Source organism: Collinsella sp. LCP19S3_F2, assembly GCF_052121015.1.
Classification (GTDB): domain Bacteria; phylum Actinomycetota; class Coriobacteriia; order Coriobacteriales; family Coriobacteriaceae; genus Collinsella.
In genome coordinates this window covers 1-46595 of record NZ_JBQKFA010000011.1, presented here as the reverse complement: position 1 = coordinate 46595, position 46595 = coordinate 1, and the positions used below count along the sequence as shown (strand labels likewise).

The window sequence follows — 46595 nt, the reverse complement described above, 5'->3', positions numbered from 1 at the left end:
AGCGGACAACGGGGCATCCGCGTATCCGCTTCGCGGATCCGCACCGGCTTCGGCCGCCTGCCGGCGACCTCGCCAGCTCGCTACAAACGCTCCGCGTTTGCTTAACGCTCGCTCCCTCTCGGGTTCGAGCCTCTGCAATGGGTACGAAAAAGCCCGGCTACCGTGGTAGTCGGGCTGTTGTGCTTGGAGCGGACAACGGGGCTCGAACCCGCGACCCCAACCTTGGCAAGGTTGTGCTCTACCAACTGAGCCATGTCCGCATATGTAAAACAAAACGGGCGCCGGAGCGCCCGGATGTTGCCTGGAGGCGAAGCCCGGATTCGAACCGGGGGTAAAGGCTTTGCAGGCCTCTGCCTTACCACTTGGCCACTTCGCCGAAAAAGGACCGTTAAGAACGGTCCGGAAATGCAATGGAGCGGACAACGGGGCTCGAACCCGCGACCCCAACCTTGGCAAGGTTGTGCTCTACCAACTGAGCCATGTCCGCTTGCGGGTTATTAATTTACGCGAGTTATCCAAAAGACGCAAGTACTTTTTTCAAAAAAGTTGCCCAAAGCAAGTTCACGCAGGAAAATCATGTCAACCCAAGGCGCTAAGCGCACGATTCCAATGCCGAGCTAAACAGCTTCACCATCCGAACGCGTGTGCCGGCACCATCCGTGCGACGGGCAACCTCCACATTATCGACGAGCATGCGCATAAGCTTGATACCGCGTCCGCGTTCCTCGGATGCCATCGGTTCGCTCGCCCCATCGATAGAATAGCCAGCGCCTCGATCAAGCACCTCAAGCACAACACGGTCCCCATAGGCCTGAATCGTCAGGATGCAGCCAACACCGCCCGCATGGTCATATGCATTACCCAATGCCTCCCCCAACGCTAATGCGACGTCATAGCGCTCATCACGCCTCAGGGGAAGTGATTCGAGAAGCTCGGCCACACGGTGCCGATAATACGGGAGATTCTCGATGCCTCGCTGCACCTTGACGCTCTTGCTCCATCGCGGCAACTCCCCCACCGGAATGGCGGGAATCGACTCCCGCACCGGACCCGCAACATGAAGGATGTCGACAAGTCGGGCAATCTCCAAAAAGCGAACGACCTCATCGGAGGCGTTAACAAGCGAAAGCAGCCCTTCTCGTCTCATAAGCTCTCTGGCACGCGTAAGCAAAAACGCCAAACCCGTCGAGTCGATAAAGCCTACGGTCTGGCAATTGATGACAACACGGCGCACGCCCCGGTCGATTAAATTATCCAACCGTCGGCGCAGCTCGGGCACCGAGGCGATATCGATATCGCCCGGTGGCGTCAAAACCGCTATGTCATTCCACTCATTCATGCGACCATGGTTCCCCAAAAGAGCTCGCTCGATGCACACTTTTCTGCAACCGTTAGGATTCTGTATGCCCAACGTCGCGACCTACGATCGACCCCGTAAAAACTCAAGGGACACCAATGCAATGTCATCGTCCAGCGCCGAGTCGGTAAAGCGGTCAAGCTCGCCCAAGACCTTACCGCAGATGCCCGATACGCCCTCACCCGAAACAGAGAGTAGAAGGTCGCGCAGGCGTTGCTCGCCAAAGAAAGCACCCGAGCGGTCGCGTGCTTCGATCGTTCCGTCGGTATACATAAACAGCATGTCACCAGGATCGAACGTAAACACGCCCGTCTCGTACACCATGCTCTCAAAGGCACCTATCACGCCCGATTGGCACCCAAGGAGCTCCACTTCTCCCCCGCAGGTCTCTCCTCCGCCATGCGGCGTCGACGACGGCCTAATGACCATAGTGGGAGGATGCCCCGCAGAGCAATAGGTAGCGCGGCCCGCTTTAAGATCAATCTTGGCGATAAACGCCGTCACAAACGTCTCGACCCTCGAAAAGCCCATGAGCATGCTATTGAGCGAGCGGGCCATGCGAGCGGGTCCCGCACCCTCCCAGGCATAAGCCGTCAACGCCGTCTTGACGAGCGCCGACATCGACGCCGCCTCAATTCCTTTGCCGGAGACATCGCCCAATATCATAACGGCGCAATCGTCGGGAAGACGGACTAGCGTATAGAAGTCGCCACCGACCAACGCCGAATTCGTTGCCGACAGGTATACCGAATCGGTTGCGATGCCCGGAACGTCGCCTAGCGAATTTCTCATGCCAATCTGAAGCGTCTGAGCGATATGACGCTCTTCACGCTTTTGAGACTCGCCCTCATAGATCAGCTCAAAGTCGTGTGCCAAATGCACCATGTAGTCGTATTCAAGGTCGTCGATTGGCTCCTGGCTGCCATCACGGAGCAGCAAAACGCGCCTCGTCGGTCCCTTGGCGATATCAGCGGGCACGATTGCATCGTTGCTTCGCGTACCATCCGCCTCCGAGCGGCAGCGCCCCGCCTCGATACCGGAATCGATATAAAGTCCCTGACACGGCAGGCCGTGGGCTCTCAACCATGCGCCCATAGTCGTGGATTCGTCCACGCGTGTAAGGCGCACGTGCTTGAGGTCGTCGGCGCTCGTCCCGCCCAGCACCGATGTCTCAAATCCATCGGAAATTGTCCCCAAGCGCGCCGCCGGCGTCGTGACAGAAAAGAAGAGTGACTCCGGATCGCCCGGCAATGCCACACGACTGCCGCCTTCAAAATCGATGACATAGGTTTCGAGGCCCGCATCATACTCCACGGGGCAGAAATGACAACTGAGCACAGCGCAGATTTCGGTCGATACCGCACGCGAGGCGGCAATAGGATCATCGAGATAGGCAAACAACTCATCGCGCAGCACGTTGAGAGAACGGCCAAGCTCTGCCGTGCGACGTGAACGCAGACTCGATGCCATGCCGACTAGTTGGATGGAGAGATAATCGCAAATGACCTCGAGCACGTTGACATCATAGGCAAGCGGCGCCTGCGGACGTTTCCAACCGACCTCCAACACACCGAGCACCTGAGTGCCATAAAACACGGGAAGACATATCTCGCTGCGGTATGGAGGCATATCTTGCACGCGTAGCAGGTGCTTAGAACGATTGTCCAGGTCCATGAACATACCCGAGGCAACCCTATCGCCCTCAAGGTCCTGCTGAATCGACAGGCGGCAGGCACGAGACTCACGGAGCACATACGTCGGGATACCCGCACCATACGGCATAAACTCGGGCAGGTAGCTGTCATACAGCTCCTTGGAAACACCGCGAAGCTTAAAACCGCCGCTCTCAGAAAAATAGATGGCAGCACCCGAGGCATCGAGGGTTCCTACAAGCTGGTTCAAAACGGTATCCAACAAACTAGGCAGCTCATCGGAGCCCACCGTGCTCATAATGACCGACAACGTGCCCGAGAGGCGCTTATTCGCCACTCTGAGCTCCGAAAGCGCACGCTTGAGCTGACGGTCATGCGAATACTGCTCTTCGATACTATGGAGCGCCACGAGAACACGCGGCGCACGGCGGCCAAAGATACGAGGCGGCGTAACCGAGCCGGCACAAACTAGGACGGGAATAAAGGAGCCGTCACTTAGCTTAAGCATCAACTCGCTCTCGGTACCATTGGTCTCAAAAGGAAGACGATGTTCTGTCGCGCGTTCAAATGCTGACGAGTACAAGAAATCTTTAACGTCCCCGTTGATCACATCGGAACGTTCCTCGCAGATCAAGTCGAGCAAGCGATTGTTTACATGCAAAATGGTTCCGTCGAGCTCGCAGATAATGACAGCATCGCTCGTAATATCGACCAATTGGGCAACGTCAACCCACTCATTGCGCTCAAGCGTTTCCATCGTGAACCTCACCGTCTATCGGTAACAAAAAAGCCTCCGAAGAGGCTTCTCAAATGCGATGGTGTCGGAGGCGGGACTTGAACCCGCATGACCAAAAAGCGGTCACTAGCACCTCAAGCTAGCGCGTCTGCCAATTCCGCCACTCCGACATGCTATATTGTTGATTCGCAGTTCGTTTTGTTGGACCCGCGCTTTCAACGAGGAAGATAATAACCTATGATTCGAGAACTGTGCAAGCACTTTTTTCAAAAAAGTTTACGAATTTGAAAATGCGCAGGTAGATCTATATGTCCGGGCCGGAATGGGGGCAACTTCCCAACGCGTCCTCGGGCATGCGGTACATTTTGATTCGCGCTTCGCGCTACAAAATGTACCGCCCCCTGCGAAATGCGTTGGGAAGTTGCCCCCATTCCGGCCCTACAGCCACATACTCCAAGTACGATTCTCAAACATATACTGGGGCTGATGCAAATTTGGTGGCTCGGCTTTGCCGAGCCCTTATATAAGGAGGCCGGAGCTAAAGCTCCGGCCTCGCTATCTTTCCCATTAGATTAAGTGAGCGATCAGGGAACCGCATTCCACCTGCCGAGTTGCCGCAGGGCCTGCCCTGGTGTTGCTTTTCAGAACATTCCGCAGGACGGAGGAAGCCCCGCAGCGCGCAGCGCGCAGCGGGGCTTCCGACATGTCCGAGGACGTTCTGAAAAGCAACACCAGGGCAGGCCCGGACGAAAACAACCGACTACAGGTCGATGTGAGATTCCTTGATCGGGAACGGCTCGGCGAAGTGGCAGGCGCAGCAGTGGCCCGGTGCGACTTCCCTAAACTCGGGAAGCTTCTCGGAGCAGATGCCCTGCGCGATCGGGCAGCGCGTGTGGAAACGGCAGCCAGTCGGCGGATCCAGCGGTGACGGCGGATCGCCGGCGAGGATGATGCGCTTACGGGACTTTTGGATATCCGGATCGGGAACCGGCACGGCAGACAGCAGCGACTGCGTATACGGGTGGTGAGGCTCGCTATAGAGCGTCTTCCAGTCAGAAACCTCGACCACCTTACCCAGATACATAACGGCAACGCGATCGGAGATGTGCTGAACGACGGACAGGTCGTGGGCGATAAACAGATACGCCGTACCAAACTTGTCCTGCAGCTCCTTAAGCAGGTTCAGAACCTGGGCCTGAATGGACACATCCAGAGCGGATACCGGCTCGTCACAGATAATCAGCTTGGGCTTCAGCGCAAAAGCGCGGGCAATGCCGACACGCTGACGCTGGCCACCCGAGAACTCATGAGGATAGCGGTTGATGTGCTCGGGGTTCAGTCCGACAACGTCGAGAAGCTCGCGGACGCGCTCAATGCGCTCCTCCTTGGTTCCCACGCCGTGAATGGTCATGGGTTCGGAGACGATCTCGCCGATGGTCATGCGAGGATTCAGCGAGGCATAAGGATCCTGGAAGATAAACTGCATCTCGCGACGCATATCCTTGATCTCATGCTTGCTCATTTCGGCAACATCTTTACCCTGGAAGAACACCTTACCGGCGGTCGGCTTGGTCAGGCGCATGATGGTGCGACCCGTAGTGGACTTACCGCAACCAGACTCACCAACCAGACCAAAGGTCTCACCAGGATAAATCTCAAAAGAGATGTCGTTTACAGCAGAGACGACGCGCTTGGAAAAACGCTTGGCGAACATGCCGGACTCTGCGGAGAACTCCTTAGAGAGGTGCTCGACCTTCAGTAGCGGAGTGCGCTCGTTATTGTCTGCCATTTACGCCTCGCCTCCCTTCTTGGAATCCTTACGTGTGCGGGACGTCTCAGGGGCGTTCTTGAGGAACTCGGGGTCACCGGAATAATGACACGCAGAATAGTGGCCGGACTCGGTGACAAAACGCTCGGGGCGCTGCTTGCGGCACTTATCGGTCGCATAGGGGCAACGAGGCGAGAACACACAACCCTCGGGCAGGTTCATGAGCGAAGGCGGGTTGCCGTGAATCGGCGTAAGCGGCTTCTTCTCATCGATGGCCTGCTCCGGGATGGAGCGAATCAGGCCCCAGGTATAAGGGTGACGGCTCTCGTAGAAGATTTCCTCAGCAGTACCGAACTCGACGGGACGGCCGGCGTACATAACCATGATCTTGTCGGCCATATCGGCGACAACACCCAGGTCATGGGTAATCATGATGATGGCGTTGCCGTTCTTCTCCTGCATTTCCTGCATAAGCTCAATAATCTGAGCCTGAATGGTAACGTCCAGGGCAGTCGTGGGCTCGTCGGCAATCAGAATATCGGGATCGCAGGCAAGGGCCATGGCAATCATGACGCGCTGACGCATACCACCAGAAAACTGGTGTGGATACTCATTGACGCGTTTCTCGGGCTCGGGAATGCCAACGAGGTCCAAAAGCTCGGTGGCGCGCTTGAGCGCCTCCTGCTTGGAGTAGCCACGGTGCAGACGAAGGCCCTCACCCACCTGCTTGCCGATCTTATAGACCGGGTTCAAGGAGGTCATAGGATCCTGGAAGATCATCGCGATATCGTTGCCACGAATGTGCTGCATCTCTTCCTCGGTCATCTCGAGGATAGAACGACCGCGATAGCGAACGTCACCGCCTTCAATCTTTCCCGGAGGCATCGAGATAAGACCCATGATGGTCATGGCGGTCACGGACTTACCGGAGCCGGACTCACCGACGACACCCAGGGTCTCGCCACGATCGAGCGTGTAGGACACACCATCGACAGCACGAACGACGCCATCCTCGGTGTGGAAATACATCTTAAGGTCATCAACCTCGAGCAGATGCTGGCCCTCGGGAACCGGCTGGTCCTTCAGGTCCACATAGTTCTTGTTCTTCTTCATCCTTATGCGTCCTTCATCTTGACGTCGAGGGCGTCGCGCAGACCGTCACCCAGCAGGGTGAAGGCGAGCACCGTCGAGAGAATTGCCAGACCGGGCATGATCATCATCCAGGGAGCAGTCAGAAGATACTGCTGGCCGTCCTGAATCATGGAGCCCCACGAAGGCGTAGGCGGAATAACGCCCATGCCGAGGAAGGACAGAGCGGACTCGGTCAGAATGGCGCCACCAATGTTCATAGTCGCGTAGACCACGATGGAGGCAACGGAGTTCGGGAAGATGTGACGCACGACGATACGAGCATCAGATGCACCCATCGCGCGCGCAGCGTCAACATAGTCGTTTTCCTTGACCGTCAAGATCGCGGATCGGAAGACGCGCGCAATCGAAGGCCAGCCAAGAATACCGATGGCGATAAAGACGTTCTGAAGACCACGGCCGATAACGGCGATCATGGCGACAACGAACAGCACGTACGGGAACGCAAGGAAGATGTCCGCACAGCGCATGATGATCGTATCCCAGATGCCGCCGTAGAAACCGGCCAGAGCGCCCATGACCAGACCAATCACCGTGGAGATCGCAGTGGCCATAATGCCGACGGACAGCGAAACGCGTGCACCGTAGATAACGCGGACGAGAATGTCACGGCCAAGGGAGTCGGTGCCAAACGGGTGCTCTGCACACGGAGCCAGCAGCGACGTCTCGGCCATGGTGGTCGAATCGGAAGCCGTCGGCGAACCGAGCCAGGGCTTAGCCCACAGATCTGCGGTCAAGGCAACCAAAACGACGATAATGATCCAGCAGACACCGATAACGGCGAGCTTGTTCTTACGAAGACGCTTAAAAGCGTCGCCCCACAGCGTGCGAGACTTGGCGGGAGCAGATGCGGCCATGGTGGCGGTAGCCTGCTCCTGAGACTGAGAATCAGTTTCCTGCATGAGACGTACCTCCCTTAGGCCTTATCCGACGGACCGCCAAGGCGGATGCGCGGGTCGAGGAATGCATAGCTAATGTCGACGAGCAGGTTGATCACCATGACGACGACGACGATGAGCGTAACGCCGCCCATAACGATGGGCCAGTCACGCATGCTAATGGCGCGATAGACCTCATAGCCGATACCGGGCCAGTTAAAAACCGTCTCGGTCAGGATGGCGCCCGAAAGCATGGCACCGAAGTCGACACCAATATAGGTAACGACGGGGATGAGTGCATTCTTAAGCGCATGCTTGATGATGATCGCGCGATTGGAGAGACCCTTGGCCTTTGCCGTACGGATGTAATCCTGGCTCATGACGTCAAGCAGCTGCGAGCGCATAATGCGGGCGGAATAAGCGGTCGAAACCGAAGCCAGCGTAATGGTCGGAAGCACATAGTGCATCCAATCCTGATACTGAGAACTGGAACCACCGGCACCCGAGATCGGCATGGAGAATGCACCGCCCGTGGCGTCCTTGAGAATGACGCCAAAGAACAGCTGCAGCAACATACCGAGCCAGAAGGCCGGGACGGCAACGAGGATCGACGTGGTGAGCGTTACCAAAATATCCCAGAAGGAATAACGCTTTACCGCCGAAATGATACCCGCACCGATACCCATGATTGCCTCGAGTACGATGGCGCATGCGGCAAGTTTGACCGTATACGGATACTTCTGGGCAAAGATTTCCGTAACCGGCAGCTTGCGCTGATATGAATTACCCAGATCGCCATGAAGCAGGCCGTTCATGTAATACAAGTAACGGTCCACGAGCGACGTTTGAACGGGGTCGCCGTTCTCGTCAAGGATCGCGTTGCCGTCCTCGTCCGATTGGACCAGGTGATAGCGGACGCGAAGCTGAAGCTCCACCTCGGGGGACAGAGCCTTGTCTCCACCGATCAGCTTGATCGGATCTCCCGGCACGATATTCTGGAGGGCGAACAGAATCAGCGTAACGCCCAAAAATACCGGGATGAACTGAAGCACACGTTTAACGATGTACTTACCCATACCACTCCCCTATCTAGGGATTAACTTAAATGGGATGCCGATCGCCAGACCGGCATCCCAAAATTACCATCAGCCAGTTTACCCCAGGTTAGGGAGAACTGTATGTTTCCCATGAGGTCTACGTAAATACTTGACCCTCACGGAAGTTGCAAAACTCTTAGGCGAGCTCAGCGGTACCCAGATCGGCGTGCTTCTGCGGATCGACATAGAGGTACTTGATGCGATCGGAGCCGGCGATGGTGTGCGTGTAGAACATCAGCGGGATGACCGGGCAGTCAGCAGCGACCATTGCGTCGGCCTCCTGCATCTTAGCGACGCGCTCTTCGTCGTCAATCGTGGTACGGGCCTCGTCGACCTTGGCGTCGAACTCGGGGTTGTTGTAACCAGAACGGTTGTCGCCACCGAGGGAGTCGGAGTGGAACAGCGGATACAGGAAGTTGTCCATGATCGGATAGTCGGCAATCCAGCCCAGACGACCGAACTGATAGTTGAGGTTCTGGTACTGCTCGAGCAGGGCAGACCACTCGGGGGTATCGGAGACGGCGGTAATGCCAACCTTGGCAAGGTCACCGATGATGGACTCCATGATCTCCTTGTGGCCACCGTCCTGGTTGTAGGACAGAGTCACGTTAATGCCACGATCGCCGTTGGCGTCAGCGGGAGCAACCTTGTCGAGGTACTCGTTAGCCTTGTCGACGTCGTAGGCGCAGAACTCCCATGCGCCCTCCTTGTAGCCATCGATGCCCGGAGGAACAATGCCGTCAGCGGGGGTGCGGGTACCCTTGAAGATGGTCTTGCAGATGGCCTCACGGTTGATGGCCAGGGAGATGCCCCTGCGCAGATCGGCGTTGTTGAACGGCTCGGCCGTGGTGTTGCAGGTCAGGTAGTAGGTGGAAGGCTCGGCGCCGAGCAGCATGCGCTCGCCGTCGCCCATGGTGTAGCCGTCCTTGGACTCGCCGCGATCCTTCTTGGCGGCGTCGATCTGAGCAACGGGAACGTCGCAGATGTCAAGGTTACCGGCCTGGAACTCCTTGTAAGCGGTCTCCACGTCCTTGATGACCTGGAAGTGGATGCTATCGATCTTGGCCTTGTCGCCATAGTAATCGTCGAACTTCTTGAGGTTGATCTCCTGACCATCCTCCCACTTGCCGTCCATCATGAACGGGCCGTTACCGATCGGGGCAAGGTAGAAGCTCTTGACATCGGACTCGGCGCACTCGGGAACCGGGGACAGAGCCGGATGAGAGGCGACGAAGGGGAAGTCGGCGTAAGCGGAAGTCAGCTTGACGACGAGGGTCTCATCGTCAGGGCAGGTAACACCGCTGAGCTCAGTAGTGTTACCGGCAAGCAGATCGTCATAGCCCTCGACCATGGAAAGGTGATAGGAGACCTCGGAAGGACCATACTCTTTAGCGACAGCGGACTTGGTGCTGACCAGACGCTCCCAACCGAGCTTGAAGGACTTGGAGGTAACGTCATCACCGTTGTGGAACTTGGCCTTCTTGATCTTGAAGGTAAACTCGGTGGCGTCGTCGTTGGCCTCGAAGGACTCGCAAGCCAGCGGAACGATCTCGCCCTTCTCGGCGTCATAAGAGGTCAGAGCGTCAAAGAGCTGGTACTCGACCTGAGTGCCCTGGTCCTCCTGGACATTGTAGGGGTCGATGCAGACCGGGTTATTGATGTAGAAGTTCAGCGTCGAACCGGACTCAGAACCGGAAGCGTCTCCGCCCTTCTTGCCGCATGCGGCAAGAAAAGCCATGGAGCTCGCAGCAAGGGTACCGCCGACAAAGGCGCGACGACCCATAACGGGCTGGTGGAACATAGAATCAGCCATGCCATCCTCCTTATGAGATAGGACAAAGAAATGTTCAGTCGGACATATGTCGAGACAATCCGATCCGAACTATCGAAACGCCGCCCGTTGCTATGGCTGGTTATGCACAACAGGCCAACGTTTTCAATACAGTAGCGCATTTTATGCACGATTTGGGGCTAATTCCGGTTAACGGTCGAGAATTTCTTTAGTTGGGCGCAGTATGTGGTGATATTCTGACTCTGTTACAAATATGTAAACAAAAAGGGTCCCGCACTTGCGGAACCCTTTTCAATTATTTTATGCGGCTCGTGCTTAGTAGCCCACGATGCCCTGCGGGAAGAAGAACATGCACAGCACGACGCACACGGCAAACACGACAGCCATGATGACGGTCAGGCGGTCAAGGTTCTGCTCCATAACGCCCGTGGCAGAGCTGGAGTTATACAGCGAGCTGGCAATCATATCCGAAACGCCGGTGCCCTTACCGGAATGCATCAGGACGAGAATCGTCAGCGCCACGGCAGAGACAGCCCAAACTACAAACAGCAGAATCTGAAACGGACCCATAGAGAAGCTCCTTAATAGAACAATTCAAACTCCAGTACTGTACCACAACCCCCGACACTCCCCACTTGCCATTTGGGGACGAGGTAGAAATGGCAAAAATACCAAAAAGGGGGTTGCCCGAATATGGTCAACCCCCTTGCAAAGAAACGCTTGGCGTTTTCTCTTAGGCCTCGGTCGCGAGCACGCGGCCCGTCATCTCGGCGGAAGGCTCCAGACCAGCCATGGTGAGCATAGTCGGGGCGATATCGGAAAGTCGACCGTCCTCGATACCGGCGAGCTGTGCCTTCTCATCAACGATGATGAACGGCACGCGGTTGGTGGTGTGAGCCGTAAACGGATGCTTGGAACCGTCGGAAGCAACGTCAAACATGTGATCGGCGTTGCCGTGGTCGGCGGTAATCAGCGCAAAGCCGCCCTTAGCGAGAATCGCCGGGACAACCTTGGACAGGGCATCGTCAACAGCCTCGACGGCCTTAACGGCCGCGTCGAAGACACCGGTGTGACCAACCATGTCGCAGTTCGCGAAGTTCACGATGTAGAAATCAGCGCGGTCCTCGTTGATGGCAGCGACGAGCTTCTCGGTAACCTCGGGAGCGCTCATCTCGGGCTGCAAATCGTAGGTAGCAACCTTGGGGGAAGCGACGAGCACGCGCTCCTCGCCCTCCTTGGGCTCCTCGATGCCGCCGTTAAGGAAGAACGTCACGTGGGCGTACTTCTCGGTCTCGGCGGTGTGCAGCTGCTTCAGGCCATTGGCTGCGATTACGTCGGCCAGAACGTTCTCGGGGAACGTCTTGGGGAAGGCGACCTCGACGTCAAACGTCGGATCGTATTCGGTCATCGTCACAAAGTGCGAGAGCTTGATCTGCTCGCGCTCAAAGCCGTCGAACTCCTTGTCCGTGAACACGCGGGTCATCTGACGAGCGCGGTCGGGACGGAAGTTGAAGAAGATGGCCGCGTCGCCCTCGTGGATGCCCTCGTTGTGGGCAGCGAACGGCTCAACGAACTCATCGCCGCGCGGATCCTTCTCGTAGTAGGCCTTGATACCGGCAACGGGGTCGGTATCGGCATCGGACGCATTGACCATGACGTCGTAGGCGCGCTCGATGCGCTCCCAACGGTTGTCGCGGTCCATGGCCCAATAACGGCCCGAGACGGTAGCAACGCGAGCGTCGCAACCAGTCTCCTCGGAGATCTTGGCCAGGAAGGCGCAGAACTCGCTCATGTAGCCGGCACCGGACTGCGGATCGACGTCGCGGCCATCCATAAAGGCGTGAACGCGAACGGTCTTAATGCCATACTGGGCAGCCATCTTGACCAGGGCCTCGACATGGTTCATGTGAGAATGAACACCGCCGGGGCTCATAAGGCCCATGAGGTGCAGGGTCTTGCCCTCGGCCTTGACGTCATCCATAGCCTTGACGAAAACCTCGTTCTTGGCGATGGAGCCGTCCTTGATGGCGTTGTTGATGCGCGAAAGCTCCTGAAACACGATGCGGCCGGCACCGATGTTGAGGTGACCCACCTCGGAGTTGCCCATCTGGCCGTCGGGAAGGCCCACGTCCTCGCCCGAAGCACCGAGCGTGGTGTGAGGATACTTCTCGTACAGGCTATCGAGGAAGGGCGTCTTGGCGGCAGCGACGGCGTTCTCGCCGTCGGCCGGAGCCAAGCCGCAGCCATCCATGATGATTAGGAGTGCAGGAAGATGACGCTGTGCCATATGCCCTACTCGCCTGCCTTGACGACCATAGAGGCGAAGTCGGCAGCCTTGAGCGAAGCGCCGCCCACGAGGGCGCCGTCAACGTCGGGCTTGGCAACAAGCTCAGCGATGTTGGCGGGCTTGGCGGAGCCACCATAAAGAACGCGGATGCCGTTGGCGAGCTCCTCGCCGAACATCTCCTTGAGGGTCTCACGGATAGCGCCGCAGACCTCCTGAGCGTCCTCGGCGGTAGCGGTCTTGCCGGTGCCGATGGCCCAGATGGGCTCGTAGGCGACGACGACCTGCTTGGGGCAGGTGATCTCAAGACCCTCGAGACCAGCCTTGACCTGGTTCACGACATGCTCGACATAGGTGCCGGCCTCGCGAACCTCAAGGGACTCACCGCAGCAGAAGACGGGAACAAGACCGGCGGCAACGAGAGCCTTAGCCTTCTTGTTCTGGTCCTCATCGGTCTCGTGGAAGTAGTCACGACGCTCGGAGTGGCCGATGATGCAGTAGGTGCAGCCAGCGGACTTGAGCATGTCGCAAGAGGACTCACCGGTGAAGGCACCCTTGGCCTCCCAGTACACGTTCTGTGCACCGAGGGCGATGGGGGCAGCCTGAATGCGGTCATGAACCGTAGTAATGTCGATGGTCGGAGGGCAGACGAGCACCTCGACGCCAGCCGGAACCTCGGGCAGAGCCTGGGCCAGCTCGTCGGCGAGCTTGGCAGCCTCGGCGACGTCGTTGTTCATCTTCCAGTTACCAGCGATAAGAAGGGTGCGATTAGGCATCGAGAAGCGCCTCCACTCCGGGCAGGGCCTTACCCTCGACGAGCTCCATGGAAGCGCCACCGCCGGTGGAGATCCAGCTCATCTTGTCGGCCAGGTTAAACTTGTTGACGGCTGCGACGGAATCGCCACCACCGATGATCGAGGTGCAATCAGCCTCGGCGACAGCCTCGGCGATAGCCTGGGTGCCGTGAGCGAAGTTGTCGAACTCAAAGACGCCCATGGGGCCATTCCAGAATACGGTCTTGGCGCCCTTGACGGCCTCGGCGTAGAGCTCCTCGGTCTTGGGGCCGATGTCCATGCCCTCACGGTCGTCGGGGATAGCGTCGGAAGCGACAACCTCGGGGACAGCGTCCTCGCCAAAGTGGTCGGCAACACGGTTGTCGATGGGGAGCAGGATCTTGACGCCCTTCTCCTCGGCCTTCTTGAGCATCTCGCCAGCGCGCTCGACCCAGTCCTCTTCCTTGAGGGACTGACCGACGGTCATGCCCTGAGCCAGGAAGAAGGTATAGGCCATGCCGCCACCGATAATCAGGGTGTCGGCGGAGTCGATAAGGTGATCGAGAACGCCGATCTTGGAGGAAACCTTGGAACCGCCGACGATGGCGACGAAGGGACGCTCGGGCTCGGCGAAGATACCGGTCAGCGTGTCGACCTCCTTCTCCAGAAGGAAGCCAGCGACTGCGGGCAGGTAAGCGGCGGGACCCACGACGGAACCCTGGGCGCGGTGAGCGGTACCGAAGGCGTCGAGGACGAAGACGTCGCCATAGGAAGCGAGGGTCTTGGCGATCTCGGGATCGTTCTTCTTCTCACGCTTGTCAAAACGGACGTTCTCGAGAACGAGGACCTTGCCCGGCTCGACGGCGGCGACGGCCTCGGCGGCCTTCTCGCCATAAGTGTCGGCGACAAAAGCAACATCGAGACCAGAGAGCTCGGCGAGCTTCTTGGCGACGGGCTCGAGGGAAAGCTCGGGCTGGAAGCCGGTGCCCTCGGGACGGCCGAGGTGGCTCATGAGGATAACGCGAGCATTGTGCTCAACGAGATAGTTGATGGTGGGCAGGGCAGCCTTGATACGGGTGGTGTCGCCAACGACGCCATCCTTGATAGGCACGTTGAAGTCAACGCGGACGAGAACGCGCTTGCCGTCGACATCGATGTCGCGGACGGTCTTCTTGGTAAAGGCCATGTTTGCTTCTACCTTTCGTACGTGTCTGCCTCCCATTACGGCAGACGATTTCTTATAAAAAGGGCGCGACCTTAGGGTGTAAGCCCTATAAGGCCGCGCCCTTTTTTAGACGCTCAACGAGCTATTCGCTAAAAGCCAAATTAAGCAACGAACTTCTCGAAGTACTTGATGGTGCGGACCATCTGAGAGGTGTAGGAGTTCTCGTTGTCGTACCAAGAGGTAACCTGAACGAGGGTCTGGCCGTTGCCGAGGTCAGAGCACATGGTCTGAGTGGCGTCGAAGATGGAGCCATGGGTCTCGCCGATGATATCGGTGGAGACGATGTCGTCCTCGTTGTAAGCGAAGGTCTCGGAGATGGTGGCAGCGTAGGCCTTCATAGCGGCGTTGACCTCGTCGGCGGTAACCTTCTTGTCAACGACAGCGTAGAGGTTGGTGAGGGAGCCGGTCGGCGTCGGGACGCGCTGGGCGGCACCGATGAGCTTACCGTTGAGCTCGGGGAGAACCAGGCCGATAGCCTTGGCAGCACCGGTGGTGTTGGGGACGATGTTGACGGCGCAGGCGCGGCTACGACGCTTGTTGCCCTTGCGCTGCGGGCCGTCGAGCGGCATCTGGTCGCCAGTCCAGGCGTGAATGGTGGTCATGATGCCGGACACGATGGGAGCGAAGTCGTTCAGACCCTTGGCCATCGGGGCGAGGCAGTTGGTGGTGCAGGAAGCAGCGGAGATGATGTTGTCCTCAGCGGTCAGCGTCTCATGGTTGACGTTGTACACGATGGTGGGCAGATCGCTGCCGGCCGGAGCGGAGATGACGACCTTCTTGGCACCAGCGTTGATGTGGGCCTGAGCCTTAGCCTTGCTGGTGTAGAAGCCAGTACACTCGAGAACGACGTCGACGTCGAGGTCGCCCCAAGGCAGGTTGTTGGCGTCGGCCTCCTTGTAGATCTTGATCTCCTTGCCGTCAACGGTGATGGAATCCTCGCCAGCGACGACCTCGTGATCGCGAGCATAGTTGCCCTGCGTGGAGTCGTACTTCAGCAGGTAAGCGAGCATATCGGGAGAGGTGAGGTCGTTGATAGCGACGATCTCGGAGCCCTCATGACCGAACATCTGACGGAAGGCCAGACGACCGATGCGACCGAAGCCGTTAATAGCAACCTTTACTGCCATTGTGTCTCCTTTCGTAAGGCCCCCGCAAGCTACAGCGCCCGCCGTTGAGGCCCACAAACTAACCACTCGCCTAATATACCTTTTTTTTGACTTGAATTTCACGAGAATGCTCGAAATTGAAAATCAAATTTGCTTTAAAACGTTTTAAAGCATAAAACAGCAGTTCAAGTACTATATAAACTGCCGCTTTAAACTACTTGTTCGCTTCAATGAGCTTTTCAAGACGCAAAACACGGTGATATAGGGCCGACTTTGACAAAGGAGGGTCGGCCATCTCCCCCAAATCTCGCAGTGAGAGATCGGGATAGCGCTCACGTAAGTCACAAAAGGCCGCCAAGGCATCCGGGAGCACATCGCGCATGCCGCGTCGCTCAAGCTCCTCGATAAGCGCGAGCTGATGTTGGGCAGCGCCGGCGCTTCTCGTCTGGTTGGCCAGCTCAGCATTCACGCGACGATTTACGTCGTTTTTCACCAACTTGACCGCACGGGCTTCCTCGATTTCGGCAACGCTGCGCTTGGCACCAATCAATTTGAGCAAATGCTCAATCTCCTCGGCGCTCTTGATGTACACGGCATATGATCCTCGCCGGGCGTTGACACGCGCATGAACCCCGACCTGCTCCAACAGGTCGCAAAGCCCCTTGGCGTATTGTTCGCCCTGCACCGCAATCTCCAGGTGAAAATCGCCACGCGGGTCTGCCACAAAGCCGCCGGCAATCAAAGCGCCGCGAATGTAGGCGAGCCTGCAGCAGGGCCGGGCGACGATATGGCGCGGCACACCGGCGACGAGCCCTCCCCTGCGGTCGAGAATGCCCAGCAGAACCAAAGCCTTATCGAGGTCGGGCTGGTCGGGCAAGGTGATGAGATAGTTTCGCACCTTATGCAAGACCGACTTGCGGACGGTAAACTCCGTTTTGAGCTTGAGGATGCGGTGCGTCAGCGTAATCATCGTGCGTGCAACGGCACCCGTCTCGGTCGCAACCGTCAAACGGTACCGACCAGAGCCCGCCAGCGAAAGCGTGCCACTCACACGTGTAAGAGCGGCAAGTGTCGACAGATCGCAATATTCACATTCGGGTTCGCAGCGCGCAAGCTCGTCACGCACCTCGGCGGTAAACGACATTCAAACCTATGCTTTCGTGTTGGCACGCGACAAGTCGCGGTGAGAAATGCTCACGTGATACTGAGCACCTTCCAGGTATCGGGCCGTAGCCTCTGCAATGGCAACGCTGCGGTGCTGGCCGCCCGTACAGCCGATGGCAATGGAAAGCTGCGGCTTGCCCTCCGCGATATAACCCGGCATGACCGTATCGAGCAACTGCGTCCAAACCTTCCAGAACTCCTGCGTCTTGGGATGGTCCAGGACAAAGTCGGAGACCTTCTTATCGAGGCCGGTCAACGTGCGCATCTCGGGGTCGTAGAATGGATTAGGCAGGAAGCGAACATCGATCATGATGTCTGCCTCGACGGGCATACCATGCTTAAAGCCAAATGAGAAGACGTGGACGTCCATGAGCTGCTGGTCGGACAGCTCTGAAAAAGCCGCACGCAGCTTATTGCGTAAAGCAGAGGTACGAAGGCGGCTCGTATCGATGATCATATCGGCTCGGTCGCGCACGCCCTGGAGTTGTAAACGCTCGCGCTGGATGGCGTCGGCCGTGGTCTCCCCCGGCTTCGCAATGGGATGGCGGCGGCGGTTTTCGCTGTAGCGGCGAATCAGCACCTCATCAGATGCATCGAGAAACACAATGTCACAGCTCATCTCGCGCTCTTCCAAGGCGGCAACGGCGTCAAGCAGCTCATCAAACAGGCCTTGGCTGCGAAGGTCACAGGTAACAGCAAGATGTCTACCCACACCCGTATTGATGCCAACAAGCTCTGCGAGCTGCGCAATCAGGCGCGGAGGCAGGTTGTCGATACAAAAATAGCCCATGTCCTCAAACACATGCATGGCTTGCGTTCGGCCCGATCCGGACATTCCGGTGATGATGACGATATCGGGAATGCGCTCCGTGCGCTCCGCCGCATCCATGGCATCTCCCTTTTGCATGTGCTGCCTCCTAAAATAAGCGCAGGACCCGGCCAGCGGATCCCGCGCGATCAATTGCCTTAGTTGAGTATACCGCCCCAAGCGGATACGAGGCCCGTCTTACGCCTCAAGCGCAGCCTTGAACCAACTCGTAATACTTGTGGGGTGCGTAATGGCAGTGCCAACGACAACGGCCCAGGCGCCGGCGTCAATCGCGGCGCGAGCCTCCTCGGGCGTATGCACACGGCCCTCGCAAATAATGGGAAGACCGGGGAACTCCTCGGTTGCCTGGCGCAAAAGCGGCAGGTCGGGGCCGTCTGCCATGGTGCAATCGATGGCGGCGACGCCATGCGAAAGCGTAGTGGAAACCAAATCGAAGCCCATGTCGACCGCGCGGCGGATATCCTCGATCGTGGCGCAGTCCGCCATCAGAAGCACGCCCTCCTCGTGCAGCGGACGAAAAGTGTCCTCGAGCGACTTGCCATCGGGGCGCGGACGATCGGTGGCGTCAATCGCCACGATGTCAGCACCGGCAGCAACGCAGGCGCGGGCGTGACGCAGCGTCGGCGTGATGTAAACGCCCTCGTGTCCATCCTTCCACAGGCCGATAACAGGAACCTCACAACGACCCTTAATGGCAGCAATGTCGGCAAGGCCCTGGCAACGAATGGCGGCGGCGCCACCGAGTTCGCAAGCGCGAGACATTTGAGCCATGGTCTCGGGCGTACGAAGCGGCTCGCCCATATACGCCTGAACGCTCACGATGAGCTTACCCTTCAGGGATTGAATTAAAGGATCGACGGTCATAAGGCTATAACCTTTCTCAGAACAGCCTCCCGAGGCGTGTCGTCTCGGGAGGCTCCTACAGCAGATACGTTTACTTTAACGAGGCAAGAAGATGCTCGGCGGCACCGATAAGCGGTGCGTCGCCCTCCAGAGAACCGATGAGGATCGGCGTGTCCTGAAGCGGATCGAGCGCTTGGCTGGCATAGCCCTCGTGTACCGAATCCTTCCACGTCTGCGAACGCCAATCGGGTCCCTGGTGAATTACGCCACCCGAAAGCACGATGACCTCTGGATCCAGAATGTTGGCGAGCGAGCCCAAGCTAGCGCCCAATGCAAAGCCGGCATCGTGGATGACCTCGGTCGCCTTTGCGTCACCCGCGCGGCACAGGTCGTTCACGTCGCGGCCAACCGAGGGACGGCTGGGGTCAACACGACCGAAGCGCTCGTCGTACATGCGCCCAATCGACGTACCCGAAGCCACCGACTCCAGATGGCCGGAACGCCCGCAGGCGCAGGGAATGCCGGCGGCAGCCGAGCACTCGATGTGGCCCATATGGCCGGCAGCGCCATGGAAGCCCTGCATCACGCGGCCGTTCTCGACATATGCGCCTCCGATACCCGTACCGATGCCCAGACACAAGACGGAGAACTTGCCCTTGCCGACGCCCCAATGGGCCTCACCCAGAGCATGAGCCTGCACGTCGCCTACAACGGCAACGGGAAGACCGAGGTCCTCGCGCAGACGCGGCCCCAACTGAACGCCGGACCAGCCGGGCATGATCTCGTTGGCATACGCGATGGCGCCCGTCTTGGGATCGACGACGCCAGCGGCACCGATACCGACGCCAAGGACCTCGACATCGGGATTCGCCTCGAGAGCGGCCTTGATGGACGCCTCGATACGCTGGAAGACGGCCTCACCGCCCTCTTGGGCCTCGGTGGGAACCTCAGCCTCAAATACGGGATGGGGCACGCCGCCATCAGCCGGATATTCCATAATGGCGGTCGCAATCTTGGTGCCACCGATATCAACGGAGCAGATGTACTTGTTCTCCATGTCGCTCTCCTTAGGAGATAAAAACAACTACAGGAAATAAAGGCGGTGTTATCGCCGCAGCTTGCTAAAGGCTTCCCGAGTGCCCGGGGTTGGGGTGAAAGCGGTCGGGCATTGACCTAATGGGTCACGCTCGATCGCTTGAGCCCCAAGATCGGGTGCCCGGGAAAGCTTTACAGGAGACCGTTGTCCTGGAGGACCTTCCTAATCGCCTCGACGTTCTCGCCGGTCATGGCCTTCACCGGGCGCGGCATGGTCGGGCTGTCGAAAATGCCCATGAGGTTCATAGCGGTCTTGAAGGCGCCAACGCCACCGGCATAGCCCTGGACGCCCGAGGTGACGTCCCAGATGTGCGAAATCTCATTGAGGCGATCCTGCTCGGCTTTGACGGTAGCCCAGTCACCAGCCTGAGCGGCCTTCCACTGACGCACGTAGCCCTCGGGCTCAACGTTGGCGAGACCCGGGACAGAGCCGTCGGCGCCACCAAGGTAGGCACCGTCGACGACGACCTCATGGCCGGTGAGGATGCTCATCGGATGGCCGTTCTTCTCGTTCTCCTGAACGAGGTAGCGGAACGAGACGTCGTCACCCGAGGAATCCTTGACGCCAGCAAGGACGCCCTCGGCGCCGAGCTTTGCAAGGAGCTTCCAGGGGAGCTTGGTGTGAACGCACACGGGAATGTCATAGGCAAAGATGGGCAGGTCGAGCTCCTCGTGCAGGATGCGGAAATGCTCCTCGACCTCGGTCATGCCCTGCAGGGCATAGAACGGGCAGGTGGCAACGAGCGCATCGGCGCCCAGCTCCTGAGCAACCTTACCGTGCTCAATCATGCGCTCGGTCTCGGTATCGATGATGCCGACCAGAACAGGAACGCGGTGGTCGACGATTCGAACGGCCTCGGCGATGATCTGTCGACGACGCTCGTCGGTGGAGAAAACGACCTCACCCGAAGAGCCCAGGAAGAACAGGCCATCGACGCCGGCGTCGATCATGCGGTTGATGCTGCGCTCAAAGGAGGCAACGTCGAGCTGGTGATCTTCGGTATCGGGAACAACGACGGGAGGAATAACACCGGTGAATTTCTGAGTTGCCACAAGAATCTCCTTAGTTGTCTGGCGGGTGGCCCTATGCCGCCCACTCTTGTTGGCAGTGTCCAGGCCGTCTAGGCCAAAGAACACAGGTAGAACGCTTGGTTAAAGAAGTCGACGACTTCGTTTTCGAACGCATTGATGCGTTCGTGAGCATATTTGGCATAGATAATATGCCTCCGGTCACACTCAAGACCGTTGAATACGGCAAACTGGCTCTTGGGATCGCTCACGGCATCCATGAGCGATGTACCCATGAGTACCGATCCGCGCACCCGAGACGACAGCGCTTCGAGGCCGCCGGGAAGCGGATTGGCAACCGCCGTGCAGGCAAGGCCCCGCTCGTCCAGAGCAGAAACCGCCAGCGCGACTCCACCGCCAAGGCCCTCGCCCCATGCAAAGATGCGGTCGGGGTCCATGCCGTCAAGATTGCGCGCGACCTTTGCCATTGCACAGCCCCAGCGGACGCGTTCAACAAAAACGGGCGAGGTAACCCCCTGCTTCAGCTCGCTGAGCCCAATCACATCGTCGTCCAGCGCAAGCACGGCATATCCCATGGCGGCAAACCTCGTCATGTGATGCCATCCACGTACGGGTCGGTCGATGTCATGAAACATCAGGCATAGCGGCACAAGCTCGGATGCCCGGGCACAACCTGAGGGCTCAATCAAACGGCCGTGTACGACTTCCCCGGCAAGTTCAAAGGAAACCTCGGAGTAGCGCGCGCACGGATTGGCGAAATCAATCGCCGTGACAGTCAGTCCGCAAACCTCAAGGTCCGAAGCGGCTGCCTCCAACTCGGAAACATCCGCCAAGGCATCGCCGCGCCAATCACGGAAATCGGAGAGCCTTGACGAAACCGTCCCAGAGATCCCCGCAAGCTCGGGGTCAATCAGCTCATTGACATTGCTCTCGCACTTAGACATGAGCCTCCCCTTCCTTGCAGAAAAACGGAATGATCAGATCGTCAAAATCCTGAATCTCCTCGTGGCCAAAGCCCTCAAAGAACTCATGGCGCTTCTCACAGGTCAGGTTATTGTAGACCGCAAACTGCGTCGCCGGTGGACAGACGATATCAGCCGTTCCCGTGCCAAACAGCACGGGGCATTTGACCATGGGGGCAAAGTTCTTGGAATCGAAATACGCCAGCTTGGCATAGGCCTCGTCAATACGAGTCGAGTCCTCGTCAAACCAGCGAGACCAATAGCGCAGGCCCTCGTAGGCAATGTCGTCGGCATCCAAATCCCAGACCAGGCGGAAATCCGACAGGAAAGGATAGAGGATGGCGGCACGATTGATAAGCTCGCTGTTAAGCGCGCAGGTCGCAATGCCCAAGCCACCGCCCTGCGACGCACCGTTCACAAAAACACGGGCAAGATCGATGCCCTCGAGCTCGCGAACAATGCGGCACAGAATGCGGATATCCTGATGCAAGCGTACGTAGTAGAGATTGGCCGGGTCGCCGTCGATACCGGCAACGATATGCCCGGCAACCGTTGTGCCTTCAAATCCACCAATATCCTCGGAGGGGCCACCCTGACCGGGGCAGTCGAGGGCGACAAGTGCCATGCCCATACCCGCAAACGACGCCTGCTCGAACCAGCTGCGGCTTGCGCCCGGATAGCCGTGGAACTGTAGCACCAGCGGCACGGACTCGTCCGAAACCGGCTTGAGATACTTGGCATGCAGGCGGGCGCCACACATGCCGGTATACCAGAGGTCAAAAAACTGGCAGGTCGCAGCATCGGCAATCGATGCCTCCTCGACCGAATAGTCGATCTCGACGGCGTCAGCCTCGGCCATGCGGTCGTTCCAAAAGAGATCGAAATCTGATGGACGAGGCATGGCGCCCCGATAACCACCAAATTGCTGTTGTAGCTCCTGAGCGCTTGGCATGGCTCGTGAACCCAACCTTTCGAAATCGCAACGAGGGTGCGCCCGGCAAGGGAGCCGGGCGCACAGGAGGGAAAGCGAACCTACTCGCCAAGCTTGGGGTGCAGCAGCGACGGCGCAGCACCGAGCAGCATCTTGGTGTAGGGGTCCTGCGGGTTCTGGAAGACCTGCTTGGCCTCGCCCTGCTCGACGATCTTGCCGCCGTTCATGACGATGATGTCGTCAGAGATGTAGCGGACCGTCTGGATGTCATGGCTAATGAACACCATAGCCAGGCCGAGCTCCTTCTTAAGATCGGTCAACAGGTTGAGGATCTGCGCGCGGACCGAAACGTCCAGAGCCGAGGTGGGCTCGTCGGCGATGATGGCGTCAGGGTTCAACGACAGGGCACGGGCAATTGCCACGCGCTGGCGCTGACCGCCCGAAAGCTGGCCGGGAAGAACCTCGGCGGCAGAGCTGGGCAGACCGGTGAGCTCCAGGAGTTCCTTGACGCGCTTCTCCTGCTCGGCCTCGGTACCCAGGTTGTGGACGCGCATGGGGTCGAGCAGCTGCTCGCGAACGACCATGCGAGGGTTGAGTGCCGTCGCGGGGTTCTGGAACACGACCGAGATGACGCGGCCCATGTGACGACGATCCTCGGCAGTACGCTTGGTGACGTCCTTGCCCTTAAAGTAGACCTTGCCACTCGTGGGGGCCTGCAGGCCGCACATGACATTAGCAGTGGTGGACTTGCCGCAACCGGACTCGCCGACGATGCCGATCGTCTGACCGGGCATGAGCTTAATGGTCACGCCTTGGACGGCATGAACCAGATTGGGGTGCAGGATCGAACCGGTACGGGTCCTAAAGGTGACGTGGACATCGTCAAGGAAGATAATCGGCTCGACGCCGTTGACCGCAGTCTCGCTCATCTACATCACCTCCGCATGAGGGGTCAAACCATTTGCCTTGAGCACCTCATCGGGGAGCTCGGAATAGAAGTGCTCGGTGCCGGGCACGCGCTTGAAGACCGGACGGGTGTCCAGGCCGATGTGCGGATGGCTTGAGCGGGGCGCGAAGCGATCGCCCTTGGGGAAATCGCGCGGGCTGGGGACGGCGCCGGGCACCTGGTGCAGGCGGCCCGAACCGCTCTCGATGGACAGAACGGAACCCAGAAGACCGCGGGTGTACTCGTGAATCGGGTTGGTGAGCAGCTCCTTGGTGGGCGCCTGCTCGATAACCTGACCGGCGTACATAACCGTGATGTTATGGGCGACCTCGGCGACCAACGCCAGGTCATGCGAGACGAAGATCATGGCAAAGCCGAGCTTGGCCTGAAGATCGTTGAGCAGCTTAATGACCTGCTTTTGGACGGTAACGTCCAGAGCGGTCGTGGGCTCGTCGCAGATGACCAGCTTGGGGTCGCGGGTAAGGGCCATAGCGATCAGAACGCGCTGACGCTGTCCACCGGAAAGCTCGTGCGGATAGCTCTCGAGCGTGCGCTTGGGATCGAGGCCGACGAGCTCCAGGAGCTCCTCGGCGCTGCGGGTGCCGCCGCGCTTGGTGAGCTGCTTCATCTGGGCGGAGATGAGCATAGAGGGGTTGAGCGAGGACAGGGCGTCCTGATAGACCATGGCGATATCGGTACCGCGCAGGCCGAACCACTCCTTCTTGCTCATCTTGAGCAGGTCACGACCCTCCCAGAGGACCTCGCCGGAAAGATGCTCGTCCTCATCGGTCAGGCCCATGATGGCCAGCGTGGTGATGGACTTACCGCAGCCGGACTCGCCTACCAGGCCCATGGTCTGGCCGGGACGGACGTCAAAGTTGACATGGTCGACGACGTTGATATCGCCGTGGTGCTCAAACTGGATGCAGAAATCGCGGACCGAAAGAATCGGCTCAACGGACTCATCGGGCACATGGCGGTCGTTACGCTTGAGCTCGACATCGCGCAGGGCGCCAAGACGGGCGGACAGGGACTGGGCCTGCTCCTTGTAGGCGCGAACGGGGTCGGAGACCAGCAGGTCGGCCTCGCGGCGCTTGGAGGAATCGGTCGGATCCAGGGCGGCGGAAGGAGCAGCGGCCATAGCGTCGGTAATGCCCTCGGAGAGGATGTTGAGCGCCAGGCAGGTGATCATGATGGCCAGACCCGGGAACAGCGCCTGCCACCAACGACCGGCGAGCACGCCACCGCGGGCGTCGGCGAGGATGTTGCCCCACGTAGCAGTGGGCTCCTGGATGCCAGCGCCGATAAAGGTCAGCGAAGCCTCGAAGATGATGGCATCGGCGACCAGGGTAACGGTGAAGACCATGATCGGGGCAATGCAGTTACGAAGAACGTGCTTGATCAGAATCCACGGAGCCTTGGCGCCGGAGACGATGACCGCGCGGACATAGTCCTCACCGTACTCGGATACGATGTTGGCACGCACGATACGGGCGATCTGCGGGGTGTACATAAAGCCGATCGCAAAGATAATCGACGGCACGGAGTTGCCCAGGATGGAAACGAAGACGGCTGCGAGGGCGATACCCGGGACAGACATGATGATGTCCAGGATGCGCATAATCGTCTCGGAGACGGCCTTGCGCGAAACCGCAGCAAGAGCACCGACAACGGAGCCACAGACCAGAGCCATAGCGGTAGCACCAAAGCCGATGATCAGCGAGTAACGACCACCGTAGAGCATACGCGAAAGGATGTCACGGCCCTTGTCGTCGGTTCCGAAGATAAACCCGTTGCCGGGAGCCTGGCGAGCCGTAAAGATCTCGACCGGGCTATAGGGGGCAAGAACGGGGGCAAGAATCGCAGTCAGGGCGACCAGCACCAGCACGATGGCGGCAATCTTAGAAGACAGCGTCATCTTCTTCCAGCCACCGAGCTTGAGCCCCTTGGAGGCAGCCTTCTCGAGCTGCTCGGTTTGCTTCTCTCGAATCTTTACCATAATCTACACCGTCCTGATGCGCGGGTTGATGAGCAGGTAGAGCATGTCAACCACGATGTTGATGATGATGAAGGCAAGAGCAACGACGATGACGACGCCCTGAACCAGGTTCGCCTCGTTGCCCTGAACGCCCTGCAGGATCGCAGTACCCATGCCGGGGAGGTTGAAGATGACCTCGATGACGACGGCGCCGCCCATGAGATAGCCAATCTTAAGACCGAGGGTGGTGACCGGGGTGATCAGCGCGTTGCGGAGAACGTTGATGCCGACGACGACCTTCTCGGGAACGCCGGCGCCGCGAGCCATACGGACATAGTCCTTGTCGAGCTCCTCGACCATGGCGGTACGCACGATACGAGTCATCTGACCCGTCAGCGGAAATGCCAAGGCGATGGCGGGCATGATCATGCGTCCCAGATAGCCAGCCGGATTCGTGGTGAAGTGCGGCAGGGCACCCGATGCCGGGAGTACCTTAAGGTAGGAAGAGAACAGCAGGATCAACAGAACGGCAAGCCAGAACGACGGGGTTGCCAAGCCGGCGATGGAAAAGACGCGGATCACTTGGTCCGGCCATTTATCGCGATACAGTGCCGCGATGACGCCGAGCAAAAACGATACGACCGCACCGATGGCAAGACCGATGAAGGTCAGCTGCATCGTGACGGGTAGGGCCGTGGAGATGCGCTTGGCAACGGAGTTGCGAGCAGCACCATAGGTGCCCATGTCGCCATGGATCAAATTGCCCATATAGCGCACGTAGCGCACGGGCCAGGGGTCGTCCAGACCATACTTCTCATGGTACTCGGCAACCGCCTCGGGCGAGGCACCGTCACCCAACGCCGTGTAGGCGGGGTCGGTCTTGGAGAACGACATAAGGAAGAACACCAGGACGGTGACGCCCAATGCCATGATCGGCAGCGCCACGAGACGCCTTCCAATCAAACGTAGAAAGTTGTTCACGTTCTCTCCCCTTTCTTTTGTCGGTAGGACCAACTGGTATATGAGTACGGACACTCATTACAAGACCCGAGCGACATCGTTGCCGCCCGGGTCTTTGTTTCAACTATGAGGATACGGTCCCAACGGCCGACATCCTGCATATAGACTCAAGCGAGTCTTACGCCTTGACGGTCGCGACACCCTTAAAGGACATGCTCGTCGTGCCGATGCCCTTGAAGCCATCGAGGGCCTCGCCGTTGGGCGCAGTGGACGGGTCGTTCCAGGAAGCGGAGACGGTCTTAACGTGGACAACGGGGTACAGAACGGCGTTGTCGGCGATGATGTCGAAGCACTCGTTCCACTTCTTCTGCTGCTCGTCGCCCTCGGCGGCAAGAGCCTCGTCCATAAGGCCGTGGAGCTTCTGCCACTCAGCGGACTCCTTCCACGGGCAACGGGTCTGCATCCAGACGTTGTCGCCGTACCACCAGTTGAGCAGCAGGTCGGGGTCTGCGCCGAAGCAGGAAGGATCGCCAGGGGCAAGGAGGATATCGTAGGCCTCGCCGCCGTCGATGGCAGCATAGGTGGCCGGCGAGGTATCGGTCTGGATGGTCACATCGAAGCCGAGAGCGTCGAGGTCGTTCTTGACCTGGGCAGCCATGCCCTTGATCTGCTCGTTATCAGTGGTGCGCAGGGTAATGGCGCCCGGGGTGATACCGGACTCCTCGATAAGCTTCTTGGCCTTCTTGGCGTCGGTCTTGTACACCGTGGAGGCCTCATGATAGTTGGTGAAGCTCTTGGGGAGGTAGCAGCTGGCAGCGGTAGCAAGGCCGGCGAAGGTGTTGCTGATCATCTTCTCGGTGTCGAGCGCATACATGACAGCCTGACGGACCTTGACGTCGTTCCAAGGCTCCTTGGCGACGTTGAACATGATGAAGCGGGTGCCGAAGCCCTGGACGTTGTCAATCTTGCAGCCAGCGCCCTCGAGCTGGTCGACGGCGTCAGCGGTAACGAGCTCCATGACGAGCGTGGAGCCTTCCTGCTGAGCGGTGACGCGAGCGGTGGGGTCGGTCAGGATGCTGTACTGGATCTTCTTATCCTCGGCAGCATACTCACCGTTGTACTCGGGGTTGGGAACCAGGGTGATCTCGGTATCGGAGATAGAATCGTACATCCAGGGGCCGGAGCCGATCGGCTGCTTGGCGCGATCCTCCTCGCTCTGGGCGGCAGGAGTAACGCGAATGATGGCCAGACGATCCTTGAGCAGGGAGAAGTTGGGGACCTTGGTCTTGACCGTCACGGTGCTGGCGTCCTTGGCCTCGATGGACTCGAAAGGCTGGAAGAACGGAGCGTAGGTGGCAGAAGCGGCGCAAGCGGTGTAGGAGGCGACGACGTCGTCAGCGGTAACCTCGGTGCCATCGGAGAATTTGGCGCCCTTGCGGATGGTGACCTCGAAGGTGGTGTCGTCCACGGACTTGGGATCATCGGTGGCGAGCTCGTTGAAAGTGCTGTAGTCGTGGTAATCGATGCCGTAGAGGCCCTCGACGACGTGCCAGTTAGCGCCCAGGCCCACGGCGGAGCCGGTGCTGGCGGGGTCGAAGCTGGACGGAGCGTAAGCGGAACCGGCGGTGATCACGCCACCGCCACGGTTGGCGGAATCGGCGGGAGCGGAACCCTCGTCGCTAGAGCTGCCACCGCAGCCAGTGAGACCAAAGCCGGCGACAGCAGCGACGCTGCCGGTGAGGCCAAGGAACGAACGCCTGGACATACCCTTATTGATGATGGCCATGTCTTCTCCTATCAATAGAGAATCTTACCCGGGAGCACCTAAACTTGCCCCCGCGCAACTTGCGGACGATATATACCTTACCTACCGACAAACCCAACTGAGGTGCCGCGCTCGGCGACCGATACATACATACGCTTGAACGGTATTTACTACCGTTCACCGAATTCGTTGACAAACGATACAGCAGACAGTATGTATCGGCGAGGTGAGATATCAGTCTTCGTCAACCCGCAGGATAGCAGGGTTTTCGCTTGGGTTAGTCAAACGTTTTAGCGTTAATAAAACCCGAAACCAGCAGGCAATCATGGCGAAATAAATGGTTGAAAATCACGCAATCATGTATATCAGTTGTTTAGGCTCGTGTTTAGCTATCGGAATGGCCAGCCGCTGCCTCGGCGCGCTCGGCATTCCATGCAACGAGCGCCTCGTGGACCGCCTTGGCAACATCGGCAGGTATGCCGCGAACTTCCGCGATCTCTTGTTCACTCGCCGCGCGCAACCGCTTCATCGAGCCAAAATGGCGCATAATTGCACGTTTTCTAGTGGGTCCCACGCCTGGAACGTCATCGAGTACCGAAACCGTCATGGCTTTATCGCGCAACTCACGATGGAACGTGATGGCAAAACGGTGCGATTCGTCGCGCACCTGCTTGATGAGATAGAGCGACGCAGACCCGGTCGGAAGTACGACAGGAGTCTCGTCCCAAGGCACGAAAACCTCCTCATCGGCCTTTGCCAAACCACAAACTGGTATATCGAGCCCAAGGGCCTCAAGTTGCTTAATTGCAGCCGTCAATTGCGGCTTGCCGCCGTCGACAACGAGCAAATCGGGGCGCGAGCCAAAACGTTCGTCGCCCATCCGCTCGGGAGCATAGCGACGCCCCAAAACCTCGGACATCGAAACGAAGTCGTTCGCCTCGTCCAATTCGGCCTGGATTTTAAAGCGGCGGTACTGGCTCTTGTCGGCATGGCCGTTGGTAAACACCACCATCGAGGCGACCGTAAAGGTGCCATGAAGCGTAGAGATATCGAAGCACTCGATTCGCATTGGCGGCGCAGGTAGCGCCAAGGCGCTCTCAAGCTCCAGGAGCGCTCGATTGGTGCGATCGTCGGCGTATCCCGTGCGCATCATATAACGCATGAGGGCATGACGCGCATTTTTAGATGCCATATCGAGCAACCGGTGTTTTTCGCCGCGCTGAGGCCTATGGAGATGACAGGAACGCTCGCGCTTGTCCGAAAGCCATTCCCCTAGCGCCTCCGCATCCTCAAGCTCGACGGAAAGGTTCACCTCGGCTGGAATATCAGCCGTCTCGTCGTAATAGCGCTTGAGAAAGCCCGACTGAAGCTCCTCTTCATCGACATCCAGGCCCTTATCGAGAATGAACTCACAGGTTCGAACCGTTCGCCCCTCGCGCACAACAAACACGCAGGCGGCCGAAATGGTCTCTTCTCGATAGAAACCAATCACATCGAGATCGACACTCGACGGAAAAACGACCTGCTGTCGGTCGTCCAGGCCCCTAATAACTTCCAAGCGACGCTTGACGCGCGCCGCCCGCTCAAAATCGAGCGCTCCGGCGGCGTCCGTCATCTCGGATGTAAGCTCATCAACGACATCTTTACGATGGCCCGACAAAAATCGCTCGACGCGTTTAACGTTTTTAGCATAGTCGGCTGGAGAGATCGCACCGACGCATGCCCCCGGGCCGCGACCAACATGGAAGTCAAAGCAGGGACGCCCGTTTTGAGCGCAAATCATATTGACGATATCTTCTTCGCCCTTGTGGGACTCGACGATACGGCGGCATCGACGCCATTCCGCACAAGAAGCCGAGCAGATCGGGATTACCTTGCGCAGCGTATCAATGGTCTCGCGCGCCGCGCGGCTGTCGGTATAGGGACCAAAATAACGCGTTCCCGGCTTATGACGCTCACGAGTATATTTAATAGCTGGGAACAGATCGCTCTTGGTGATAGCGATAAAGGGATAGCTCTTATCGTCCTTAAGGTCGACATTAAAGTACGGATGATATTGACCGATCAGGTTGCGCTCGAGCACCAGCGCCTCGTGCTCGTTCTCGACAACGATATAGTCAAAGCTCGCAACCAGCTGCATCATCAGTGGAATCTTTTGGCGCTCGTCCTGCAGCGTCACATATTGACGCATGCGCGAGCGCAGATTTTTAGCCTTGCCAACGTAAATGACATCGCCCTTGGCATCTTTCCAAAGGTAGCAGCCAGGCTGCATGGGCACACGCGAAACCTGTTCGGCAAGCGTTGGAATGTTGTCATGACCTGCCACGACTGCCTACCTGCGGCGAAGAAGCGCGGAGACCTCAGGCATCTTTAGAAGGACGGCAAGGCCAAAAGTCACGGCAAGTGAAACCATGCCCGCGATGCAAACATAGCCCAAGGTAATAAGAATCGATCCGCTAAGCGCTCCGACAAAACTCTCGAGCGCCCACAAAACGCCGGCACCCGCTGCGGCACCCAGGCCGCCGAGCAAAAGGCCATAGAAGCAGCCGTGCAGAATAGATTTGACCTGAAGACCCTGCAGACGACGACGCAGCCACCACAGCGAACAGCCGACCAGAATCACATAGTCGACAACATACGAAATCGCAATCGCAGGCATGCCATAGCCCATCACCACACCAAACAGCAGAACCGAACCAGCCTGACCGATGGCAGAGTATAGGCAATAGCGGCTATAGGGCTTCATGTCGAGCAACGCCGAGAAGCTCTTCTGCATCAACACGACCACGCCGTAGAGCGGCAGGGAGAGCGCCAGATAAACCAGAAACTCGGACACAAGCGCCACACCCGACTCGTCAAACTTGCCGGCGCAATAAATCATGTTGAGCGGACGGGCAAACACAATGAGATATAGCGCGAAAGGAATCAGGAAGAAGAGCATCTGGGCCACGCCGCGCGAGATACCAGCGCGCACGCTGTCATAATCCTTTTCCTGGGCATCGTGCGAAAGCTCGGTATAAAGCGCCGTCGAGAGCGAGGCGGCTATCAAGGCATAAGGCAGTGTGTACCAAAGGCGCGCATAGGCAATTACAGAAGGACCGGTCTCGGGCTGCACCACCAGCGCGGCTGCGTTGGTAATGGAAGTCGACACGAACATGCATACCGTAGCGAGCAACGTCGGGACGCCGAGCGCGAGCGTCTGTCGCAGTGCAGGATCCTTGAAGTCGATATGAATATGAGGCCGGACACCATGCTTACCGAGTGCGGGAATCTGGCACGCCATCTGGACAAAAACGCCAAGCGTCGTGCCGAGCGAAATCAAAACGACGCCCGCTTGCTCACCAAAGCAGGCAGATACGGGAGCGAAGCCCATAAAACTCGCAATGACAATCACATTGTTGAGTACCGGGGCGAACGTCGACCAAAAGTAGTCACGATGCGCGTTAAGAACGCCCGAGAACACCGAGCCCAGGCCGTAGAACAAAATCTGAATGGCAAAGAAACGGAACATGAATGCAGCGGTATCCATGCTTCCGCCATCGCCCGAAAGGAACGACTGCGTCCAGATAAAGCCCGGAGCAAACACGGTGCCCAACACCGAAATGCCGCCCAGCAGCAAAAGCAGGATGCCGAGCAGATTACCTACGTATTCGTTTGAGGCGTCGCGACCCTGCTCACGACGCACGCCCATGTACACCGGCAAAAAGGCGGTAACCAACATACCGCCCATCACGAGCTCATAGAGCATATTGGGCAGGTTGTTGGCGACCTGATAGGAAGACGAGAGCAGCGACATGCCGATGGCGGCAGCCATAGCCCAAGTACGGATAAACCCGGTGACGCGCGACACGATGGTCAGTGCAGTCATGAGGCCGGCAGAACGGCCAACCGTAGAGTAGTCCGACGAGCCCATATCATCTACGTCGTCCTGTGATTGGGGGCTGACTTCAGTGTGTTGTCGAGAATCAACCTCGATATCAGGCTCATCGATTATCGCGAAGGGGTCGTCGACCAAAACGGCATCATCGGCAGAAAAAGCTCCGTCAATAGGCGTGACATCGTTGTCAAACGAAGCGTCATCGTTAGCTACGGCATTATTACCAAACACCGTGTCAACTTCCCTGGCGGCAGCGGTTCGACCAGAAAACGACAATAGATCCCAATCATCGTCCTCAACAGCAACGCCCTCGACCGGATCGGTCGAGCCGAGCGGTGACCACTCGTCATCCAAAAGCAACTGCTCGCCATCACCGTCGGTTGCAGGCCTCGCGGGACGATCGGCTGGGACACCCTGCAGTGCGCCCTTTCCCTGAGCCGCCATCAAAAACACCGCCGTCTCATCGGGACGCGGCGCACGAGACGCCCCGGCGTCAGGCATCCGTCCGGCACGGGATTGAGCCGCGGCCAAAAACACCGCCGTCTCATCGGGACGAGCCGAAGAGAGAATCGTACGGGGAGGCACCGTACCGGCACCGGCGGCACGCAAATACACAGCCGTCTCACCTTGATCTGCAGCAACGGACCAAGCGTTTCGAATCTGGTCATCGACCGAAGAAGCCTCAGGCGCGGGCGTCTGAGAAGCCGAACCCTTTGCAAAGTGAGCTCCGCGCTTCGATTCTTCCTGCGGCATCGCTCAGTCCTCTCTCGTGATCGGGGCAACCATCGCCCCGCAAAATGCAACTAAGTCGTCGGGGGCAAGCTCAAGTTGATAGCCACGCTTACCGCCTGAGATAAAAATGGTATCCCAAAGGACGCATGTCTCATCGATCAGCGTCCGAAAGCGTTTTTTCATGCCGACCGGACTGCAGCCGCCCCGGACATACCCCGTCGCGGCAAGCAAGTCCTTGACATGCATCATGGTCAGCGACTTTTCACCAGCGGCGCGCGCGGCGGCCTTTAGGTCAAGCTCGTCGGCAACGGGAAGACAGCACACAACGTGTTCGTTGGACGGCGTCACGCAAACCAAGGTCTTAAACCCCTGGCCAGGCTCCTCGCCAAGTTGTTCCAAAATTGCAACGCCTAAACCCACCGACTCATCGCCATCGTCTTCATACGTATGGAGAATATAGGAGATGCCGGCGTTTTCCAGCTCGCGCATCGCATTGGTTTTCGGCGTCTTTGCAGCCTTTGCCATGGCATGTCCCTTCCCTCGCATTCGAACGTAACGCCTAAGTATATGTCCAATTTAGCCGCATACGTCATCTCGACACACAGAAGCGCCACCGAATCGAAAGGAATCGGTGGCGCTTCTCGTACGACGGCGTCTCTTTACTGGGCGTCGAGTTGTGCCTGACGCTCGCGGTCGCGCTTGAGCAGCGGTGCCAAGAACTTGCCCGTGTAACTCTGCGAACATGCCGCGACCTGCTCCGGCGTACCCGAGACCACGACGGTTCCGCCGCCATTGCCGCCCTCGGGACCCATATCGATCAGGCGGTCGGCAACCTTGATGACATCAAGGTTGTGTTCAATCACCAGCACCGTGTTGCCCGCATCGACCAAGCGCTGCAGCACATCGAGCAGCTGGCGGACGTCCTCAAAATGAAGGCCGGTCGTCGGCTCGTCCAAAATATAGAACGTCTTGCCCGTCTGGCGTCGATGAAGCTCCTTGGCGAGTTTCACACGCTGCGCCTCGCCGCCCGAAAGCGTCGTGGCAGGCTGCCCCAAACTCACATAGCCCAAGCCAACGTCATACAAAGTCTGAAGCTTGCGCTTAATCTGCGGGATATTCCCAAAGAAGGCCAGCGCCTCGGTGACGCTCATGTCGAGCACGTCCGAGATGGTCTTGCCACGGTAGGTGACCTCGAGTGTCTCACGGTTGTAGCGTTTACCGCCGCAAACTTCGCAGGGAACGTAGATATCGGGAAGGAAGTGCATCTCGATCTTGATCTGTCCGTCGCCCTTGCACGCCTCACAGCGCCCGCCACCCACATTAAAGGAGAAACGGCCCGGCGAGTAGCCGCGCGCCTTCGACTCCGGCGTACTCGCAAACAGCGCGCGAAGATCATCCCACAGGCCAATATAGGTAGCAGGGTTGGAACGCGGTGTGCGGCCAATCGGCGACTGGTCGATATCGATAACCTTATCGATACACTCGATGCCCTCGATTTTCTTATACGGACCCACAGGGCGCGTCGAACGGTGAATAGCATTCGTAAGGGCAGGCGCAATGGTGTCGGTAACCAGGGAGCTCTTGCCCGATCCCGACACGCCGGTAACAACCGTAAGCGTACCAAACTCGATCTTGGCAGTAACGTTTTTGAGGTTGTTAGCTCGAGCACCCGTAATTTTAAGGCAGCCGCGACCGGGCTTGCGCCGTTCATCAGGCACCCGGATCATTCGTTTGCCGGTCAGATAAGCGCCCGTCATCGACTCAGGACACGCCATGATATCGGCAGGCGTTCCCGCCGCGACTACGTGTCCGCCGTTGACGCCGGCGCCGGGCCCCATGTCGATCACGTAGTCGGCGGCACGGATCGTGTCCTCGTCGTGTTCGACGACGATGACGGTATTGCCGATATCGCGCAGACGCTCAAGGGTCTTGATCAGGCGCTCGTTATCGCGCTGATGAAGGCCGATCGATGGCTCGTCCAAAATGTACAGGACACCCATGAGGCCGGCGCCGATCTGTGTTGCCAGGCGAATACGCTGCGACTCGCCACCAGAAAGCGTCGCCGAGGCACGATCGAGCGTCAGATAGTCGAGTCCAACATCGACCAGAAAACGCAAGCGCTCCAGGATTTCCTTGACGATGCGCCCGCCGATAAACTGTTGGCGCTCGGTGAGCTCCAGGCCCTCAAAAAACTCGAGCGACTCACGGCACGACAGGCAACAAACCTCGTAAATGGACTTGCCGCCCACGGTGACGGCGAGCATCTCGGGGCGCAAACGAGCGCCGTGGCAGCTCGAGCACGGTTCCTCGCGAATGTACTTCTCCAAGCGCGCCTTGGTGTTCTCGTTCGTCGTCTCGGTATAGCGTTCGTACAGGATGTTGCGAACGCCCGAAAACTTGGTATCCCACTGGCTACGACGTCCATCGAGCTTTTGGTAGTCAACCGAGATCTTCGTATCGCCCAGGCCATCCAAGAATGCACGACGCACGCGAGGGGGCAAGTCCTCCCACGGCGTATCGGCGCTTACCTTAAAGTGTTTACAGACCGCAGCAAAAATCTGCGGGTAGTAGTTCGAATTGCCAAACAGGCTACCAAAGACTCCGTCGGCAATGGACTTCGAGGGGTCCTCGATCAGCGCCTCGGCATCAACGGTTTTCTTAAAGCCCAGGCCGTCGCACTCAGGACATGCGCCATAGGGAGCGTTAAACGAAAAATCACGCGGCTGAAGATCGTCAATGGAGTGTCCATGCTCCGGGCACGCCAAGGCCAACGAATACTCCAGCAGCTCGCCCTCGGTCCCCTCGGGAGCATCACGATCGGGCAGCATGTACACATTTACATTGCCGTGAGCCAGCGCGGTCGCCTGCTCAACGGACTCGGCGATACGGCCCAGAGAGTTCTCACGGATCACGATGCGATCGACCACGACCTCGATATCGTGCTTGAACTTCTTGTCCAGATCGATTGGATCGTCGAGCGAGCGCACTTCACCGTCGACACGCACGCGGCTAAAGCCCTCGGCGCGAAGGTCCTCAAACAGTTTGGTGTACTCGCCTTTTCGCCCGCGCACCACCGGTGCCAGCACAAACGCGCGGCGACCCTCCCCCGCCGCCAAGACCTTGTCGGCAACCTGGTCGGTCGTCTGGCGCTCAATGACGCGGCCGCATTCGGGACAGTGCGGGGTGCCCACACGGGCGAACAGCAGGCGCAGATAGTCATAAATCTCGGTTACGGTGCCAACCGTCGAGCGAGGGTTTTTAGACGTCGTCTTTTGGTCGATCGACACCGCCGGCGAAAGGCCGTCGATTGAATCCAAGTCGGGTTTGTCCATCTGGCCCAAGAACTGGCGCGCATAGCTCGAAAGGCTCTCGACGTATCGACGCTGGCCCTCGGCATAGATAGTGTCAAATGCCAGCGAGCTCTTGCCCGAGCCAGAAAGACCGGTAATGACCACGAGTTGGTCACGCGGAATGGAAACATCGATATCACGGAGGTTGTGCTCACGAGCGCCGCGAATAACGATAGAAGAATCAGACATGGAAGCTCCTTGCCTCCTATTGCATCGAATCATACTGCCGATGAGTTTAGCGCACTCGACGCGCACAGATGTTCGTAATACAAGATTCGCAGACCTTTAGCTTTGCGTATCGGGCGCTTTGTTTCTCGAAATGCCGTGGAAAGGTTACAGTAATCTAATACTGAACTTAATTTGCTGTAACAGAGGAACGTCCATGACCGAAGATATCCCCCTTGAAATCACTTCGAGTGACATGGCCAATCTGCCCATATTCATCGCCGTCCTTATCGTGGCCACCGTCGTCGTGCGCGTGTATTTTTCAATCAAACACAATGAAAAGCCGCCCATTGCCCGCGTCTTTTGGTGCGCGACGCTCCTCATCCCGCTCGGCATGGTAGCTGCATGGATTACGAATCAATTGCTCGTAAATGAGGACAGTTCCCTATGGATCCTTTCTTATTCGGCGCTCGGTGCTGCCGCCGTCATACTTCTTGTCGAGCCCTTGGTTTCGGGACTTATCGACCAAACCGATCTTGCGACGGGAACGGTTGCCTGTATTTGCCGTGACATCCTTGTCATCGCCGCTGTTTCAGCGCTCTCGTTCGTTTCACTCGAAATTTCCTGCAACGAAACGTTCTATCGCATTCCCGCCAACTCATTCGGATTTTCCGTCGGGCTGCTCGCGACGGTTCTGCTCTCCCTTTATTTGCTGGGACAGCGTCATGGAGGCGTCATGGTCCTCGTGCCCGTCGTCTGTTGCATCCTTGGCATTGCCGAGCACTTCGTCATAACGTTTAAAGGCGAGGCCATCCTGCCAAGCGATATCTTGGCCCTTGGCACCGCAATGGAAGTGAGCGAGGGATACGAGTTTACCTTTACCGCCGGAATCGTAACCTCTCTAGCCCTGCTAGAGATTTCCCTGGGGCTTCTTTCGCTTATCCGACCGAGAAAGCTCCGTACGCCCACCCATGTCTTCCCCGCAATCGCCGCTAACCTCTGCGCTTTTCTGCTAGTGACCGTTGTGGGGCTCTCGGGCTTTTCCAGCATCGACTTGGAGCAGGCGCTGAATTTTGGATTTGACCGTTGGCAGCCCATCACCACGTATGCGTCTCAGGGTTTTATCACTTCGTTCACCGAAATGGTCAACGAGTTGCCCATTGAGAAGCCCGAAGACTATACGCCCGATGAGGCGCAGAGCATCGAGCAGGAGCTCGCCGCCACCTACGACAGCACGTATGGCTCGAGCGAGCAGCGCGCGGCGGCCGTTGCCCAGTTCAATGAAATCAAGCCGACGATTGTTGCCGTCATGAACGAGAGTTTTAGCGACCTTTCGTGCTTTGAGCAGCTCCAGGCGGCCGGGTACACCGGCCCCGCATTCTACAACTCGCTTCCCGACACACTTGTTCGCGGCACCATGCTCGCTTCGGTCGCCGGTGGCGGAACGGCGAACTCCGAATTCGAATTTTTGACCGGAGCGACAACGGCCTTTGTCGGATTAGGCAAAATCCCCTATCAGCTGTATCAGATGAATGGCGTCAACAGCCTGGCAAAGGACCTTAAAGAGCTTGGGTATACCGCTACCGCTATGCACCCGCAAAACCCCGTCAACTACCATCGAGATAAAATCTATCAGCAGCTGGGGTTTGGAGACTTTCTTTCAATCGGCGATTTCGAAGGTGCGCCCTGCTACCATGCCGGCGTATGCGACTACGCCACCTACGACAAGATACTCGACCTGCTTAGAACCGACGAAGCCCCGCAGTTCATCTTTGACGTCACGATGCAAAATCACGGCGGCTACGACTATGGCACCGTTCCCGCCGAGGAGCTGACAAACTATTGGGTCGAGGGAGCCAGCGAGGGCGCCAATAGCGCGCTCAACACCTATCTTACCTGCATCAACGCATCCGACCGGGACCTCGAGTACTTTATCAACGAGCTCCGCAATATCGGCAGACCGGTTGTTCTTGTCTTTTTTGGCGACCATCAGCCGAGCGCCGCAACGACTCTCAACGACGAGCTGTACCCTCAGGAAGATACGGCAAGCCACGCTTTCCGTATCTATCAGTCGACCTATTTCGTCTGGGCTAACTATGAAATCGCCGGCAATACCGAGCTCAACGTCTACGACACCGTCGGGGCAAACGAGATTGCAGCCATTACCCTTAATAAGATCGGCGCCCCGCTCACCGACTATCAAAAGGCTCTGCTTGCAACAAGGTCAGATGTGCCCACCATCAATGTCGCCGGCTATCTTGGTGCCGACGGGCTGCGCTACGACTTGGAATCTGAAGACAGCCCATACGCCTCGACGATCGACAAGCTGCAGCGCATCCAATACCTCGAGTTCGCCAGCAAAGTTCAGTAAACCCGCTCATTCGCTTGGGCCCATCGCATTGCAAGCACGCTCGGCCCAAATGCATCACAAATGACTCCCGCTCGCAAACGAGGGTACAATGACGCTCGTGTCACATCACGGGGCCCCGGCCCCAACATATACAAAGGAGTCATACATGGGTTGCGAGCACGCACAGGCCGCCGGCGGACAAACGTCGCCGTCGCAATTTGAGGAGAACACGCTGTCCGAGGTCAAACGCGTCATCGCCGTGCTTTCCGGCAAGGGCGGTGTCGGCAAGTCGTTTGTCACCGGTGCCATCGCCACCGAGCTTGCCCGTCACGGCCACAAGGTCGGCGTCCTCGATGCCGACATCACCGGTCCCTCTATCCCCAAGATGTTCGGTATGAGCGGACGCCACGTCCATGCCCTTGGCAACCTTATGCTGCCCGAAATCTCCGAGCACGGCGTCAAGGTCATGAGCTCCAACCTGCTGCTCCAAAACGAGACCGACCCCGTCCTTTGGCGCGGTCCGGTCATCGCAGGCGCCATTAGGCAGTTCTGGAGCGAGACCTCGTGGGGCCCCATCGACTACCTGCTGGTCGACATGCCTCCGGGAACAGGCGACGTCGCGCTCACCGTCTTCCAGTCACTGCCCGTCGACGGCATCGTCATCGTCACGAGCCCGCAGGATCTGGTCTCGATGATCGTCGCCAAGGCGGTTAACATGGCCGAGAAGATGAACGTCCCCATTCTGGGCATTGTCGAGAACATGAGCTATATTGAGTGCCCCGACTGCGGCAAGAAGATCGAGGTCTTTGGCAAGAGCAAGCTCCCCGAGGTCGCAGAGCGCTATAACCTCGACATCTTGGGCCAGCTTCCCATTAATCCGGCACTCGCCGAGGCCTGCGATAAGGGCGAGGTCGAGACCGCGCTGCCCGACGGCATGTTGCCTCAGGCAGTCTCTGCCGTCGAGGCCATTGCCCCGCACGAGACCGACGAGGCCTAAGTGAACACGAGCGCCTTCTATGACGTCCTGGTAATCGGCGGCGGGGCTTCAGGCCTCGCCGCCGCCATTACGGCCGCACGCGCTGGCAAAAGCGTCTGCATCGTTGAGCGCGATGTCGCCTGCGGCCTTAAGCTCCTTGCGACCGGCAACGGTCGCTGCAACCTCTCCAACGAATCGATTGATCCACAGCGGTATAACCACCCCGCATTCGTCGAATCCGTCATGGGCCCCCAGCCCGAACAAGAGCTTATGGGTTTCTTCTCCTCGCTGGGCATCATGACAACCTCCGAGGAAGGCCGGCTGTACCCGCGCTCCCTTCGCGCCGAATCGGTACGCGACGCGCTTCTCAACGTTTGCGACCGCCTAGGTATCACCTTAATCTGCGGAGCCAACGTTGCCTCGGCGCACAAAGCTTCCGAAGGCTGGGCACTCCAAATAAACCGTCCAGCGCGGGCGCTCAAGGCAAAAAAGCACGACGACCGAAAATCGGAGCTCCGCTCGCTTCGGAAAGCACTCGCCGATGTCCCTCGCAAGAACGAGGCCCTGGAGGCACATGCCGTAATTATCGCCACGGGTGGCAACCCCACCGGTATCGCCGATACGTTTAGCCTCCCCCTCACTTCGCTGCGCCCCATCCTCTGCCCCGTATCGGCAACGGTCGTCGGCGATCGGGCGGCACTCAAGACGTTGGATGGTCTGCGCGTCCGCGCCCGCTTGGCGCTCACCCGTAACCATAGTGAGCTCTGGCACGAAGACGGTGAAGTACTGTTTCGAACCTTCGGTATCTCGGGCGTCGCTGTCTTCAACCTCTCCCGTCGTATCCAGCGCGGCGATACGATCCTGCTCGACGTTTTCCCCGACCTCTCTAAAGACGAGTTGCTCGATATGCTTAACAGGCGCGTTAAGCTGCTCGGCGGCTTTTCGCCCCGCGATCCCCGTTGGCTCGACGGCATGCTCGCCCCGCAACTCTCCCGCGTCGTCTGCACAGCGTTCGAGCAGTGCCATCCAGGCTCCAACGATGTCGTCCACCTGGTCTCGATCCTCAAGCACTTTAAGTTGCTCGTCGAGGGAACAGCCGAGGAGCGCTCGGCGCAGGTCACGCGTGGTGGCGTATCTGTCGAGAGCATCTCAACACCCAGTCTACACGCGTGCAGCGTTGTCGACGCCCCGCTATACGTCTGCGGCGAAGCGCTCGACATCGACGCCGATTGCGGAGGCTTTAACCTTGCGTGGGCCTGGATCTCGGGCATTCGCGCTGCAAGCAGCCTGTAGCCGCACAGTCTATAATCAAAAACGCATTCGGGCCGTCTGGGATACCGGACGGCCTCTTTCTTGCCTCTAAGGAGACCTCGATGATCGAAATCACCCAAGTCAACGCGTCACTCGATGAAGCCGGCGATGAAAATGCCTGCCTCATTGTTGGCAAGCGATTCGCCAAGCGCGTCCTACGTTGCAAGGACTCCGAGATCAAGTCCATCGAGCTCCACCGCAAGTCAATCGACGCTCGCAAAAAACGAGACGTCCATTTTATCCTGAGCTTTCGTGTTGAGCTGACTAGTCCCCACCTCGAGCGAGAAGCGGTCGACAGTGTTGCCGAGCGTGACCGCTCGCGCGTACGCGCGATAGAAGACGATGAGCCTTCATTCCCCTCCCCCGTTTCCGGCGCACCCAAAGAGCGCCCCGTCGTCGTCGGTGCCGGATGCGCCGGCCTTTTCGCCGCACTCACCCTTGCCGAAGCAGGTCTTAAGCCCTTGCTCATCGAGCGCGGCGACCCGGCATTTCGCCGCTCGCAGGCGATCGACCTCTTTCTAAAGGAGCGTATCCTCGACCCCGAGAGCAATATCCAGTTTGGTCTGGGCGGCGCGGGGACCTTCTCGGACGGCAAGCTCAATACGGGAACCAAAAATCCCGCCCATCGCCTCATCCTCGAAACCTTCGTCGAGGCGGGTGCGCCCCGCGATATTCTGTGGGATGCCAAGCCGCACATTGGCTCCGACATCCTTCCCACGGTTGTTACCGCTATATCCCAGCGCATCGAGCAGCTCGGAGGTGTCGTCCGTTATCGAACAAAACTCGTCGACATTCGCATCGACGCGTCTGGCGCCATCACCGGTATTGATGTCCAATCGTCCCAAGACGCCGCTTACGAGCCAATTGAGACAAAGCACCTCATCCTCGCCTGCGGGCATTCTGCTCGCGATATTTTTGAACTCCTTAAGGACCACAACGTGGCCCTCGCACAAAAGACCTTTGCCATGGGCGTTCGCATCGAGCATCCGCAGCGCGACATCGACCGAGCCCAATATGGAGCCTCGGCGGGACATCCTGCCCTCGGAGCAGCCCCCTACAAACTCGTCGCTCATCTTCCCAACGGCCGCAGCGTGTTCTCGTTTTGCATGTGCCCCGGCGGGCAGGTTGTCGCCGCCTCTTCCGAGCAGGGCCACCTGTGCGTCAACGGCGCCAGCCTCAATGCCCGCGACGGCCGTAACGCAAATGCCGCCCTGCTCGTTAACGTCACGCCCGAGGACCTTCCCGACGATGACCCGCTCGCCGGCATCGAGCTCCAGCGCGCCTGCGAGGCGGCCGCCTATCGCCTGGGCGGTTCCAACTGGAACGCACCGGCACAACTCGTCGGAGATTTCCTCGCAGGACGCGCCAGCAAGGCGCCCGGAAAGGTAAAGCCCACCTATCCGCTCGGTGTGACCTGGACGGCAATTGACGAAGCCCTGCCGCAGCATATCGTCGAGTCGCTCCGACTGGGACTTCCCCTACTCGGAAAAAAGCTACGGGGCTACGACTGCCCCGATGCCGTTCTTACCGGCGTGGAGACTCGTTCGAGCTCACCGGTCACTGTCACCCGAGACCGAACGTGCCATGCCGTGTCGACCCCGGGCCTCTACCCTTGTGGTGAGGGAGCTGGATATGCCGGAGGCATCATGAGCGCGGCCACCGACGGCATCCGTTGTGCCGAAGCCCTGATCGCAGACCTCTAGCGAACGAATTCCAGCGCGCAAAAGACACAGGCCCCGAGCTCCCTATGGAGCTCGGGGCCTGTTCGCTATTTCTTAAACCGTGCACCCTGGCGTTTTCTACCCGATGCGAACGTGGAACCCTTGCGGGCCTGCGAACGCAAGCGCTCGATCGTCTCGTCCTCAGACGCACCCTCGAGCATCGCCCGAATCTGAACGACAGCATCACGCAGGCGCGCCGCCTCCTCAAAGTCCATGGCGGCAGAAGCGTTACGCATATCCTCTTCCATGGTTTCGACGATCCGCACAAGCTCGTCATGCGGTAGTTCTTCCAACTGTTCCGCAAGTGTCTGCTCGGGCGCCACCGTTTCCGGCACACCGCCCTCGCCCGACTCATCGGGCGTATAGAATGCGCCATGGCCAAGAGAGTCGCCCTTCGAGCGTCCCTTGGAGCCCACAGTTTTTTCGGCCTCGGCAATAAAACTTGAGATGTCGTTGATGGCCTTGCGCACTGTCTTGGGCACAATGCCATGTTCTTCGTTATATGCCATCTGAATCTCGCGACGGCGCTGCGTCTCCTCGATGGCCGCCTTCATCGAATCGGTCACAACGTCTGCATACATGATGACTTCGCCATCGGCGTTACGGGCCGCACGGCCAATCGTCTGAATCAGCGAACGGCGGTTGCGCAAGAAGCCTTCCTTATCGGCATCGAGAATTGCCACCAGTGAGACCTCGGGAAGATCCAAACCCTCGCGAAGCAGGTTGATGCCAACGAGAACATCGATCTTGCCCTCCCGCAGCGTTCGCAGGATCTCGACACGGTCCATTGTCGCCGTATCAGAGTGCATGTAATTGACCTTAATGCCCGCATCAAGTAGATGGTCGGTCAGGTCCTCGGCCATGCGCTTGGTCAACGTGGTCACCAGCACGCGCTCCTTGCGGGCAACGCGCTCGCGAATCTCGTCCTCAAGATCGTCAATCTGACCGCGAACGGGACGCACGTCGATCTTGGGGTCGAGCAGGCCGGTCGGACGAATAATCTGCTCCACGTCGTTTTGGCTCACCCGCAGCTCGTAGTCGCCCGGCGTGGCCGAGACGTAGATGAACTGTGGAATCCTCGCCTCAAACTCATCGAAACGAAGCGGGCGATTGTCGAGCGCCGAGGGCAGGCGAAAGCCGTGCTCCACCAGGGTCACTTTACGCGAACGGTCGCCTTCATGCATGCCACGAATTTGCGGCACCGTCACATGGCTCTCGTCTATGATGCAGAGCATGTCCTTGGGAAAGTAATCGATTAGGGTAAACGGTGGTTCACCCGGCTTACGCCCGTCCAGATGACGCGAGTAGTTCTCGATGCCGTTGCAAAAGCCCATCGTCTCGAGCATCTCGAGGTCATAATCGGTCCGTTGCTGTAGACGTTGCGCCTCGAGCAACTTGTCGGTCGCCTTGAGCTCCGCCACGCGCTTCTCGCACTCTTCGCTGATCGACTTCAAGGCCGCCTTGACCTTGGGCTTCTCGGTCACATAGTGCGATGCCGGCCACACAGGAATAGCCTCATACTCACGAAGCATCTCACCGGTAACCTCATCGATTTCGGCGATAAGCTCGACCTCATCGCCAAAGAACTCAAATCGCAACGGATGCTCGGCATAGGGCGGATACACATCGACAACATCACCACGCACGCGGAAGGTGCCACGCGCCAAGTCATAGTCGTTCCGGTCGTACTGAATGTCGATGAGCGCATGGATAAAGTCATCGCGCTCGAGCGGTACTTTCTTGTCGACATTCGGCGCCAGCCCCGCATAGTCCTCAGGAGAGCCGATGCCATAGATGCAGGACACCGAAGCAACGACAATCACATCGCGTCGAGAAAGCAACGAGGCGGTCGCCTGATGTCGAAGCATCTCGACTTCTTCGTTAATCGAAGCATCCTTCTCGATATACGTATCGCTTTGCGGCACATATGCCTCGGGCTGATAGTAGTCGTAGTACGAGACGAAGTAGACCACGGCGTTGTTGGGAAAGAATTCTTTGAGCTCGCTCGCAAGCTGGGCGGCGAGGGTTTTGTTGGGGGCCATGACCAGCGTTGGCTTACCGAGAGCTTCAATGGTCTTGGCCATGGTAAAGGTCTTGCCCGAGCCGGTCACGCCAAGCAAAACCTGATACCGGTCTCCGTCCCTCACACCCTGCACAAGCGACTCAATGGCCTTAGGCTGTGAACCTGCAGGCTCATAGGGAGACACGACCTCAAACGGTACCTCAGAGCCCTCAACGCCAAAACGTTTGAGCTCTCCGCCAACACGCTCAACTTCAAAATCCGCCATGGATACTCCTAACTCATACATCTGCAGTATACGCAGGCGGCAGGCATAGTCCTATACGAACCGGTCGGGATAGAGGGTCTTATAGCGAATCCAGGCATTATTGACACGAATCAAATAGGCTTGCGTCTCGGGAAAGGCAATCGCGTTATGGAGCGATGTGTTTTGCTGCGCCCACCCATCGACATTGCCCATTCCGGCATTGTAAGCAGCAATAGCGCTATCCGTCGACCCATTGAAATACGTCAACAGGTATGAGAGGTACGCGCACCCAAATTCGATATTCGAAGCAGGGTCATTCAGGTTATCGGCAGAATACTCATCCCCGTCGACAAGGCCCTTAGCGATCATATCCTGAGCGGTTTCGGGCATAAGTTGCATGAGACCTTGGGCGCCCTGGTTTGATTCCGCCTCGGGATCCCAGTTTGATTCCGACTTGATGACGGCACACACCAGATACGGATCGAGATTATGCGAAATACTGGACTGCTTTACATACGCCTCATAGTCAATCGGATAGAACGGTTTAAAGAAAGCGGCGGGAGCACACGAGTAAACGAGCGAGATAAGGCCAAAGACGAAAACGACAACCAGCGGCACAAGGCGATACCACGTAAAGAAACGCGTCTTAGGCATCTGTCGTCTCCTTATCCATAGCATCCATAAGGCCATGGCGAGCAAGCCACGCGTCCAGTTGTTCAAAGAGCGAGCTGTCGCCCGCTGCATTATCAATCACGGTCGTGGCGAGACTGCAAAGCGAAGACTCATCGGGTTGGCAAGCACAGCGAGCATCAAAATCGGATGGCTCCATACCACGGTGAATAGCGCGTTCGCGACGGACCGCTAAAGGAGCGCTAACAACCATAATTTCATCCGCAAGGCCAAAGGCGTCCTCAAAGCCAGTCGGAGCAGATACTTCGACCGCCGCAAAGGGATAGCGGGGGGACGAAACCGTACAGCAAGCAGGATCGAGAATCCTCAGCGAAAGCTGCTCAATGAGAGCGGGGTGCACAATACTATTGAGCCTTGCAACCGTATCGGGAGAAACAAAAGCTCGAGAAGCGAGAACGTTACGTCGAACACCGCCATCCTCGTCCAAAATATCCCAGCCAAACTCTTCAGCAAGAGCATTGACGATATCCGACCCCGGTACGTACAGCGATTTGGCAAGAACGTCTAAATCGATAAGCAGGGCTCCGCGAGATTCCAGAAAGCGGCAGGCAGTCGATTTACCCGAAGCAATATTGCCCAAAACGAAAACGGTAAACATCAAGCCCTCCCTAACGTCAATGCGAGTAATTATCGCGCAAATACAAAGCGACGGTTCAAAAAACAGCCAAACAGTAAGAGAGTCAAAGGAAGAGTCCGTTCACAAGGCACAGCTTGTATATGGCGCAAAAAAAGGGGGAGGCCGCGAGGCCTCCCCCTTCTCGATTCTCGATGACGGCTCGGTGCCGTCCACCGGTCAGCGGCGCCCTGGCCTCCCACGGGCTGGCCCCGCAGTACTCT

At 58.2% G+C, this 46595-nt stretch carries 34 protein-coding genes and 4 tRNA genes; 4 read left to right on the top strand and 34 right to left on the bottom strand.

The genetic code is table 11. The annotated features are described in order from the left end of the window. Nucleotides 1–184: 184 nt before the first annotated feature. From ACTQX9_RS08545 to uvrA, 31 genes are all read right to left on the bottom strand, one after another. A tRNA-Gly gene (locus ACTQX9_RS08545) sits at nt 185–260 on the bottom strand. A gap of 42 nt (nt 261–302) precedes the next feature. Further along, a tRNA-Cys gene (locus ACTQX9_RS08540) sits at nt 303–376 on the bottom strand. Between the two features lie 35 nt (nt 377–411). Next, a tRNA-Gly gene (locus ACTQX9_RS08535) sits at nt 412–487 on the bottom strand. 105 nt (nt 488–592) lie between these two features. Beyond that, complete coding sequence (locus ACTQX9_RS08530) at nt 593–1339, bottom strand: anti-sigma factor antagonist (protein ID WP_441541206.1); 747 nt, start codon at nt 1337–1339, stop codon at nt 593–595. An 81-nt stretch (nt 1340–1420) separates the two neighbouring features. Continuing rightward, on the bottom strand, nt 1421–3766 hold the full coding sequence (locus ACTQX9_RS08525) for a SpoIIE family protein phosphatase (protein WP_441541204.1): 2346 nt from the start codon (nt 3764–3766) through the stop codon (nt 1421–1423). Between the two features lie 59 nt (nt 3767–3825). Then, nucleotides 3826–3915, bottom strand: a tRNA-Leu gene (locus ACTQX9_RS08520). Between the two features lie 590 nt (nt 3916–4505). After that, a complete protein-coding gene (locus tag ACTQX9_RS08515; protein WP_427795958.1) occupies nt 4506–5534 on the bottom strand; it encodes an ABC transporter ATP-binding protein in 1029 nt (342 codons plus the stop codon). Beyond that, the gene (locus ACTQX9_RS08510; protein ID WP_154517437.1) at nt 5535–6626 is read right to left on the bottom strand and encodes an ABC transporter ATP-binding protein; all 1092 of its coding nucleotides are present in this window, start codon (nt 6624–6626) and stop codon (nt 5535–5537) included. Nucleotides 6627–6628: 2 nt separating this feature from the next. Beyond that, nucleotides 6629–7519 (bottom strand): ABC transporter permease, encoded by an 891-nt coding sequence (locus ACTQX9_RS08505; RefSeq protein WP_441541210.1) that lies wholly within the window; start codon nt 7517–7519, stop codon nt 6629–6631. A 59-nt stretch (nt 7520–7578) separates the two neighbouring features. Further along, the gene (locus ACTQX9_RS08500) at nt 7579–8616 is read right to left on the bottom strand and encodes an ABC transporter permease (protein ID WP_427795959.1); all 1038 of its coding nucleotides are present in this window, start codon (nt 8614–8616) and stop codon (nt 7579–7581) included. Nucleotides 8617–8773: 157 nt separating this feature from the next. After that, on the bottom strand, nt 8774–10450 hold the full coding sequence (locus ACTQX9_RS08495) for a peptide ABC transporter substrate-binding protein (protein WP_441541202.1): 1677 nt from the start codon (nt 10448–10450) through the stop codon (nt 8774–8776). 294 nt (nt 10451–10744) lie between these two features. Further along, nucleotides 10745–10999 carry a preprotein translocase subunit SecG gene (gene secG / locus ACTQX9_RS08490; protein ID WP_006236144.1) on the bottom strand — a complete coding sequence of 85 codons (255 nt, stop codon included), beginning with the start codon at nt 10997–10999 and terminating at the stop codon, nt 10745–10747. 163 nt (nt 11000–11162) lie between these two features. Further along, nucleotides 11163–12716, bottom strand: a complete 1554-nt coding sequence (gene gpmI, locus ACTQX9_RS08485) for a 2,3-bisphosphoglycerate-independent phosphoglycerate mutase (protein ID WP_427718639.1) — start codon at nt 12714–12716, stop codon at nt 11163–11165. 5 nt (nt 12717–12721) lie between these two features. Continuing rightward, complete coding sequence (tpiA, locus tag ACTQX9_RS08480; RefSeq protein ID WP_154517452.1) at nt 12722–13489, bottom strand: triose-phosphate isomerase; 768 nt, start codon at nt 13487–13489, stop codon at nt 12722–12724. Then, nucleotides 13482–14672, bottom strand: a complete 1191-nt coding sequence (locus ACTQX9_RS08475) for a phosphoglycerate kinase (RefSeq protein WP_304212190.1) — start codon at nt 14670–14672, stop codon at nt 13482–13484. The genes tpiA and ACTQX9_RS08475 overlap by 8 nt, the downstream gene beginning before the upstream one ends. Before the next feature lie 140 nt (nt 14673–14812). Then, nucleotides 14813–15838 (bottom strand): type I glyceraldehyde-3-phosphate dehydrogenase, encoded by a 1026-nt coding sequence (gene gap, locus ACTQX9_RS08470; protein ID WP_154517458.1) that lies wholly within the window; start codon nt 15836–15838, stop codon nt 14813–14815. A gap of 193 nt (nt 15839–16031) precedes the next feature. Continuing rightward, nucleotides 16032–16961, bottom strand: coding sequence for a DNA-binding protein WhiA (whiA, locus tag ACTQX9_RS08465; RefSeq protein ID WP_441541200.1), 930 nt, complete (start codon nt 16959–16961; stop codon nt 16032–16034). Between the two features lie 6 nt (nt 16962–16967). Then, the gene (gene rapZ / locus ACTQX9_RS08460) at nt 16968–17888 is read right to left on the bottom strand and encodes an RNase adapter RapZ (RefSeq protein WP_427718645.1); all 921 of its coding nucleotides are present in this window, start codon (nt 17886–17888) and stop codon (nt 16968–16970) included. Nucleotides 17889–17987: 99 nt separating this feature from the next. Beyond that, nucleotides 17988–18674 carry an N-acetylmannosamine-6-phosphate 2-epimerase gene (locus ACTQX9_RS08455; RefSeq protein WP_154517496.1) on the bottom strand — a complete coding sequence of 229 codons (687 nt, stop codon included), beginning with the start codon at nt 18672–18674 and terminating at the stop codon, nt 17988–17990. A 70-nt stretch (nt 18675–18744) separates the two neighbouring features. Beyond that, nucleotides 18745–19710 (bottom strand): ROK family protein, encoded by a 966-nt coding sequence (locus ACTQX9_RS08450; RefSeq protein WP_427728775.1) that lies wholly within the window; start codon nt 19708–19710, stop codon nt 18745–18747. A gap of 170 nt (nt 19711–19880) precedes the next feature. Continuing rightward, on the bottom strand, nt 19881–20801 hold the full coding sequence (locus ACTQX9_RS08445) for a dihydrodipicolinate synthase family protein (RefSeq protein ID WP_427718650.1): 921 nt from the start codon (nt 20799–20801) through the stop codon (nt 19881–19883). 68 nt (nt 20802–20869) lie between these two features. After that, the gene (locus ACTQX9_RS08440) at nt 20870–21721 is read right to left on the bottom strand and encodes an acetylxylan esterase (protein WP_441541198.1); all 852 of its coding nucleotides are present in this window, start codon (nt 21719–21721) and stop codon (nt 20870–20872) included. Beyond that, nucleotides 21714–22691 (bottom strand): acetylxylan esterase, encoded by a 978-nt coding sequence (locus ACTQX9_RS08435; RefSeq protein ID WP_441541196.1) that lies wholly within the window; start codon nt 22689–22691, stop codon nt 21714–21716. Before ACTQX9_RS08435 ends, ACTQX9_RS08440 begins: the two co-directional genes overlap by 8 nt. Nucleotides 22692–22771: 80 nt before the next feature. Next, nucleotides 22772–23599: an ABC transporter ATP-binding protein gene (locus tag ACTQX9_RS08430; RefSeq protein WP_154517508.1), complete on the bottom strand. Its 828-nt coding sequence runs from the start codon at nt 23597–23599 to the stop codon at nt 22772–22774. Next, a complete protein-coding gene (locus tag ACTQX9_RS08425; protein ID WP_427728769.1) occupies nt 23600–25615 on the bottom strand; it encodes a dipeptide/oligopeptide/nickel ABC transporter permease/ATP-binding protein in 2016 nt (671 codons plus the stop codon). A gap of 3 nt (nt 25616–25618) precedes the next feature. Further along, nucleotides 25619–26575, bottom strand: a complete 957-nt coding sequence (locus ACTQX9_RS08420) for an ABC transporter permease (protein WP_370450641.1) — start codon at nt 26573–26575, stop codon at nt 25619–25621. 157 nt (nt 26576–26732) lie between these two features. Next, entirely contained in the window at nt 26733–28340 is a 1608-nt protein-coding gene (locus ACTQX9_RS08415) for an ABC transporter substrate-binding protein (protein ID WP_427718660.1), read from the bottom strand. Nucleotides 28341–28704: 364 nt separating this feature from the next. Beyond that, complete coding sequence (gene uvrC, locus ACTQX9_RS08410; RefSeq protein WP_441541208.1) at nt 28705–30591, bottom strand: excinuclease ABC subunit UvrC; 1887 nt, start codon at nt 30589–30591, stop codon at nt 28705–28707. A 60-nt stretch (nt 30592–30651) separates the two neighbouring features. Continuing rightward, nucleotides 30652–32949, bottom strand: coding sequence for a murein biosynthesis integral membrane protein MurJ (murJ, locus tag ACTQX9_RS08405; protein ID WP_441541193.1), 2298 nt, complete (start codon nt 32947–32949; stop codon nt 30652–30654). A 3-nt stretch (nt 32950–32952) separates the two neighbouring features. Continuing rightward, on the bottom strand, nt 32953–33453 hold the full coding sequence (gene ybaK / locus ACTQX9_RS08400) for a Cys-tRNA(Pro) deacylase (RefSeq protein WP_441541191.1): 501 nt from the start codon (nt 33451–33453) through the stop codon (nt 32953–32955). A gap of 134 nt (nt 33454–33587) precedes the next feature. Then, on the bottom strand, nt 33588–36467 hold the full coding sequence (gene uvrA, locus ACTQX9_RS08395; protein ID WP_441541189.1) for an excinuclease ABC subunit UvrA: 2880 nt from the start codon (nt 36465–36467) through the stop codon (nt 33588–33590). Nucleotides 36468–36660: 193 nt separating this feature from the next. Here uvrA and ACTQX9_RS08390 point away from each other — a divergent pair, with 193 nt between their 5' ends. The 4 genes from ACTQX9_RS08390 to ACTQX9_RS08375 all read left to right on the top strand — a co-directional run bounded on the left by ACTQX9_RS08390 (nt 36661) and on the right by ACTQX9_RS08375 (nt 42783). Beyond that, nucleotides 36661–38814 (top strand): LTA synthase family protein, encoded by a 2154-nt coding sequence (locus tag ACTQX9_RS08390; protein ID WP_441541187.1) that lies wholly within the window; start codon nt 36661–36663, stop codon nt 38812–38814. 145 nt (nt 38815–38959) lie between these two features. Then, nucleotides 38960–39790: an Mrp/NBP35 family ATP-binding protein gene (locus tag ACTQX9_RS08385; RefSeq protein WP_427718672.1), complete on the top strand. Its 831-nt coding sequence runs from the start codon at nt 38960–38962 to the stop codon at nt 39788–39790. Further along, nucleotides 39791–41062, top strand: a complete 1272-nt coding sequence (locus tag ACTQX9_RS08380) for an NAD(P)/FAD-dependent oxidoreductase (protein ID WP_441541185.1) — start codon at nt 39791–39793, stop codon at nt 41060–41062. Between the two features lie 80 nt (nt 41063–41142). Further along, on the top strand, nt 41143–42783 hold the full coding sequence (locus tag ACTQX9_RS08375) for an NAD(P)/FAD-dependent oxidoreductase (protein ID WP_441541184.1): 1641 nt from the start codon (nt 41143–41145) through the stop codon (nt 42781–42783). Between the two features lie 65 nt (nt 42784–42848). Here the strand turns inward: ACTQX9_RS08375 and uvrB are convergent, their stop codons facing one another. The 3 genes from uvrB to coaE are packed head-to-tail and all read right to left on the bottom strand — an operon-like array spanning nt 42849 to nt 46356. Then, entirely contained in the window at nt 42849–45089 is a 2241-nt protein-coding gene (gene uvrB / locus ACTQX9_RS08370) for an excinuclease ABC subunit UvrB (protein ID WP_441541182.1), read from the bottom strand. Nucleotides 45090–45140: 51 nt separating this feature from the next. Next, nucleotides 45141–45722 (bottom strand): lytic transglycosylase domain-containing protein, encoded by a 582-nt coding sequence (locus ACTQX9_RS08365; RefSeq protein ID WP_441032774.1) that lies wholly within the window; start codon nt 45720–45722, stop codon nt 45141–45143. After that, nucleotides 45715–46356 (bottom strand): dephospho-CoA kinase, encoded by a 642-nt coding sequence (coaE, locus tag ACTQX9_RS08360; RefSeq protein ID WP_154517538.1) that lies wholly within the window; start codon nt 46354–46356, stop codon nt 45715–45717. The genes ACTQX9_RS08365 and coaE overlap by 8 nt, the downstream gene beginning before the upstream one ends. Nucleotides 46357–46595 lie beyond the last annotated feature (239 nt).

Excerpts from the sequence above, each read along its gene's own strand:
- ACTQX9_RS08435 (WP_441541196.1), bottom strand. The coding sequence starts at position 22,691 with ATGCCAAGCGCTCAGGAGCTACAACAGCAATTTGGTGGTTATCGGGGC.
- secG (WP_006236144.1), bottom strand. The coding sequence starts at position 10,999 with ATGGGTCCGTTTCAGATTCTGCTGTTTGTAGTTTGGGCTGTCTCTGCC.
- ACTQX9_RS08440 (WP_441541198.1), bottom strand. The coding sequence starts at position 21,721 with ATGTCTAAGTGCGAGAGCAATGTCAATGAGCTGATTGACCCCGAGCTT.
- ACTQX9_RS08390 (WP_441541187.1), top strand. The coding sequence starts at position 36,661 with ATGACCGAAGATATCCCCCTTGAAATCACTTCGAGTGACATGGCCAAT.
- ACTQX9_RS08450 (WP_427728775.1), bottom strand. The coding sequence starts at position 19,710 with ATGGAGAACAAGTACATCTGCTCCGTTGATATCGGTGGCACCAAGATT.
- uvrA (WP_441541189.1), bottom strand. The coding sequence starts at position 36,467 with ATGTCTGATTCTTCTATCGTTATTCGCGGCGCTCGTGAGCACAACCTC.
- ACTQX9_RS08500 (WP_427795959.1), bottom strand. The coding sequence starts at position 8,616 with ATGGGTAAGTACATCGTTAAACGTGTGCTTCAGTTCATCCCGGTATTT.
- rapZ (WP_427718645.1), bottom strand. The coding sequence starts at position 17,888 with ATGCAAAAGGGAGATGCCATGGATGCGGCGGAGCGCACGGAGCGCATT.
- murJ (WP_441541193.1), bottom strand. The coding sequence starts at position 32,949 with ATGCCGCAGGAAGAATCGAAGCGCGGAGCTCACTTTGCAAAGGGTTCG.
- ACTQX9_RS08375 (WP_441541184.1), top strand. The coding sequence starts at position 41,143 with ATGATCGAAATCACCCAAGTCAACGCGTCACTCGATGAAGCCGGCGAT.
- ACTQX9_RS08515 (WP_427795958.1), bottom strand. The coding sequence starts at position 5,534 with ATGGCAGACAATAACGAGCGCACTCCGCTACTGAAGGTCGAGCACCTC.
- ACTQX9_RS08525 (WP_441541204.1), bottom strand. The coding sequence starts at position 3,766 with ATGGAAACGCTTGAGCGCAATGAGTGGGTTGACGTTGCCCAATTGGTC.
- ACTQX9_RS08385 (WP_427718672.1), top strand. The coding sequence starts at position 38,960 with ATGGGTTGCGAGCACGCACAGGCCGCCGGCGGACAAACGTCGCCGTCG.
- ACTQX9_RS08365 (WP_441032774.1), bottom strand. The coding sequence starts at position 45,722 with ATGCCTAAGACGCGTTTCTTTACGTGGTATCGCCTTGTGCCGCTGGTT.
- ACTQX9_RS08415 (WP_427718660.1), bottom strand. The coding sequence starts at position 28,340 with ATGGCCATCATCAATAAGGGTATGTCCAGGCGTTCGTTCCTTGGCCTC.
- ACTQX9_RS08510 (WP_154517437.1), bottom strand. The coding sequence starts at position 6,626 with ATGAAGAAGAACAAGAACTATGTGGACCTGAAGGACCAGCCGGTTCCC.
- ACTQX9_RS08495 (WP_441541202.1), bottom strand. The coding sequence starts at position 10,450 with ATGGCTGATTCTATGTTCCACCAGCCCGTTATGGGTCGTCGCGCCTTT.
- tpiA (WP_154517452.1), bottom strand. The coding sequence starts at position 13,489 with ATGCCTAATCGCACCCTTCTTATCGCTGGTAACTGGAAGATGAACAAC.
- uvrC (WP_441541208.1), bottom strand. The coding sequence starts at position 30,591 with ATGCAGCCTGGCTGCTACCTTTGGAAAGATGCCAAGGGCGATGTCATT.
- ACTQX9_RS08430 (WP_154517508.1), bottom strand. The coding sequence starts at position 23,599 with ATGAGCGAGACTGCGGTCAACGGCGTCGAGCCGATTATCTTCCTTGAC.
- ACTQX9_RS08455 (WP_154517496.1), bottom strand. The coding sequence starts at position 18,674 with ATGACCGTCGATCCTTTAATTCAATCCCTGAAGGGTAAGCTCATCGTG.
- ACTQX9_RS08505 (WP_441541210.1), bottom strand. The coding sequence starts at position 7,519 with ATGGCCGCATCTGCTCCCGCCAAGTCTCGCACGCTGTGGGGCGACGCT.
- gpmI (WP_427718639.1), bottom strand. The coding sequence starts at position 12,716 with ATGGCACAGCGTCATCTTCCTGCACTCCTAATCATCATGGATGGCTGC.
- whiA (WP_441541200.1), bottom strand. The coding sequence starts at position 16,961 with ATGTCGTTTACCGCCGAGGTGCGTGACGAGCTTGCGCGCTGCGAACCC.
- coaE (WP_154517538.1), bottom strand. The coding sequence starts at position 46,356 with ATGTTTACCGTTTTCGTTTTGGGCAATATTGCTTCGGGTAAATCGACT.
- ACTQX9_RS08475 (WP_304212190.1), bottom strand. The coding sequence starts at position 14,672 with ATGGCCTTTACCAAGAAGACCGTCCGCGACATCGATGTCGACGGCAAG.
- ybaK (WP_441541191.1), bottom strand. The coding sequence starts at position 33,453 with ATGGCAAAGGCTGCAAAGACGCCGAAAACCAATGCGATGCGCGAGCTG.
- ACTQX9_RS08530 (WP_441541206.1), bottom strand. The coding sequence starts at position 1,339 with ATGAATGAGTGGAATGACATAGCGGTTTTGACGCCACCGGGCGATATC.
- gap (WP_154517458.1), bottom strand. The coding sequence starts at position 15,838 with ATGGCAGTAAAGGTTGCTATTAACGGCTTCGGTCGCATCGGTCGTCTG.
- uvrB (WP_441541182.1), bottom strand. The coding sequence starts at position 45,089 with ATGGCGGATTTTGAAGTTGAGCGTGTTGGCGGAGAGCTCAAACGTTTT.
- ACTQX9_RS08425 (WP_427728769.1), bottom strand. The coding sequence starts at position 25,615 with ATGGTAAAGATTCGAGAGAAGCAAACCGAGCAGCTCGAGAAGGCTGCC.